General features: G+C 66.8%; 53 protein-coding genes, 1 tRNA gene and 1 pseudogene (1 of these 55 cut by a window edge). 31 read left to right on the plus strand and 24 right to left on the minus strand.

The window, feature by feature from the left end:
* Together QZM67_RS33695 and phaP are read right to left on the minus strand one after the other, a co-directional pair.
* Positions 1-223 (minus strand): annotated as a pseudogene (locus tag QZM67_RS33695) (hypothetical protein); the annotation flags it as partial.
* Positions 224-432: 209 nt separating this feature from the next.
* The gene (phaP, locus tag QZM67_RS33700) at positions 433-1017 is read right to left on the minus strand and encodes a TIGR01841 family phasin (RefSeq protein ID WP_175025459.1); all 585 of its coding nucleotides are present in this window, start codon (positions 1015-1017) and stop codon (positions 433-435) included.
* Positions 1018-1302: 285 nt separating this feature from the next.
* Here phaP and QZM67_RS33705 point away from each other — a divergent pair, with 285 nt between their 5' ends.
* Complete coding sequence (locus tag QZM67_RS33705; protein ID WP_155292021.1) at positions 1303-1455, plus strand: hypothetical protein; 153 nt, start codon at positions 1303-1305, stop codon at positions 1453-1455.
* 64 nt (positions 1456-1519) lie between these two features.
* Here the strand turns inward: QZM67_RS33705 and QZM67_RS33710 are convergent, their stop codons facing one another.
* From QZM67_RS33710 to QZM67_RS33730, 5 genes are all read right to left on the minus strand, one after another.
* Positions 1520-2284 (minus strand): ParA family protein, encoded by a 765-nt coding sequence (locus QZM67_RS33710; protein WP_089451276.1) that lies wholly within the window; start codon positions 2282-2284, stop codon positions 1520-1522.
* Positions 2285-2384: 100 nt separating this feature from the next.
* Positions 2385-3008 carry a DNA-3-methyladenine glycosylase gene (locus QZM67_RS33715; protein ID WP_301810061.1) on the minus strand — a complete coding sequence of 208 codons (624 nt, stop codon included), beginning with the start codon at positions 3006-3008 and terminating at the stop codon, positions 2385-2387.
* Positions 2995-3543, minus strand: coding sequence for a G/U mismatch-specific DNA glycosylase (mug, locus tag QZM67_RS33720; RefSeq protein WP_301810214.1), 549 nt, complete (start codon positions 3541-3543; stop codon positions 2995-2997). The genes QZM67_RS33715 and mug overlap by 14 nt, the downstream gene beginning before the upstream one ends.
* Before the next feature lie 120 nt (positions 3544-3663).
* Positions 3664-4215 carry a single-stranded DNA-binding protein gene (locus QZM67_RS33725; RefSeq protein WP_043187351.1) on the minus strand — a complete coding sequence of 184 codons (552 nt, stop codon included), beginning with the start codon at positions 4213-4215 and terminating at the stop codon, positions 3664-3666.
* 101 nt (positions 4216-4316) lie between these two features.
* Complete coding sequence (locus QZM67_RS33730; protein WP_175025456.1) at positions 4317-5504, minus strand: MFS transporter; 1188 nt, start codon at positions 5502-5504, stop codon at positions 4317-4319.
* Positions 5505-5767: 263 nt separating this feature from the next.
* Between QZM67_RS33730 and uvrA the strand changes: the two genes are divergently transcribed.
* Both uvrA and QZM67_RS33740 read left to right on the plus strand, forming a co-directional pair.
* Positions 5768-8653, plus strand: a complete 2886-nt coding sequence (gene uvrA, locus QZM67_RS33735; protein WP_175025455.1) for an excinuclease ABC subunit UvrA — start codon at positions 5768-5770, stop codon at positions 8651-8653.
* Positions 8654-8902: 249 nt separating this feature from the next.
* Complete coding sequence (locus tag QZM67_RS33740; RefSeq protein WP_301810067.1) at positions 8903-9988, plus strand: AI-2E family transporter; 1086 nt, start codon at positions 8903-8905, stop codon at positions 9986-9988.
* Positions 9989-10144: 156 nt separating this feature from the next.
* On the opposite strand, the gene purU is transcribed toward QZM67_RS33740, so the two are convergent.
* The 5 genes from purU to QZM67_RS33765 form a co-directional block, all read right to left on the minus strand.
* On the minus strand, positions 10145-11029 hold the full coding sequence (purU, locus tag QZM67_RS33745; RefSeq protein ID WP_175025453.1) for a formyltetrahydrofolate deformylase: 885 nt from the start codon (positions 11027-11029) through the stop codon (positions 10145-10147).
* A gap of 73 nt (positions 11030-11102) precedes the next feature.
* Complete coding sequence (locus QZM67_RS33750; protein ID WP_301810071.1) at positions 11103-11969, minus strand: NUDIX hydrolase family protein; 867 nt, start codon at positions 11967-11969, stop codon at positions 11103-11105.
* A gap of 6 nt (positions 11970-11975) precedes the next feature.
* Positions 11976-12590 (minus strand): LysE family translocator, encoded by a 615-nt coding sequence (locus QZM67_RS33755; protein WP_175221625.1) that lies wholly within the window; start codon positions 12588-12590, stop codon positions 11976-11978.
* A gap of 50 nt (positions 12591-12640) precedes the next feature.
* Positions 12641-13207, minus strand: a complete 567-nt coding sequence (locus QZM67_RS33760; protein ID WP_301810079.1) for an adenine phosphoribosyltransferase — start codon at positions 13205-13207, stop codon at positions 12641-12643.
* A gap of 83 nt (positions 13208-13290) precedes the next feature.
* Complete coding sequence (locus tag QZM67_RS33765; RefSeq protein ID WP_175025450.1) at positions 13291-15297, minus strand: monovalent cation:proton antiporter family protein; 2007 nt, start codon at positions 15295-15297, stop codon at positions 13291-13293.
* A 125-nt stretch (positions 15298-15422) separates the two neighbouring features.
* On the opposite strand from QZM67_RS33765, the gene kdsD reads away from it, so the two are divergent.
* The 11 genes from kdsD to QZM67_RS33820 all read left to right on the plus strand — a co-directional run bounded on the left by kdsD (position 15423) and on the right by QZM67_RS33820 (position 24656).
* Complete coding sequence (gene kdsD, locus QZM67_RS33770) at positions 15423-16406, plus strand: arabinose 5-phosphate isomerase KdsD (RefSeq protein WP_043187332.1); 984 nt, start codon at positions 15423-15425, stop codon at positions 16404-16406.
* Positions 16406-16942, plus strand: a complete 537-nt coding sequence (locus QZM67_RS33775) for an HAD family hydrolase (RefSeq protein ID WP_301810082.1) — start codon at positions 16406-16408, stop codon at positions 16940-16942. Before kdsD ends, QZM67_RS33775 begins: the two co-directional genes overlap by 1 nt.
* A gap of 3 nt (positions 16943-16945) precedes the next feature.
* Positions 16946-17560 (plus strand): LPS export ABC transporter periplasmic protein LptC, encoded by a 615-nt coding sequence (gene lptC / locus QZM67_RS33780; RefSeq protein ID WP_175025448.1) that lies wholly within the window; start codon positions 16946-16948, stop codon positions 17558-17560.
* A gap of 20 nt (positions 17561-17580) precedes the next feature.
* The gene (lptA, locus tag QZM67_RS33785) at positions 17581-18246 is read left to right on the plus strand and encodes a lipopolysaccharide transport periplasmic protein LptA (RefSeq protein ID WP_175025447.1); all 666 of its coding nucleotides are present in this window, start codon (positions 17581-17583) and stop codon (positions 18244-18246) included.
* Complete coding sequence (lptB, locus tag QZM67_RS33790; protein WP_034189275.1) at positions 18243-19019, plus strand: LPS export ABC transporter ATP-binding protein; 777 nt, start codon at positions 18243-18245, stop codon at positions 19017-19019. Before lptA ends, lptB begins: the two co-directional genes overlap by 4 nt.
* 160 nt (positions 19020-19179) lie before the next feature.
* Positions 19180-20685, plus strand: coding sequence for an RNA polymerase factor sigma-54 (locus QZM67_RS33795; RefSeq protein ID WP_043187322.1), 1506 nt, complete (start codon positions 19180-19182; stop codon positions 20683-20685).
* A 158-nt stretch (positions 20686-20843) separates the two neighbouring features.
* Positions 20844-21203 (plus strand): ribosome-associated translation inhibitor RaiA, encoded by a 360-nt coding sequence (raiA, locus tag QZM67_RS33800; protein ID WP_006477786.1) that lies wholly within the window; start codon positions 20844-20846, stop codon positions 21201-21203.
* A 168-nt stretch (positions 21204-21371) separates the two neighbouring features.
* Positions 21372-21911, plus strand: a complete 540-nt coding sequence (locus tag QZM67_RS33805) for a PTS sugar transporter subunit IIA (RefSeq protein ID WP_080741751.1) — start codon at positions 21372-21374, stop codon at positions 21909-21911.
* Between the two features lie 129 nt (positions 21912-22040).
* Positions 22041-23009 (plus strand): HPr(Ser) kinase/phosphatase, encoded by a 969-nt coding sequence (hprK, locus tag QZM67_RS33810; protein ID WP_011353227.1) that lies wholly within the window; start codon positions 22041-22043, stop codon positions 23007-23009.
* A 75-nt stretch (positions 23010-23084) separates the two neighbouring features.
* A complete protein-coding gene (gene rapZ / locus QZM67_RS33815; protein ID WP_043187318.1) occupies positions 23085-23993 on the plus strand; it encodes an RNase adapter RapZ in 909 nt (302 codons plus the stop codon).
* Between the two features lie 27 nt (positions 23994-24020).
* Positions 24021-24656, plus strand: coding sequence for an LON peptidase substrate-binding domain-containing protein (locus tag QZM67_RS33820; protein WP_043187316.1), 636 nt, complete (start codon positions 24021-24023; stop codon positions 24654-24656).
* Positions 24657-24752: 96 nt separating this feature from the next.
* Here the strand turns inward: QZM67_RS33820 and mutY are convergent, their stop codons facing one another.
* Entirely contained in the window at positions 24753-25859 is a 1107-nt protein-coding gene (gene mutY, locus QZM67_RS33825; RefSeq protein ID WP_301810088.1) for an A/G-specific adenine glycosylase, read from the minus strand.
* 24 nt (positions 25860-25883) lie between these two features.
* Positions 25884-26711 (minus strand): bifunctional DNA-formamidopyrimidine glycosylase/DNA-(apurinic or apyrimidinic site) lyase, encoded by an 828-nt coding sequence (mutM, locus tag QZM67_RS33830; protein ID WP_175025445.1) that lies wholly within the window; start codon positions 26709-26711, stop codon positions 25884-25886.
* 86 nt (positions 26712-26797) lie between these two features.
* Between mutM and QZM67_RS33835 the strand changes: the two genes are divergently transcribed.
* The 8 genes from QZM67_RS33835 (at position 26798) to hisC (ending at position 33957) form a co-directional block, all read left to right on the plus strand.
* Positions 26798-28621: a tetratricopeptide repeat protein gene (locus tag QZM67_RS33835; protein ID WP_043187307.1), complete on the plus strand. Its 1824-nt coding sequence runs from the start codon at positions 26798-26800 to the stop codon at positions 28619-28621.
* The gene (gene lolB / locus QZM67_RS33840) at positions 28621-29241 is read left to right on the plus strand and encodes a lipoprotein insertase outer membrane protein LolB (RefSeq protein ID WP_043187304.1); all 621 of its coding nucleotides are present in this window, start codon (positions 28621-28623) and stop codon (positions 29239-29241) included. Before QZM67_RS33835 ends, lolB begins: the two co-directional genes overlap by 1 nt.
* Positions 29242-29266: 25 nt before the next feature.
* Positions 29267-30148: a 4-(cytidine 5'-diphospho)-2-C-methyl-D-erythritol kinase gene (gene ispE, locus QZM67_RS33845; protein WP_174937826.1), complete on the plus strand. Its 882-nt coding sequence runs from the start codon at positions 29267-29269 to the stop codon at positions 30146-30148.
* 55 nt (positions 30149-30203) lie between these two features.
* Positions 30204-30280, plus strand: a tRNA-Gln gene (locus tag QZM67_RS33850).
* Between the two features lie 44 nt (positions 30281-30324).
* Positions 30325-31287 (plus strand): ribose-phosphate pyrophosphokinase, encoded by a 963-nt coding sequence (locus QZM67_RS33855; RefSeq protein WP_043187297.1) that lies wholly within the window; start codon positions 30325-30327, stop codon positions 31285-31287.
* Between the two features lie 160 nt (positions 31288-31447).
* A complete protein-coding gene (locus tag QZM67_RS33860; protein ID WP_043187294.1) occupies positions 31448-32053 on the plus strand; it encodes a 50S ribosomal protein L25/general stress protein Ctc in 606 nt (201 codons plus the stop codon).
* Positions 32054-32174: 121 nt separating this feature from the next.
* Positions 32175-32774: an aminoacyl-tRNA hydrolase gene (gene pth / locus QZM67_RS33865; protein ID WP_089451303.1), complete on the plus strand. Its 600-nt coding sequence runs from the start codon at positions 32175-32177 to the stop codon at positions 32772-32774.
* Between the two features lie 115 nt (positions 32775-32889).
* Complete coding sequence (gene hisC / locus QZM67_RS33870; RefSeq protein WP_301810094.1) at positions 32890-33957, plus strand: histidinol-phosphate transaminase; 1068 nt, start codon at positions 32890-32892, stop codon at positions 33955-33957.
* A gap of 84 nt (positions 33958-34041) precedes the next feature.
* Here hisC and QZM67_RS33875 read toward each other — a convergent pair whose 3' ends face one another.
* The 3 genes from QZM67_RS33875 to rsmD form a co-directional block, all read right to left on the minus strand.
* A complete protein-coding gene (locus QZM67_RS33875) occupies positions 34042-34308 on the minus strand; it encodes a YfhL family 4Fe-4S dicluster ferredoxin (RefSeq protein WP_175025443.1) in 267 nt (88 codons plus the stop codon).
* Between the two features lie 59 nt (positions 34309-34367).
* The gene (gene coaD / locus QZM67_RS33880) at positions 34368-34865 is read right to left on the minus strand and encodes a pantetheine-phosphate adenylyltransferase (RefSeq protein WP_031403077.1); all 498 of its coding nucleotides are present in this window, start codon (positions 34863-34865) and stop codon (positions 34368-34370) included.
* A gap of 111 nt (positions 34866-34976) precedes the next feature.
* On the minus strand, positions 34977-35591 hold the full coding sequence (gene rsmD / locus QZM67_RS33885) for a 16S rRNA (guanine(966)-N(2))-methyltransferase RsmD (RefSeq protein ID WP_301810098.1): 615 nt from the start codon (positions 35589-35591) through the stop codon (positions 34977-34979).
* A 215-nt stretch (positions 35592-35806) separates the two neighbouring features.
* Between rsmD and ftsY the strand changes: the two genes are divergently transcribed.
* The gene (gene ftsY, locus QZM67_RS33890; RefSeq protein WP_043187283.1) at positions 35807-36961 is read left to right on the plus strand and encodes a signal recognition particle-docking protein FtsY; all 1155 of its coding nucleotides are present in this window, start codon (positions 35807-35809) and stop codon (positions 36959-36961) included.
* Positions 36962-37043: 82 nt separating this feature from the next.
* On the opposite strand, the gene maiA is transcribed toward ftsY, so the two are convergent.
* Positions 37044-37688 (minus strand): maleylacetoacetate isomerase, encoded by a 645-nt coding sequence (maiA, locus tag QZM67_RS33895; RefSeq protein ID WP_175025440.1) that lies wholly within the window; start codon positions 37686-37688, stop codon positions 37044-37046.
* A gap of 195 nt (positions 37689-37883) precedes the next feature.
* Between maiA and ybiB the strand changes: the two genes are divergently transcribed.
* Positions 37884-38858 carry a DNA-binding protein YbiB gene (gene ybiB, locus QZM67_RS33900; RefSeq protein WP_301810102.1) on the plus strand — a complete coding sequence of 325 codons (975 nt, stop codon included), beginning with the start codon at positions 37884-37886 and terminating at the stop codon, positions 38856-38858.
* 380 nt (positions 38859-39238) lie between these two features.
* Complete coding sequence (gene leuA / locus QZM67_RS33905; RefSeq protein WP_301810105.1) at positions 39239-40888, plus strand: 2-isopropylmalate synthase; 1650 nt, start codon at positions 39239-39241, stop codon at positions 40886-40888.
* 143 nt (positions 40889-41031) lie between these two features.
* Here leuA and QZM67_RS33910 read toward each other — a convergent pair whose 3' ends face one another.
* Together QZM67_RS33910 and pagL are read right to left on the minus strand one after the other, a co-directional pair.
* The gene (locus QZM67_RS33910; protein ID WP_043187274.1) at positions 41032-41415 is read right to left on the minus strand and encodes a nuclear transport factor 2 family protein; all 384 of its coding nucleotides are present in this window, start codon (positions 41413-41415) and stop codon (positions 41032-41034) included.
* A 45-nt stretch (positions 41416-41460) separates the two neighbouring features.
* The gene (pagL, locus tag QZM67_RS33915; RefSeq protein WP_301810108.1) at positions 41461-42030 is read right to left on the minus strand and encodes a lipid A 3-O-deacylase PagL; all 570 of its coding nucleotides are present in this window, start codon (positions 42028-42030) and stop codon (positions 41461-41463) included.
* Between the two features lie 361 nt (positions 42031-42391).
* Between pagL and rpoH the strand changes: the two genes are divergently transcribed.
* From rpoH to QZM67_RS33945, 6 genes are all read left to right on the plus strand, one after another.
* On the plus strand, positions 42392-43327 hold the full coding sequence (rpoH, locus tag QZM67_RS33920; protein WP_043187270.1) for an RNA polymerase sigma factor RpoH: 936 nt from the start codon (positions 42392-42394) through the stop codon (positions 43325-43327).
* Positions 43328-43688: 361 nt separating this feature from the next.
* The gene (gene cydP / locus QZM67_RS33925; RefSeq protein WP_301810216.1) at positions 43689-43970 is read left to right on the plus strand and encodes a cytochrome oxidase putative small subunit CydP; all 282 of its coding nucleotides are present in this window, start codon (positions 43689-43691) and stop codon (positions 43968-43970) included.
* Positions 43960-45540, plus strand: a complete 1581-nt coding sequence (locus tag QZM67_RS33930; protein WP_301810111.1) for a cytochrome ubiquinol oxidase subunit I — start codon at positions 43960-43962, stop codon at positions 45538-45540. The genes cydP and QZM67_RS33930 overlap by 11 nt, the downstream gene beginning before the upstream one ends.
* A gap of 31 nt (positions 45541-45571) precedes the next feature.
* The gene (gene cydB, locus QZM67_RS33935; protein WP_301810112.1) at positions 45572-46708 is read left to right on the plus strand and encodes a cytochrome d ubiquinol oxidase subunit II; all 1137 of its coding nucleotides are present in this window, start codon (positions 45572-45574) and stop codon (positions 46706-46708) included.
* A 62-nt stretch (positions 46709-46770) separates the two neighbouring features.
* Positions 46771-46884 carry a cytochrome bd-I oxidase subunit CydX gene (gene cydX / locus QZM67_RS33940; protein WP_301810115.1) on the plus strand — a complete coding sequence of 38 codons (114 nt, stop codon included), beginning with the start codon at positions 46771-46773 and terminating at the stop codon, positions 46882-46884.
* 580 nt (positions 46885-47464) lie between these two features.
* A complete protein-coding gene (locus QZM67_RS33945) occupies positions 47465-49957 on the plus strand; it encodes a family 20 glycosylhydrolase (protein ID WP_301810117.1) in 2493 nt (830 codons plus the stop codon).
* Positions 49958-50107: 150 nt separating this feature from the next.
* Here the strand turns inward: QZM67_RS33945 and nagE are convergent, their stop codons facing one another.
* From nagE to nagA, 4 genes are all read right to left on the minus strand, one after another.
* Positions 50108-51862 (minus strand): N-acetylglucosamine-specific PTS transporter subunit IIBC, encoded by a 1755-nt coding sequence (nagE, locus tag QZM67_RS33950; protein ID WP_089451311.1) that lies wholly within the window; start codon positions 51860-51862, stop codon positions 50108-50110.
* A gap of 87 nt (positions 51863-51949) precedes the next feature.
* Positions 51950-54532, minus strand: coding sequence for a phosphoenolpyruvate--protein phosphotransferase (gene ptsP, locus QZM67_RS33955; RefSeq protein ID WP_301810120.1), 2583 nt, complete (start codon positions 54530-54532; stop codon positions 51950-51952).
* A gap of 15 nt (positions 54533-54547) precedes the next feature.
* The gene (locus QZM67_RS33960) at positions 54548-55555 is read right to left on the minus strand and encodes an SIS domain-containing protein (RefSeq protein WP_301810219.1); all 1008 of its coding nucleotides are present in this window, start codon (positions 55553-55555) and stop codon (positions 54548-54550) included.
* Positions 55548-56425: the 3' portion of an N-acetylglucosamine-6-phosphate deacetylase gene (gene nagA, locus QZM67_RS33965; RefSeq protein ID WP_301810124.1), read on the minus strand. The gene runs 226 nt beyond the window's last position; the window shows 878 of its 1104 coding nt (coding positions 227-1104); its start codon lies off the right edge, out of view — the gene reads right to left on this strand; its stop codon occupies positions 55548-55550. The genes QZM67_RS33960 and nagA overlap by 8 nt, the downstream gene beginning before the upstream one ends.

Genomic DNA, 56425 nt, shown 5'->3' on the forward strand with positions numbered 1-56425 from the left:
CGCCCGCACGCTCCAGCACCGCGCGGATCACCGTCGCGCCCAGCTCCGGCGCCGCAATCTTCGCAAGCGAACCGCCGAATTTGCCGACCGCGGTCCGCGCGGCCGATACGATCACTACATCCGTCATGTCCAGTTCCTGCATTGAAATCAGTTCGTCGTTCCGACACCGGCTCTGACACCGGCGCGAGCCGGCCTCGGCTGGCGCTCGCGCATCCCGGGCCATCCGGCGCGAGAGCGGTCGCACGCCGCCGTACGGGCGAGCGGCGCCCGTTCGCACGGACGGCACACCGGTACGGCTCGCCGGGTCACCGGCGCGTTGCGGCAAACCGGACGTTCGCCGAACGCCACGCGGCACACGCGGCGTCCGGCGCCATCCGGCGCCGATCAATCGTGTCGCGCGCGTGCGCGACACGTGCTTGCGTGGCTACGCGATTACGAAGCCGATTCGCGTGCGGCTGCTGCGTCCTTGCGTGCGGCGGCAGCCGTTTGCTTCGCGCCGCGCGTTGCCGTTTCGCTGACCGCATCGAAGCCGCTCTGGGCCGCTTCGATCGCCTGGCCCGTCGCTGCGCGCACGGAGTCGGCTGCGGCCGTCGCCGCGGACAGCGCCGAGTTCAGCGCGGCCACCACCGGCGCCGAGCCGGCCGGTGCATGCTTCGACAGCTCGCCCAGCACGTCCTTCAGGCGCTTGTCGTTCTGTTCGTATTGCGCTTGCGCGACCTTTGCCCATTCGGACTGCGTCGACACCGCGATGTCGAACAGATGGCGGCCATACGACACGGCCTTGCCGGCCGCTTCCTGCGGCGCGGCGACCTGCTGGGCGAAACCCGCGGCCGGATTGCTGCTGTTGAACGCGTTCTTCAGCTTGTCCTCATATTCCTCGAGCGCCGTCCGGGCCGCTTGCAGGTTGAGTTCGACGACAGCCTCGAAACCTTGGATCGCCGGACGGGCAATCGCGAACCACGCGGCGATACCGGATTGATATTCGGCGTTGAGTTTTTCGGGGGCAAATACGGACATCGGGCACGCTCCTGTTAGCAATGCGAGAGACGACGTAAAGAAAATTGGAAGCCGGATCGACAGCAGACTTCCTTATTGACAACCCGTCACTTATTTGAGTACGGGAAGTTGAAGGAGCCCATTCTAGATCGATTAATTGTCAATTAAATGGCATTAATACTAGGTGTAAACCCTTATTTCTATTCGAGGCGACCGCTGGAACGCGCGATGCGCCGATAGCGCAGACAAAAATGCATACCCCTCTGTCCCGCAATGTATTTTTACCTTTTTACAGGATAGCGGATCATGACGTCGCGCAACATTTACCAATCCATTATTCCATTTATTAGAAAACCGGGACGCATTGAAAATGGAGCGGTCGCTTATGTAATCGTTTTTTCTGGATTTATTATGAAACCGTTTCCGCGATTATTAATGACGGGATCAATGATCGGATGAATTGCGGGTCGTAATGGAAAACGGCCGCGTGATGCAGCCGCGTCTCCAGCGGGCAGGCGCGAAATCAGCCGGCCAGTTCGCGATGCAGCGCGAGGAACTCCTGCGCGAGCTTGTGCCCGGGTTCCAGATGGATCACCGGCTTCGACTGCTGATGCGACTCGCGGATCTTCACCGACGCCGACAGCCTCGACGCGAGCACCGGCAGCCCTTCTTCGACGAGCTCGTCGACCAGCCGCTGCGGCAGACTCGCCCGCGGCTGGAACTGGTTGATCACGATCCCTTCCACCTCGAGCGCCGCGTTGTGGTCCTGCTGGATTTCCTTCACGTTCTCGAGCAGCGTGTACAGCGCGCGGCGCGAGAAATCGTCGCAGTCGAACGGGATCAGGCAGCGCTCGACCGCGATCAACGCGGAGCGCGTATAGAAATTCAGCGCGGGTGGCGTGTCGATGTACACGGCGTCGTAGGTGTCGAGCTCGTTCAGCGCGTCGCGCAGCTTGTAGATCTTGTAACGCGATTCGAGCTTGCCGTGCAGCGTGTCGAGATCCGGATGCGCGGGCATCACATCGAGCCCTTCGAACGGGGTCGGATGGATGAACGATGCGACGTCGACCGGACGGAAGTTGAAGGTCAGCGCGGTTTCGAAGAAATCGGCGACGCCCGGCTGCGCGTCGGCCGCGGCATCGCCGAGCAGGTAGCGGGTGGAGTTCGCCTGCGCATCGAGGTCGATGACGAGCGTGCGCAGCCCTTCGCTCGCGCTGATCGCCGCCAGGTTGCAGACGATCGTCGATTTGCCCACGCCGCCTTTCTGGTTGAATACGACCCGCCGCATGGTGTCCCCTCGATCGAACGTCGAAAGGACCAGCTTAGCCGGTCAATCATGGCGGCCGCGTGACGCAGGTCGAATTGCGTGCGACTGTGTACGGCACGCATCAGCTACGCGGCAGGGCCCCCGACACGTACCGGTTGCCAGGCACGCACCACCGCCACGGAAGATCCTGGCCGACGCGAATGCCGATGCGCGGCCCGCCCGCCAGATTCGCGGGCGGCGCCATGCCGTCGTCGACGATCGCGAACCCTTCGCGCGCACCGACCAGATCGACGCCGTCCTGCGCGCCGCCGATCCCCATCGCCTGGGTCAGCCGCGCCGGCCCGCGGCACAGGTCGCGATCGGGCGTCTGCGGCGGCCGCGCCGCCTGCATCTGCTCGAGTCCGTGCAGCGGCTCCAGTGCACGAATCAGCACACCGGTACCCGTGCCGTCCGGGCCGCACACGCAGTTGCAGCACCAGTGCATGCCATATGTGAAATAGACGTACAGGTAACCCGGCGGCCCGAACATCGTCGCATTGCGCGGCGTCCTGCCGCGATAGGTATGCGCGGCCGGGTCGATCGCGCCGGCATAGGCTTCCACTTCGACGATGCGGCCGGCCCGGCCGTCCGCTGCCGCGAGGATCTTGTTGAGCAGTTGCGGCGCGACGTCGGTAGCCACGCGGTCGAAGAACGCACGCGGCAGCACGGAGCCCGGCCACCGGGGCGCGGGGTCACTGCGCCGCATCCCGCCCCTCCGGTTGAAGGCCGGAAACGGTCTTCGCCTGCAGACGAAGCTGACGGTATGCGTCGACCAGATCGTCGAGGCTGAACGCGAGATTTCTCCCGCTCGGATTGGGAAGCACCCAGACACTCGCCCCCTGCATGCGGGCCGGCTGCAAACCCCACCCGACTTCCCGCTGACCGGAAAGCGCCGAGTATGCGGCCTTGCCGAGAAAAGCGACAAAGCGCGGCCCATAACGCGCCACCTTGTGTTCGAACTCGGCAGCCGCGGCGACGAATTCCGCGCGCGAAAGCTGATCGGCACTCGCGGTCGGCCGCTTCACCACCGCCGTCAGGCCGCAGCCGTACCGGAGTATCGCGTGGTCGTCCTGCGGCGAAATTTCCGCCGGCGTGAAGCCCGCGAGATGGATCACGCGCCAGAAGCGGTTGTTTCTCCCCGCGAAGTGATGCCCGGTCGCGGCCGCGGTCAGGCCCGGGTTGATCCCGCAGAACAGCACGTCGAGATGCGGAGCGATGAGGTCGGGGAGTTCGTCAGCCACGGTTTGCCTGGCGCGCAAGAAACATCGACGTAAACGAAACAAGGCCCGAAGACCCGGGCCAAGCAGCTGGCTTGACTCGGACATTCGGGCCCATCGTGATGCTGGATGCCGGCTTGCCGATCAGAACGGGATATCGTCGTCCATCTCGTCGAAGCCGCCGCCTGCCGGTGCGCTCGGACGGCTCTGCGCGCCGCCGCCTGCACCGCCACGCGGTGCGCCGCCAGCACGACCGCCGCCGCCACCGCCGCGCTCCATCTGCTCGCCACGGCCGCCGCCGCCACCACCGTAGCCGCCGCCGTAACCGCCTTCGTCACCACCACCACCGCCGCCCGCACCGCCGCGGCCGCCGAGCATCTGCATCTGATCCGCGACGATTTCGGTCGAGTAACGATCCTGGCCGTCCTGGCCCTGCCACTTGCGCGTGCGGATGCGGCCCTCGATATAGACCGACGAGCCCTTCTTCAGGTATTCGCTGACGATTTCCGCCAGACGACCGAAGAACGCGACGCGATGCCACTCGGTCATTTCCTTGAAATCGCCGCTCGCCTTGTCCTTGTAACGGTCGGTCGTCGCGAGACGGATGTTCGCAACCGCGTCGCCGCTCGGCAGGTAACGGACTTCAGGATCGGCGCCGAGATTGCCGACGAGGATGACCTTGTTGACGGATGCCATGTGTTTCTCCAGTAAATTCGATGCCGGGCCGCCCGCGCATGCTGTCGGTGCGGCCCGCCGGGCAAGCCGGCGAACGCCGCCGGTGCCTGCCCGAAGTAAGTTCAGGCCTTGCGCGGCGGCGCTTTCATGCTGGCCGCGATTATAAGCCACGCGGCAACGAGCCCTGAGCAGGTGAAGAACACCGTATTGGCGCCACCGTGCTTCAACAGCCAGCCGCCCACGATGCCGCCGAGCGCGAGCCCGATCGACTGCGTGGTGTTGTAGACGCCCGTGGCCGCGCCCTTGCGCGAGCCGGGCGCGAGCTTCGATACGAGCGACGGCTGCGACGCTTCCAGGATGTTGAAACCCAGGAAGTACACGAAAAGAATCGCCGCCACCATCAGGATGGTATGCGGCGCGCTGCCCAACAACAATTGGCCGATCAGGATAGCCAGGATGCCGCCGAGCAGCACCGGCTTCATCTTGCCCCGTTTTTCCGCGACGATGATCGCCGGGACCATCATCACGAATGCGAGCCCCATCACCGGCAGGTAGACCTTCCAGTGCGAGGCGACCGGCAGGCCGCCATCGACCAGCAGGCGCGGCACGACGAGGAACAGCGCCGTCTGCGTCGCATGCAGCACCAGCACGCCGAAGTTCAGGCGCAGCAGTTCGACGTTGTGCAGCACCTCGGCGAACGGTGCCGGCACGTGCACGGGCTTCGCCGCGTCGGGCACGATCCACAGCACGACGCCGATCGCGAGGATCGACAGCACGCCGACGATCGCGAACAACCCGCTCATCCCGACCCAGTGGAACACGATCGGCGCGCCGACGATCGCGACCGCGAACGACACGCCGATCGACCCGCCGACCATCGCCATCGCCTTCGTGCGGTTCTGCTCGGAGGTCAGGTCGGCGATGAACGCGAGCACCGCGGACGACACCGCGCCCATCCCCTGGATCACCCGGCCGACGATGATCCACGTGATGTCGTGCGCGGACGCGGCGACGAAGCTGCCGATCGCGAAGATCACGAGGCCGGTAGCGATCACCGGCTTGCGGCCGAACTTGTCGGACGCCCAGCCGTAGAAGATATAGAACAGCGACTGCGTGACGCCGTAGGCCCCGAGCGCGATACCGACGAGCAGCACGTTGTCGCCGCCCGGGATGGTTTTCGCGTAGACCGAGAACACCGGCATGATCATGAACAGGCCGAGCATGCGCAGCGCGAAGATCGCCGCGAGCGACGTGGTCGCGCGCAATTCGGGCGCGGTCATGCGGGAAGACGTGGCAGACGGATTGGACATCGGGAATGAATTTCGAATGATCGGAATGTCCGCCCGACACCGGGCGGCGGAAGATCAGGACCAGCGGCCCGGGGGCTTGGCGGGCGACACGTCGGGGCAGGATTCAGGCAGCCCGCAGGCCACCCGGAACCACGCGGCGCGGCCGCTTTCCCGGCACAGGTGCCACCTTGCTGCCACCTGCTGCTAAGGCTGGGGGCCCCAAACGACGGCCTCGAAAAGCCGTTATAGTAGCAGGTTTGGTTCCCTCCATTTTCGCCAGGTTCATGGAACAGATCCGTATCCGTGGGGCACGAACCCACAACCTGAAAAACGTCAATCTCGACCTGCCGCGCCACAAGCTGGTCGTGATTACCGGGTTGTCCGGGTCGGGCAAGTCGTCGCTCGCGTTCGACACCCTTTATGCCGAAGGCCAGCGCCGCTACGTCGAAAGCCTGTCTGCGTATGCCCGCCAGTTCCTGCAACTGATGGAGAAACCCGACGTCGACCTGATCGAAGGCCTGTCGCCCGCGATCTCGATCGAGCAGAAGGCGACGTCCCACAACCCGCGTTCGACCGTCGGCACGGTCACGGAAATCCACGACTACCTGCGACTTTTGTACGCACGTGTCGGCACGCCGTACTGCCCCGACCACGACATCCCGCTTGAAGCCCAGAGCGTGTCGCAGATGGTCGACGCCGCGCTGGCGCTGCCCGAGGAAACCAAGCTGATGATCCTCGCGCCCGTCGTCGCGAACCGCAAGGGCGAGCACGCCGAGCTGTTCGAGGACATGCAGGCGCAGGGTTTCGTGCGTTTTCGCGTGCGCTCGGGCGGCGGCGCCGCGAACGAAGGCATCGCGAAGATCTACGAAGTCGAATCGCTGCCGAAGCTCAAGAAGAACGACAAGCACACGATCGACGTCGTCGTCGATCGTCTCAAGGTGCGCCCGGACATGAAGCAGCGCCTCGCCGAATCGTTCGAGACGGCGCTGCGCCTCGCCGACGGCCGCGCGATCGCGCTCGAGATGGACACCGACCACGAGCACCTGTTCAGCTCGAAGTTCGCGTGCCCGATCTGCTCGTACTCGCTGCAGGAGCTCGAGCCGCGCCTGTTCTCGTTCAACAACCCGATGGGCGCGTGCCCGGAATGCGACGGCCTCGGCCAGATCACGTTCTTCGACCCGAAGCGGGTCGTCGCGCACCCGTCGCTGTCGCTCGCCGCCGGCGCCGTGAAAGGCTGGGACCGCCGCAACCAGTTCTACTTCCAGATGCTGCAGAGTCTCGCGGCGTTCTACGAATTCGACATCGACGCCGCGTTCGAGGATCTCCCGGAAAAGATCCGGAAGGTGCTGCTGTTCGGCTCGGGCAAGCAGACGATCCCGTTCTCGTACATCAACGAGCGCGGCCGCACGACGATCCGCGAGCACGTGTTCGAAGGGATCATCCCGAACCTCGAGCGCCGCTACCGCGAGACCGATTCGGTCGCGGTGCGCGAAGAGCTGTCGAAGTACCAGAACAACCAGCCGTGCCCGTCGTGCGACGGCACGCGCCTGCGCCGCGAAGCGCGCCACGTGCGGATCGGCACGGGCGACTACGCGCGCGGCATCTTTGAAATCAGCGGCTGGCCGCTGCGCGACGCGCTCGGCTATTTCGACGGCCTGACGCTCGACGGCGCGAAGCGCGAGATCGCCGACAAGGTGATCAAGGAAATCGTCGCGCGCCTCACCTTCCTGAACAACGTCGGCCTCGACTACCTGTCGCTCGAGCGCAGCGCCGAAACCCTGTCGGGTGGCGAGGCGCAGCGCATCCGGCTCGCGTCGCAGATCGGCTCGGGCCTCACGGGCGTGATGTACGTGCTCGACGAGCCGTCGATCGGCCTGCACCAGCGCGACAACGACCGCCTGATCTCGACGCTCAAGCACCTGCGCGACCTCGGCAACTCGGTGATCGTCGTCGAGCACGACGAGGACATGATCCGCACGGCCGACTACGTCGTCGACATGGGCCCCGGCGCCGGCGAGCACGGCGGCGTGGTGGTCGCCGAAGGCACGCCGAAGCAGGTGCAGTCGAACCCGCAGTCGCTCACCGGCCAGTACCTGGTCGGCAAGCGCACGATCGAGTATCCGGACGAGCGGATGGCCCCCGATCCCGAGCGGATGCTGCGCATCGTCGACGCGCACGGCAACAACCTGAAGCACGTCGATCTCGAGCTGCCGGTCGGCCTGCTGACCTGCATCACCGGCGTGTCGGGCTCCGGCAAGTCGACGCTGATCAACGACACGCTGTACCACGCGGTCGCGCGCCACCTGTACGGGTCGTCGGCCGAGCCGGCGGCGCACGAGGCGATCGAGGGTCTCGAACACTTCGATAAGGTGATCAACGTCGACCAGTCGCCGATCGGCCGCACCCCGCGTTCGAACCCGGCCACCTACACGGGCCTGTTCACGCCGATCCGTGAACTGTTCTCGGGCGTGCCGACCTCGAAGGAGCGCGGCTACGATCCGGGCCGGTTCTCGTTCAACGTGAAGGGCGGCCGCTGCGAGTCGTGCCAGGGCGATGGCGTGCTGAAGGTGGAAATGCACTTCCTGCCGGACGTCTACGTGCCGTGCGACGTGTGCCACGGCAAGCGCTACAACCGCGAAACGCTCGAAGTGCAGTACAAGGGCAAGAACATCAGCGAAGTGCTCGACATGACCGTCGAGCAAGCGTACGAGTTCTTCAGCGCGGTGCCGGTCATCGCGCGCAAGCTGAAGACGCTGCTCGACGTCGGCCTCGGCTACATCCGCCTCGGCCAGTCGGCCACGACGCTGTCGGGCGGCGAGGCGCAGCGCGTGAAGCTGTCGCTCGAACTCTCCAAGCGCGACACCGGCCGCACGCTGTACATCCTCGACGAGCCGACCACCGGACTGCACTTCCACGACATCGCGCTGCTGCTCGAGGTGATCCACCGGCTGCGCGACCAGGGCAACACGGTCGTGATCATCGAGCACAACCTCGACGTGATCAAGACGGCCGACTGGGTGATCGACCTCGGCCCCGAAGGCGGTGCCGGCGGCGGCCAGATCATCGCGCAGGGCACGCCCGAGCAGGTCGCGAAGACCAAGGCCAGCTTTACCGGCAAGTACCTCGCGCCGCTGCTCAAGCGCCCGACCCGCAAGGTCGCCGCGGGCTGACGCGTCCCGCCCGCCCCTCCCGCGCGCGGCCGCCCGGCCGCGCGCGCCGCTGCGCACCGTACAACCGGCCTCTTCTCGTTTTCCCTTCTGCGTTTACACCATGCGCCAAACGGCCCCGTTGCGGACCATAATGGCGGCTATACTTTACGGTCGTAAGGTTCGCCGTCCGCACCAATCCGGTGCGGCGCCGGGCGAACACGGCTCTGCCGCGCATTCCGCGGCATGACACACGAACGACAGGAATCCACGATGGAGAAGCAACCCGACTCGTCTCGCGATGCGCAGAATCGCGAACCGCACCTGCGCAGCGTGCGGCTGACGAGCGATTTCAGCCTGCCGAAGCTGTCGGCACTCGAGATCGGCAGCTATGTGTTTGCGATCGTCGCGATGTGGCTCGTGATCGAGCTCAAGCTGCTCGGCGGGCTGCTGGCCGGCCTGCTCGTCTACCAGCTGATCCACACGATCGCCCCCGTGATCGAACGCCACACCACGAGCATGCGCGCGCGCTGGGTCGCCGTCGTGCTGCTGGCGATCGCGATCGTCGGCGGGCTGACGGGCCTGACGATCGGCATCATCGAACACTTCGAACGCACGGTGCCGAACCTGCAAAGCCTGCTCGACCAGCTGATGCAGATCGTCGAGCAGACCCGCGCCCGCACGCCAGCCTGGATCGCGAACCTGCTGCCCGTCGACGTCGAGCAGATGAAGACCAAGGCGGCCGTGCTGATGCACTCGCACATGGACCAGCTCCAGCAAAGCGGCAAGAGCGTCGCGCGCGGCTTCGGCCACGTGCTGTTCGGCATGATCATCGGCGCGATGATCGCGATCGGCGTCGAGCACGGCAAGGTGCGCCGGCCGCTGTCCACTGCACTCGTCACGCGCGTGTCGCGCTTCGCCGACGCCTTCCGCCGGATCGTGTTCGCGCAGATCAAGATCTCGGCGATCAACGGGGTGTTCACCGGCATCTACCTGCTCGTCGCCCTGCCGATCTTCCACCAGCGGCTGCCGCTGTCGAAAACGCTCGTGCTCGTCACGTTCATCGTCGGCCTGCTGCCCGTGATCGGCAACCTGATCTCGAACACGCTGATCGTCGCCGTGTCGCTGTCGGTCAGCATGGGCACCGCGATCGCATCGCTGGCGTTCCTCATCATCATCCACAAGCTCGAATACTTCCTGAACGCGAAGATCATCGGCGGCCAGATCGAGTCGCGCGCGTGGGAGCTGCTGCTCGCGATGCTGATCATGGAAGCCGCGTTCGGGCTGCCGGGCGTGATCGCCGCGCCGATCTTCTATGCGTACCTGAAGCGCGAGCTGTACCTGCTGCGGCTGATCTGAAACAGCCCGCGCGTCAGAAGCGATAAAAAAACGCCGCGCCCCGTGAAGGGCGCGGCGTTTTTGTTTGTGGCGGCCGGCGATCCGGCGGCCGGCGATCCGGGGGCCGGCCATCCGGGGGCCGGCCATCCCGCAGCCGGCTGTCCAGCGCCCGACGAATCAGCGGAACACGACCGTCTTCGTCCCGTTCAGCACGATCCGGTGCTCGACGTGCCACTTCACCGCGCGCGCAAGCGTCACGCATTCGACGTCGCGGCCGATCGCGGTCAACTGGTCGGGCGTCATGCTGTGATCGACGCGCTCGACTTCCTGCTCGATGATCGGGCCTTCGTCGAGATCGGTCGTCACGTAGTGCGCAGTCGCACCGATCAGCTTCACGCCACGATCGAATGCCTGGTAGTACGGCTTCGCGCCCTTGAAGCTCGGCAGGAACGAATGGTGGATGTTGATCGCGCGGCCGGCGAGCTGCTGGCACATATTCGGCGACAGGATCTGCATGTAGCGCGCGAGCACGACGAGATCGGCTCGATGCTCGTCGATCACTTCCAGCACGCGTGCTTCCTGCGCGGCCTTCGCGGCGTCGGACGAGCCGCCGATCAGCGGGAAGTGATGGAACGGGATGTTGTAGCTCGCGGCGAGCTGGTAGAACTCCTTGTGGTTCGACACGATCGCCGGGATCTCGATCGGCAGCTGGCCGGTGCGATAGCGGAACAGCAGGTCGTTCAGGCAATGGCCGATCTTCGACACCATGATCACGACGCGCGGCTTCACGGCCGCGTCGTGCATTTCCCAGCGCATCGAGAACTGCTCCGCGAGCGGCGCGAACTCCCGGCGCAGCGTGTCGAGCGCCGTGGCGGCGTCCACGCCGCCGCCGTCCTGCTCGAAGTGCACGCGCATGAAGAATTCGCTGGTGCGGCTGTCGCCGAACTGCGCCGAATCGAGGATGTTGTTGCTGCGCTCGAACAGGAAGCCCGAGACCGCATGGACGATGCCGTGCCGGTCGGGGCACGACAGTTTCAAGATAAAGCTGTGATCGGTCGGCATGACCGCTACTCCCTTCGTTTCCGTATTCGTCAAATTGCCCGTTCGCGCCGCCAGGCTGCGTGCGCGGCACGCGTCACGCGGCCGGTGCGAACAGTGCGTCGATACCCGCTGCGTCGGCCGCCGGGATCCAGCGATGGCGCAGCAGCGTGTCGAGCGTCGCGAGGCTCGCATCCATCGTCGCGCGGCCGGCGCGCAGCCAGCCGATCACCTCGGGCACACCGGCCAGCAGGTGCTCGGCCACTTCGCCGTCCTGGTTGCGCGGCGCGAAGTCGCGCGGCAACGGCAGGTCGTACACGAAGATCAGTTCGGACTGCGTGCCTTCCGGCAGCGAGCACAGCACCTGCACCGCGCGGCCCGCGATCGCGCGCGCCGCCAGTTCGGCCGGAATGCCGGCTTCTTCCCAGCATTCCTTCGCGAGCGTCTCGTGAACGCCCAGGCCCCAGCCGATACCACCGGCAACGACGTTGTCGAGCATGCCGGGGTCGGTCGCCTTGGTCTCGCTGCGGCGGCCGAGCCACATCTGCGGGACAGCCGCCGCAGACAGCTCGCCCGGTGCAACCGCATATTCTACGATGCCGTTCAGATGCACCGCGTAAGTCTGTGTGCCGAAGAAGCGCGACGCGGCGCGCTCGATGTACGCGAGCGGCGGATCGTCGAAGCGGTTGCGGATCGCGTAGATCTCGTCGCGCCAGCCGGGAATCGCGCCTTCGGCCGCGAGCGCGCCGATCGCGCTCGCCAGCGCCATGCTGCGCGCATCGACCGAGTCGTAGCGCGCCGACAGCACGACGCGCTCGTCGGTCAGCTCGAACACGTCGGGCCAGCGGGCAAGCATCGCGACGTCCTGGCGACGCACCCAGCCGACCGCCTGGCCGGCGATCTCGAAACGCAGGTGCGCGGCCGGATCGAAGCGGCGCGCGGCCGCAATGCACGGAAACGTCATCGTCTATCAGTCCTTCAACGCCACGCGGATGCCGATCGCGATGAACGTCGCGCCGGCGATCCGGTCGAGCCACACGCCGGCCTTCGGGCGGCGCTTCAGCCACGCGCCGATCATGCCCGCGCCGACGCCGAACAGCGAAAAGATCGCGGCCGTCTGCAGCATGAACAGCGCGCCGAGTTCGAACATCTGCAGCGTCACGCTCTGCCCGCCGTGCGGATCGACGAACTGCGGCAGGAACACGACGAAGAACAGCGTGACCTTCGGGTTCATCAGGTTGCCGATCACGCTCTGCCGGAAGATCGTGCCGAGCGGCTGCGGCGGACGCGCGTGCGCGTTCGCGAGGCCCTGGCTGCGCAGCGCCTTGATGCCGATCCACACGAGGTACGCGGCGCCCGCGAGCTTCAGGATCTCGAACGCGACCGGCGACGAACGCAGCACGGCCGCGACGCCGAGCGCCGCGAGCGTCGTGTGGAACAGGATCCCGGCGGTGAAGCCGAGCGCGGCGACGAAGCCGGCCGCGCGGCCCTGCGAGATGCCGCGAGCGAGCACCTGCAGGTTGTCGGGACCCGGCGCGAACGTGATCGCGATCGACGTGGCGAGAAACAGCATGAAGTTGGGCATCGTGACCTCGCTGCTAACGTGAACTCAGGTGGATTCAGGCTGGCCGGCGTTCAGTGGCCGGCGAATTCGGTGACGGTATAAACCGGCAGTCCCGCGTTGCGCAGCAGCGCCGAGCCGCCGAGATCGGGCAGGTCGATGATCGCCGCGCCTTCGACCACTTCCGCGCCGAGCCGCTGCAGCAGGTTGCGCCCCGCCATCATCGTGCCGCCGGTCGCGATCAGGTCGTCCATGATGATCACGCGGTCGCCGGGGCGGCACGCATCTTCATGAATCTCGACCGTCGCGCTGCCGTATTCGAGGTTGTACGATTCCGAGCGCGTCTTGTACGGCAGCTTGCCGACCTTGCGGATCGGCACGAAGCCGACGCTCAGTTCGTATGCGACGATCGGCGCGATGATGAAGCCGCGCGCGTCAAGGCCCGCGACATAGTCGAGCTTCGCATCGACATAGCGTTCGACGAACAGGTCGACGAGGATGCGCAGCGCCTTCGGGCTCTGCAGCAGCGTCGTAATGTCGCGGAACATCACGCCCGGCTGCGGCCAGTCCGGCACCGTGCGGATCTGGCTGTGGATGAAGGCGACCGGATCGAGCGGTGCGCCCGACGACGAATGCGGCATGAAACTCTCCAAAAAAAACGGTGCGCGAAGATCGGGCACCGTTTCGAGTAAATACGGGTCAGGTTATCAATCCGAGCACGGGCTCAGGCGGCTGCGGCCGGCGGATCGCGCCGATGGCGCGACAGCCGCTCCTCCGCGAGCGCGAGCGCCTCGGGCAGCCCGCGCAGCACGACGATGTCGCTCGCGCGCAGCTTGGTCTGCGGATCGGGTTCGACGCCGCGGATGCCGTGCCGGCGGATCGCCGTGACTTCCAACCCGAGCGCATACAGCCCCAGTTCTTCCAGCGAACGCCCGACCGCGTCCGCGCGCGCATCGACCGGCACCGATTGTAGCCGCACCTGCTCGTGGTCGTCGTCGTCCGCATCGTCCGCCCCGCGGAAATAGCCGCGCAACAGGCTGTAGCGTTCGTCGCGCATCTCCTCGACGCGCCGCACGACCTTGCGCATCGGCACGCCGACCAGCACCAGCGTGTGCGACGCGAGCATCAGGCTGCCCTCGACGATCTCCGGAATCACCTCGGTCGCGCCGGCCGCGAGCAGCTTCTCGAGATCGGCATCGTCGACGGTACGCACGATCGCGGGCAGCGTCGGCTCGAGTTCGTGCACGTGATGCAGCACGCGCAGCGCGGACGGCGTGTTCGCATAGGTGATCGCGACCGCCGCCGCGCGGTGGATACCGGCCGCGAGCAGCGACTCGCGGCGCGCCGCGTCGCCAAACACGACCGATTCGCCGGCCGCGCCGGCCGCGCTGACGCGATCGGGGTCGAGGTCGAGCGCGACGTACGAAATGCCTTCCTGTTCGAGCATCCGCGCCAGGTTCTGGCCCGCGCGGCCGTAGCCGCAGATGATCACGTGGCCGCGCTGCTTGAGGCTCTGCGTCGCGATCCGCGTCATCTGCAGCGACTGCTGCATCCATTCGGTCGACGACAGCCGCATCACGATCCGGTCGGCGTTCTGGATCAGGAACGGCGCGGCGAGCATCGACAGCAGCATCGACGCGAGGATCGCCTGCAGCAGCGTCGCATCGACGAGATGGCGGTCGAGGATCAGGTTCAACAGCACGAAGCCGAATTCGCCGGCCTGCGCGAGGCCGATGCCGGTGCGCATCGCGACGCCCGGCGTCGCGCCGAACAGCCGCGCGAGCCCGGCGATCATCGTCCCCTTGAACAGGATCTGCCCGACGAAGAACGCGAGCACGAGGAACGGGTGCTCCCAGATCACGCGCGGGTCGAGCAGCATCCCCGTGGTCACGAAGAACAGGCCGAGCAGCACGTCGCGGAACGGCTTGATGTCCTCCTCCACCTGGTGGCGGAACGGCGTCTCGGAGATCAGCATCCCCGCGATGAACGCGCCGAGCGCGAGCGACAGGCCGAACTTGTCGGTGATGAACGCGGCGCCGAGCGTGACGAGCAGCAGGTTCAGCACGAACAGTTCCTGCGAGCGTCGCCGCGCGACGACGTTGAGCCAGCGCGTCATGAAGCGCTGGCCGATGACCAGCAGCAGCGTGAGCGCGATCACGATCTTGACGGCCGCGAAGCCGAGCGTGATCGCGAGGTCCTTCGACGATTCGGCGCCGAACGCGGCGATCACGATCAGCAGCGGCACCACCGCGAGATCCTGGAACAGCAGCACGCCGAAGATGTTGCGGCCATGCTCGGTCTCGATCTCGAGCCGCTCGGCGAGCATCTTCGACACGATCGCCGTCGACGACATCGCGAGCGCGCCGCCGAGCGCGATACTGCCCTGCCACGTGATGTGTACCCAGTGCTCGAACAGCATGCCGAGCACGAGCGCGAGCACGAGCGTCGCGACGACCTGCAGCAACCCGAGCCCGAACACGAGCCGCTGCATCGCCCTCAGCTTCGCCAGCGAGAATTCGAGGCCGATCGAAAACATCAGGAACACCACGCCGAACTCCGCGAGATGCTCGGCTCGTTCCAGATCTGCCGCGATGCCGAACGCATGCGGGCCGACCAGAATGCCGACGGTCAGGTAGCCGAGCATCGGCGGCAGGTTCAACGAGCGGAATACGACGACGCCCACCACTGAGGCCAGCAGCAGCAGCAGGGTCATTTCGAGCGGGGAAATCACAGGCGAAGCGTCCTCGTTCGTCGGGGCCACGGCAATGCGGGCGCGGGTGGTGGCGGTGGTCGGGCGACCTCGGACGAGTCCGAAGGCCCGGCGCGGCGAACAAACGCCTTTGCTATACTCCGCGCATGATAGCGAAAATCAATGATGATCGGGCGCTCGCGCTCGCCCGCGACGTGCTCGACATCGAGGCGGACGCCGTGCGCGCGCTGCGCGACCAGCTCGACGGCGGCTTCGTCCAGGCCGTCGCGCTGCTGCTCGGCTGCCGCGGCCGCGTGGTGGTGTCCGGTATCGGCAAATCGGGGCATATCGCCCGCAAGATCGCGGCCACGCTGGCCAGCACCGGCACGCCGGCCTTCTTCGTCCACCCTGCCGAGGCCAGCCACGGCGACCTCGGGATGGTCACCTCCGACGACGTCTTCATCGGCATCTCCTATTCCGGCGAATCCGAAGAACTCGTCGCGATCCTGCCGCTCGTGAAGCGGATCGGCGCGAAGCTGATCGCGATCACGGGCCGCGCGGAATCGAGCCTCGGCACGCTCGCCGACGTGAACCTGAACGCCGCGGTCTCGAAGGAGGCCTGCCCGCTGAACCTCGCGCCCACCGCGAGCACGACCGCCGCGCTCGCGCTCGGCGACGCGCTCGCCGTCGCCGTGCTCGACGCGCGCGGCTTCGGGTCGGAAGATTTCGCGCGCTCGCACCCGGGCGGCGCACTCGGCCGGCGCCTGCTCACCTACGTGCGCGACGTGATGCGCTCGGGCGACGACGTCCCGTACGTCGGGCTCGACGCGACGCTGTCGGACGCGCTGTTCCAGATCACCGCGAAGCGCCTCGGCATGACCGCCGTGGTCGACGCCGACGGCAAGGTCGCCGGCATCTTCACGGACGGCGACCTGCGCCGCGTGCTCGCGCGCGACGGCGATTTCCGCGCGCTGCCGATCACCGACGTGATGACGCGCGACCCGCGCACGATCGCGCCGGATCACCTGGCGGTCGAGGCCGTGGAACTGATGGAGCGCCACCGGATCAACCAGATGCTGGTGGTCGATGCCAACGGCGCGCTGATCGGCGCGCTGAACATGCACGACCTGTTTTCGAAGAAGGTGATCTGATGAGCGCAGCGCTGACTGCGGCCGAACGCGCGAACCGCGTGAAGCTGATGATTTTCGACGTCGACGGCGTGCTGACCGACGGCGGCCTGCTGTTTACCGCGGCCGGCGACACGATGAAGTCGTTCAATTCGCTCGACGGCCACGGCGTGAAGCTGCTCGGCGAAGCCGGCATCGCAACCGCGATCATCACGGGCCGCCGCTCGGAAATCGTCGCGGCGCGCGCGAAGGAAATGAAGATCGCGCACCTGTTCCAGGGCGTCGAGAACAAGCTTACCGTGTTCGCCGACCTGATCGCGTCGCTCGGCCTCACCGCCGACCAGTGCGGCTACATGGGCGACGACTGGCCCGACCTGCCCGTGATGCTGCGCTGCGGCTTCGCGACCGCCCCCGCGAATGCGCACCCCGAGGTGATCGCCCGCGCGCACTGGGTGGCCGAGGCCCGCGGCGGCCACGGCGCCGTACGCGAAGTCTGCGACGCGATCCTGCGCGCGCAGCGCCGCTACGACGCGCTGCTCGCGGCCGCCTGCGGAGCCTGACGGATGAACAAGCACTTCCGCTGGACCCAGTTGCTGCCGCTCGTCGCGGTCGCCGCGCTCGCGGGCATCACCTGGTGGCTGCTGCAGGCCACGCTGCCGCCGCCCGGCGAGGGCGCCGTGCAGCCGAAGCGCCATACGCCCGACTATTTCGCCGACAACTTCTCGGTCACCGAGCTCGACCAGTCCGGCGCGACCCAGTACCGGCTGACGGCCGCGAAGCTGATCCATTACGAAGACACTGAAGACAGCGACCTGACCGATCCGGCCGTGCGCGCGTTCCAGCCCGGCAAGCCGGTCGTCACAACCACCGCGAAGCGCGGCACCGTCAACGGCGATGTGTCGATCGTCGACTTGTACGACGACGCGCGCATCCTGCGTGCGGCCGGCGGCGGCGATCCGCAGATGCAGGCCGATTCCCAGCATTTCCGGATCTTCGTCAATGACGATGTGATCCAGACCGAAAAGCCGGTTAAACTTCAGCGCGGCCTGTCGCTCGTCAATGCGACCGACGGCATGAAGTACAACAACGTCACCCGGGTCATCGAGCTTTACGGCAACGTGCGCGGCACGATCGCCGCGGCGGACACGTCCGGCGGCTCGAAAGGTCAACCCAAGTGACGCTTCCCTCACGTGACTGCATGAACGAACCGTTCCCTCGACAGATTTCCGGCGGCGCTGCGCGCGCCGTCCGCGCCGCGCTTGCCGCGGCGCTCGTGGCGCTCCCGCTGGTCGGGCTGGCGCCGCTCGCCCATGCCGAGAAGGCCGACCAGAACAAGCCGATCAACGTCGAGGCCGACAACCTGACCTATGACGACCTGAAGCAGGTCACGGTCGCCACCGGCAACGTCGTGATCACGAAGGGCACGATCGTCATCAAGGGCGATCGCGTCGAAGTGCGCCAGGATCCGGAAGGCTATCAGTACGCAACCTCGTTCGGCAGCGGCAAGAAGCACGCGACGTTCCGCCAGAAGCGCGAAGGCATCGACGAGTACATCGACGGCGACGCCGAGCGCATCGACTACGACGGCAAGCAGGACCTGACCACGCTGACCACCGCCGCGACCGTGCGCCGCCTGCAGGGCACGTCGACGATTGCCGATACCGTGCACGGCAGCGTGATCACGTACGACGGCCAGCGCGACTTCTACACCGCGAAGGGCGGCAAGGACGTCGCCGCGCCGGGCAACCCGAACGGCCGTGTGCGCGCGATGCTGTCGCCGAAGAACGGCGGTCCTGCGCCGCTGAACGGCGCGCCGGCGAAGCTGTCGCCGTCGACCACGATCCAGGGGGCGCCGGGCCAATGAACGCGCTACCGAACCGCCAGCCGGCCGGCACCACGAGCTCGCTCGTCGTCCGCAACCTGAAGAAACGCTACGGCTCGCGCACGGTCGTCAAGGACGTGTCGCTCGACGTGAAGAGCGGCGAAGTCGTCGGCCTGCTCGGCCCGAACGGCGCGGGCAAGACCACGTCGTTCTACATGATCGTCGGCCTCGTGCCGCTCGACGCGGGCGAGATCTCGCTGAACGGCAGCTCGATCAGCCTGCTGCCGATCCACAAGCGCGCATCGCTCGGCCTGTCGTACCTGCCGCAGGAAGCGTCGGTGTTCCGCAAGCTGACCGTCGAGGAAAACATCCGCGCGGTGCTCGAGCTGCAGCACGGCGAAGACGGCAAGCGGCTGTCGAAGGACGCGATCTCGTCGCGCACCGAAGCACTGCTCGACGAGCTGCAGATCGGCCACCTGCGCGAGAACCCCGCGCTGTCGCTGTCGGGCGGCGAACGGCGCCGGGTCGAAATCGCGCGCGCGCTGGCCACCAACCCGAACTTCATCCTGCTCGACGAACCGTTCGCCGGCGTCGACCCGATCGCGGTGCTCGAGATCCAGAAGATCGTCAAGTTCCTGAAGCAGCGCAACATCGGCGTGCTGATTACCGATCACAACGTCCGCGAAACGCTCGGCATCTGCGACCACGCCTACATCATCAGCGACGGCTCGGTGCTCGCCGCCGGTGCGCCGAGCGAAATCATCGAAAACGAAAGCGTGCGCCGCGTGTACCTCGGCGAACACTTCCGGATGTAACTCCCCCCTCGTGGCTGGCTGCACCCCGCCCGGCGTCGCCGCGCGGGGCCGCGCCCCGCTTCGCGGCCATGCCCGCGGCCGGGCGGCGCGCCGCGCGTAATCGCGGATGGCTCAACGCGCCTGGGTCGTGGCAAACTGCCGGTATGACTCCCTCCTTGCCATGAAAGCCAGCCTTCAACTCCGCCTGTCGCAACATCTGGCGCTGACGCCCCAGCTACAGCAGTCGATCCGGCTCCTGCAGTTGTCGACGCTCGAATTGCAGCAGGAAGTCGCGATGGCCGTCGCGCAGAACCCACTGCTCGAGAACGACGACGAATGGATCGCGAGCCCGCTGCGCGTCGCAGCGGACGGATCGTTGATCGCGCAGACGCCGCCCGCGCAGAACACCGAGCCCACTTCGACGAACAGCAGCAGCTCGTCGAGCGATCGCGCCGAGCGCGACGAGCCGGCCGGCGCGGACGAGTACGACGGTTACGGGTCCGGTGACGGCAACGACGGCCCGCAGTGGAATCTCGACGAATTCGGCCGCTCGAGCGGCGCATCCGACGACGACGACCTCCCCCCGCTGCAGGTACAGGAAGCGGCGACGTCGCTGCGCGACCACCTGTCCGCGCAGTTGCGCGTCACGCAGGCCGGCCCGCGCGATCGTGCGCTCGTGATGTTCCTGATCGAATCGCTCGACGACGACGGCTACCTGACCGCGACGCTCGATGAAGTGCTCGCCGACCTGCCGCCCGAGCTGGAGATCGACTGCGACGAACTGAACGCGGCGCTCGCGCTGCTGCACAGCTTCGATCCGGCCGGGGTCGGTGCCCGCTCCGCCTCCGAATGCCTGAAGCTGCAGTTGCTGCGCCTCGATCCGTCCCCGACGCGCACGCTCGCGCTCGAGATCGTGTCGCAGCATCTCGAACTGCTCGCCGCCCGCGACTTCACGCGGTTGCGCAAGCACCTGAAGGCGAGCGACGACGCGCTGCGCGACGCGCACACGCTGATCCGCTCGCTGGAGCCGTTCCCCGGCGCCGCATACGGCAAGGCCGAGGCCGACTACGTCGTGCCCGACATCATCGTGAAGAAGGCCGGCCAGGGATGGCTCGCGGAACTCAATCCGGAGGTCGTGCCGCGCCTGCGGATCAACAACCTCTACGCGAACATCCTGCGCAACAGCCGCGGCGATCCGTCGGCCGGTTCGCTCAAACAGCAGCTCCAGGAAGCACGCTGGCTGATCAAAAACATCCAGCAGCGATTCGACACGATCCTGCGTGTCGCGCAGGCGATTGTCGAGCGTCAAAAGAACTTCTTTGCGCACGGTGAAATTGCCATGCGCCCCTTGGTTTTGCGGGAAATAGCTGATACGCTGGGCCTACACGAGTCGACTGTCAGCCGTGTGACAACCGGGAAGTACATGCTGACCCCGTTCGGGACGCTTGAATTTAAGTACTTCTTCGGATCTCACGTTTCGACCGACACCGGAGGCGCCGCTTCGTCGACAGCCATCCGAGCCCTCATCAAGCAACTGATAGGAGCTGAAGACCCTAAATCGCCACTTTCGGACAGCCGCATTGCCGAGCTGCTGGCAGAACAAGGATTCGTGGTCGCGCGCCGCACGGTTGCGAAGTACCGCGAAGCCCTCAAGATCCCGGCAGTGAATCTGCGCAAGTCTCTTTAAGCCTGCTGCCTGCCCGGCGGCAGGCGTGTTCCGGCCACCGCGCATACGGGGAACAGGCCGGGCGACCTGTCCGCGATACGCCGCCTCGTGCGGCACGGGCAAGTCGACCGGAGCGCCGCCTCGATGCGGCCGGGTGGTCACTCGCTTGGAGAAGCACTATGAACCTGAAGATCAGTGGACATCATCTCGAAGTCACGCCTGCAATTCGCGAATACGTGATCACCAAGCTGGACCGGGTGCTACGGCATAGCGATCAGGTGATCGATGGCACTGTGATCCTCTCGGTCGACAACCACAAGGAAAAGGACAAGCAGCAGCGCGCGGAAATCAACCTGCACCTGAAGGGCAAGGACATCTTCGTCGAAAGCGCCAACGGTAATCTGTATGCAGCGATCGATCTGCTGATCGACAAGCTGGATCGCCAGGTCGTCAAGCACATGGAGCGCCTGCAAACGCACGCGCACGACCCGATCAAGCTTCAACCGTCGATCGACCAGATCGAACTGCCGCCGCAGTAACCTTCAACGCAACACACACGTCGCCCGGTTCGCCGGGCGTTTTTTTTGCGACTCCGCGCAGTGGTGCAACCGGTCTGTCCGCGCTGCGCCACGCACGCGGCTGTGCTCTATAATGTTCCGGTTATCGCCGGGGGGCGCTGGACGCGGTAGCTGCCTTGCAGGTTGCCGATGCCGAACGCCTTGATATCGCCGAACATGGGTAATCAGTCTGCCGCCGCAAGGAGACCCCAGGCCGCCCAATCGCCTGCCAACATGAATCGCCTAGCCAAAATCCTGCCCATAGAGAACGTCGTCATCGACCTCTCAGTCACCAGCAAGAAACGCGTGTTCGAACAAGCCGGGCTGATGTTCGAGAATCAGAACGGCATCGCCCGCAGCACCGTCACGGACAACCTGTTCGCGCGCGAGCGCCTCGGCTCGACCGGGCTCGGCGAAGGCGTCGCGATTCCGCACGGGCGCATCAAGGGTCTCAAGCACCCGCTCGCCGCGTTCGTCCGGCTCGCCGATGCGATCCCGTTCGAAGCCCCCGACGGCCAGCCCGTCGGCCTCCTGATTTTCCTGCTCGTGCCCGAGCAAGCCACCCAGCAGCACCTCGAGATCCTGTCGGAAATCGCGCAACTGCTGTCCGATCGCGACGCGCGCGAGCGTCTGCACAACGAAACGGATGTCGCCGAGTTGCATCGCCTGCTCACTCAGTGGCAACCTTGAGTTGATCCGGGCGGAATATTTTCCCGTACGCGGCGGCACACGCCGCCGTTCAGGGCCGCCCGGCGCCGGCCCGGCATGGCGATGTCCGTCGCCGCACGCACGCACCGGCCCATTGGAGTGACGAAAGTCATGGATACGTCCAGCATCAACGCCCAGAGCATCTTCGACGACAACGCGGCCACGCTGAAACTGAGCTGGCTGACGGGGCATGAAGGCTGGGAACGCGGCTTTTCGGCCGACACCGTCGGCAATGCCACCTCGAGCGCCGACCTCGTCGGCCACTTGAACCTGATCCACCCGAACCGGATCCAGGTGCTCGGCGAAGCCGAAATCGACTACTACCAGCGGCAGACCGACGAAGACCGCTCGCGCCACATGGCCGAGCTGATCGCGCTCGAGCCGCCGTTTCTCGTCGTCGCCGGCGGCGCCGCCGCGCCCCCCGAACTCGTGTTGCGCTGCACGCGCTCGTCGACCCCGCTGTTCACCACGCCGATGTCGGCCGCCGCGGTGATCGACAGCCTGCGGCTCTACATGTCGCGGATCCTCGCGCCGCGCGCGACGCTGCACGGCGTGTTCATCGACATCCTCGGGATGGGCGTGCTGCTGACCGGCGACTCGGGCCTCGGCAAGAGCGAACTCGGCCTCGAACTGATCAGTCGCGGCCACGGCCTCGTCGCCGACGACGCGGTCGATTTCGTCCGACTTGGCCCCGATTTCGTCGAAGGGCGCTGCCCGCCGCTGCTGCAGAACCTGCTCGAAGTGCGCGGCCTCGGCCTGCTCGACATCAAGACGATCTTCGGCGAAACCGCCGTGCGGCGGAAAATGAAGCTGAAGCTGATCGTCCAGCTCGTGCGGCGCCCGGACGGCGAATTCCAGCGCCTGCCGCTCGAAAGCCAGACCGTCGACGTGCTCGGCTTGCCGATCAGCAAGGTCACGATCCAGGTCGCGGCCGGCCGCAACCTCGCGGTGCTCGTCGAGGCGGCCGTCCGGAACACGATCCTGCAGTTGCGCGGAATCGACACGTTGCGCGATTTCATGGATCGGCAACGACTCGCGATGCAAGATCCCGACAGTCAGTTCCCCGGCAAACTGGTGTAACCCGCACGCGCCGGCCGCGCAACGCCGACGCGTCGAGCCGGTGCTATGATGAAACGTCAGGATTCTCTGCTTCCCATGCGCATCGTCCTTATCACTGGCATCTCCGGCTCAGGCAAGTCCGTCGCGCTGAACGCGCTCGAAGACGCAGGCTATTATTGTGTCGACAACCTGCCGCCGCACGTGCTCCCCGAACTTGCCCGCTACCTCGCCGAGGACGGCCAGCGCCGGCTCGCGGTCGCGATCGACGCGCGCTCGAGTGCGTCGCTCGACGAAATGCCCGGCCTGATCCGCGAGCTGTCGCGCGAACACGACGTGCGCGTGCTGTTCCTCAACGCAAGCACCCAGGCGCTGATCCAGCGCTTCTCCGAAACGCGCCGCCGCCATCCGCTGTCCGGTTCGCTGTCGCACGATGCGAACGTCGGCCTGCTGTCGTCGCTCGAGGAAGCGATCGAGCGCGAACGCCACCTCGTCGCGCCGCTCGCCGAATTCGGCCACCAGATCGACACGAGCACGCTGCGCGCGAACGCGCTGCGTACGTGGGTCAAGCGCTTCATCGAGCAGAAGAACAACGACCTGATGGTGATGTTCGAATCGTTCGGCTTCAAGCGCGGCGTGCCGCTCGACGCCGACCTGATGTTCGACGTGCGCGCGCTGCCGAATCCGTACTACGACCATGAGTTGCGCCCGCTCACCGGGCTCGACCAGCCGGTCATCGCCTTTCTCGACGCACTGCCGATCGTCCACCAGATGATCGACGACATCCATGCGTTCCTGATGAAATGGCTGCCGCACTTCCGCGATGACAACCGCAGCTACCTGACCGTCGCCATCGGCTGCACGGGCGGGCAGCATCGTTCGGTGTTCATCGCGGAAACGCTCGCCACGCGCCTTGCGCACGAGGCGAATGTGATCGTGCGGCATCGTGACGCGCCAGTGGATGTCGACGCGTCGTCGCGGCTCGTCTCCGAGGTCGACCGACCCTAGCGACGCACGCCCCAACGCCCGCGCGCCATGTCCTCCCTATCGACCACCCTGATCGACCTGCCGCTGTTTCCGCTGCACACGGTGCTGTTTCCGGGAGGCCTGCTCCCGCTCAAGGTGTTCGAGGCGCGCTATCTCGACATGTCCCGCGCGTGCCTGCGCGACGACGCACCGTTCGGCGTGTGCCTGCTGAAGAGCGGGCCCGAAGTCGCGCAGGACGGTGCTGTATCGGTGCCCGAGACCATCGGCTGCATGGCGCGCATCACCGAGTGCGATACCGGCGAATTCGGCATGCTGTACCTGCAGGCGGTCGGCACGCAGCGTTTCGAGCTGCTGTCGTATCGCGTCGAAGGCAACGGGCTGCTGGTCGGCATCGCGGAGCCGCTGCCCGACGACATCCCGCTCGAAGGCGAGCAGACGCTCGCGCAATTCGGCTCGTGCGCCGAGGTGCTCGAGCGCATCATCGACGCGCTGAAGAAGTCCGAACCGGGCAAGATGCCGTTCGGCGAACCGTTCCGCCTCGACGATCCGAGCTGGGTGTCGAACCGCCTCGCGGAACTGCTGCCGCTCGACCTGCGCGCGCGGCAGAAGCTGATGGAGTTTCCGGACGTCGGCGCGCGCATCGACGCCGTGCACCACGTGCTCGGCCGGCACGGCTGGTTATAAAGGCCCCCAGACCTGGCGCTCCGCGCCAGGCCCCCGAGGGGGTCAAGAAAACTTGGGACGGCCCGGCGTTTTCTTGAGCGCGCCCCCTCCCCTTCGTTACAGCAGCGGCCCGCTCAGCGCATCGAGCAGCTTGCGCACCGGTGCCGGCACGCCATACGCGTCGAGCCGGCTCAGCGGCACCCAGGCGGTGTCCGCGTCCCGCGCGCCCGAAGGCAGCCCGCCACCGTCGGCCATGTCGCTCAGCCGCGGCTCGATCTCGAGCCGGAAATGCGTAAACGTGTGCGTGAGCGGCGCGAGCGGCACCGTGCCGCCGCCGCCGAAGCCGCGCGCGAGTTCCGCGAGCGCGGCGTCGCCGTCCGCTTGCGGCAGGCTCCACAGCCCGCCCCAGATGCCGGTCGGCGGCCGCCGCTCGAGCAGCACGGCGTCGCCGTCGCGCAGCACGAGCATCCAGGTCTTGCGCGTCGGCACGGCCTTCTTCGGCCGCGCGGCCGGCAGTTCGCGCTGGCGGCCCGTCGATTGCGCGACGCAGTCGCCCGCGAACGGGCAGCGCGCGCAATCGGGCTTGCCGCGCACGCACAGCGTCGCGCCGAGATCCATCAGCCCCTGCGTATAGGCGCTCACGTCGGCCGCGTTCGCGGCGTCGGGCAACAGCGATTCGGCGAGCGCCCACATGTCGTTCTCGACCCGCTTCTCGCCCGGAAAGCCCTCGATGCCGAACACCCGCGCCAGCACGCGCTTCACGTTGCCGTCGAGGATCGTCGCGCGCGCGCCGTATGCGAACGACGCGATCGCCGCGGCCGTCGAACGGCCGATGCCCGGCAGTTCGGCAAGCGCGTCGGGGGTCGCGGGAAACGCGCCACCGTGCTCGGCGACGACGACCTGTGCGCAGCGGTGCAGGTTGCGCGCGCGCGAGTAGTAGCCGAGCCCCGCCCACAGCGCCATCACGTCGTCGGTCGGCGCGGCCGCGAGCGCGGCGACGTCGGGGTAGCGTTCGAGAAAGCGCGTGTAATACGGGATGACGGTCGACACCTGCGTCTGCTGCAGCATGATTTCCGACAGCCAGATCCGGTACGGATCGCGGGTGTTCTGCCACGGCAGGTCGTGGCGGCCATGCTCGCGCTGCCACGCGACCAGGCGCGTGGCGAACGTGCGGTGCAGCGGCGTAACGGGGAACGGAGCGGGGGCGATGCGGGGCGGCTTCAAGTTATCTAATCGTGAAAAAAGGTTTCAACGCTGGCACGTCGGACAGAAATAGGTCGACCGCTGGCCCTGCACGATCTGGCGGATCGGCGTGCCGCATACGCGGCAAGGCTGGCCCGCACGGTCGTAGACGAAGCAGTCGAGCTGGAAATAGCCGCTTTCGCCGTTGCTGCCGACGAAATCGCGCAACGTGCTGCCGCCGCGCTCGATCGCGTCGGCGAGCGTCGCGCGCACCGCATCGGCCAGCCGCTCGTAGCGCGGCAGCGAGACCTTGCCCGCGGCCGTCGTCGGCCGGATGCCCGCGCGAAACAGGCTCTCCGACGCATAGATGTTGCCGACGCCGACGACCATGTCGCCCGCGAGCAGCGCCTGCTTGACCGACACGGTGCGGCCGCGCGTGCGCGCATGCAGCAGCGCGCCGGTAAACGCCGGCGAGAACGGCTCGACGCCGAGGCTCGCGAGGAGCGGATGCGCATGCACGTCGCCCGCTTCGCGCGGGTGCCACAGCACCGCGCCGAAGCGGCGCGGATCGCGGAACCGCAGCACGAATTCGTCGAAGATCCAGTCGATGTGGTCATGCTTCGCGGCAGCCGGCACGCCGTCCGCGGGCAGCACGCGCAGCGTGCCGGTCATGCCCAGATGGACGATGAACCAGCCCGCATCGACCTCGAACAGCAGGTACTTGCCGCGACGCTCGACGGCGAGCACCTCGCGCGCGCGCAACTGCTCGGCGAGCCCGGCCGGCACGGGCCAGCGCAGCATCGCGGTACGGACGTCGACACGCTCGACGCGGCGGCCTGCGACAAAGGGCTCGATGCCCCGGCGCGTGACTTCGACTTCTGGCAACTCTGGCATTGTTTGCGGGTCTGAGACTGGATTACCGATCGTGCGTGTATTGTAGCGAGCGCGTTACAATCGGTTGAAACATCGAACGGATTTCCATGACCCTGCCCTCGAAGCTGCTTCAGAAGCGCCCCGCCGCCGAGCGCGGCGCACGCGCCTTCCCGGTCCGCCGTGCACTCGGCGCCGCGTTGTTTGCTGCCTGGACCCTTACCGCCTTCCCGGCCCACGCGCAGGATCCGGCATCGGACGACGCGGAGCCGCAGGGTGCGTTCGAGCACGTGATGCCGGACGAGCAAAAGAATCTCCCCAGCGTGCCGCTGACGAGCCAGATCGTCTACCAGGTGCTCGCCGCCGAGGTCGCGCTCCAGCGTAACCAGCCGGCGCCGGCCTACCAGACCTACCTCGCGCTCGCCCGCGACACGCGCGATCCGCGCATGGCGCAGCGTGCGACCGAGATCGCGCTCGGCGCGCAGAGCCCGGCCGACGCGCTGTCCGCCGCGAACCTGTGGCGCCAGTACTCCCCGGATTCGAACCGCGCATCGCAGGTCGACGCCGCGTTGCTGGTGCTCGCCGGCAAGCCGGCCGACGCGCAGCCGATGCTCGCGCGCGAGCTGGCACGGGCGACCGGCGAGACGCGCGGCCCGGCGATCCTCGCGCTGCAGGCGCTGCTCGTGCGCGGCTCCGACCGCGTCGGCGGCCTCGCGGTGCTGAAGGACATGCTGAAGAACGACCTGAACCGGCCCGAGGCCCAGCTCGCGATCGCGCGCCAGCAGCTTGCCGTCGACGACAAGGACGGTGCCGCGCAGTCGCTGAAGCAGGCGCTGCAGATCCGCCCCGACTACCTGCCGGCCGCCCTGATGCTGTCGCAGATGGGGCCCGCGGAACGTGCGGCGGGCATCGCGTCGTTCGAGAAGTATGTTCAGCAGAATCCGAAGTCGCGCGATGCGCGGCTCGCGCTGTCGCAGCTCTATCTCGCCGACGATCGCCTCGACGACGCGCAGAAGCAGTTCGAGACGATGCGCAAGCTCGACTCGAAGGATCCGACGCCGCTGATGGCGCTCGCGCTGATCAAGATCCAGCAGAAGAAGCTCGACGAAGCGACCGTCTACCTGAAGCAGTACGTCCAGCTCGGCGACAAGCAGCCGAACCTCGACGTCGGCCAGGGCTACATCTACCTCGCGCAGATCGCGATCGACCAGGACAACGACGCGCAGGCGTCGCAATGGCTCGACAAGGTCGACCAGACGAGCCAGCACTACCTCCCCGCGCAGATCACGCGCGCGCAACTGCTGCAGAAACAGGGCAAGACCGACGAGGCACGCAAGGTGCTCGACGACCTGCCGATCACGGATCCGCGCGATGCGGCCGTGGTCGCACGCACCGACGCGTCGATCCTGTTCACCGCGAAGCGCTACCCGGAAGCCGAGGCCCGGCTCGGGCAGGCGGTCCAGGACTTCCCCGACGATCCCGACCTGCGCTACGACTACGCGATGGCGGCCGAAAAGACCGGCCACTACACGACGATGGAAAAGCAGCTGCGCGAGCTGATCCGCACGCAGCCCGACAATCCGCAGGCGTACAACGCGCTCGGCTATTCGCTCGCCGACCGCAACCAGCGGCTGCCCGAAGCCAGCAAGCTGATCGACAAGGCGATGACGCTCGCGCCGAACGACGCGTACATCATGGACAGCCTCGGCTGGGTGAAGTACCGGATGGGCGATACGGCCGGCGCGGCGAAGGTGCTACGGCGTGCGTACGAACTGCAGCCGAACGCCGAAATCGGCGCGCATCTCGGCGAAGTGCTGTGGAAGAGCGGCGCGCAGGACGACGCGCGTACCGCGTGGCGTGCCGCGCAGAAGCTCGAGCCGGACAACGACACGCTCGTGCAGACGCTGAAACGCCTCCAGATCAACGGTCTCTGATGCAGATGTTCCCGATGTTTTCCCTGTCCTCCCGCGCGCAGCGCACGCTGGCCGCAGCCGGCGCGGCGCTCGCGCTCGCCGGCTGCGCGAGCACGCCGCCGTCGGCAAACGCGCCGACCGGTGCGGCGCTGCAGACTGCCGCAACGCACGCTTACCATGGCCGTTTCGCGGTGCAGTACGACGACCGTCTCGGCAAGCAGCAGAACGTGTACGGCAACTTCGACTGGCAGGAGCACGGCGACGACGTGTCGCTCGAGCTGCGCAGCCCGCTCGGCCAGACGCTCGCGGTCGTGAAGTCGACGCCGCAGGCGGCGTCGCTCGAATTGCCGAACCGTCCGACGCAATATGCGCCGGACGTCGGCGACCTGATGCAGAAAACGCTCGGCTTCGAACTGCCGCTCGCGGGCCTGCGCTACTGGCTGCTGCCGACCGCCGCGCCCGCGACGCACGCGGAGACGGTGCGCGATCCGGCCGACGGCACGCGCGTCAAGCAGATCCGCCAGGACGGCTGGACGATCGACTACCTCGCCTACGCGGATGCCCCGGCCACGGGCGTCAAACGCGTCAACCTCGTGCGCGCGACACCGCCGCTCGACATCAAGCTCGTGCTCGATCAGTGAGCACCTGCCTAGCCCAGACATACGCATGACCGATTCGACCCGCTCGCTGCGCAACTGCCTTGCGCCCGCGAAACTCAACCTGTTCCTGCACATCACCGGCCGCCGTCCGAACGGCTATCACGATCTGCAGAGCGTGTTCCAGCTGCTGAACTGGGGCGACACGTTGCACTTCACGCTGCGCGACGACGGTCGCGTCGCGCGCGTCACCGACGTGCCCGGCGTACCCGAGGAAAGCGACCTCGTCGTGCGCGCGGCCAACCTGCTGAAAGCGCATACGGGCACCGCGCACGGTGTCGACATCGAGATCGACAAGTGCCTGCCGATGGGAGCCGGCCTCGGCGGCGGCAGTTCCGACGCGGCGACGACGCTGCTCGCGCTGAACCGCCTGTGGCAACTCGACCTGCCGCGTGCCGAGCTCCAGTCGCTCGCGGTAAAACTCGGCGCAGACGTCCCGTTTTTTATTTTTGGAAAAAATGCGTTCGCAGAGGGTATCGGAGAAGAATTAGCTGAGGTACAATTGCCGACTCGCTGGTTCTTGGTTGTAACGCCCCGCGTTCACGTCCCAACCGCTGAAATATTTTCAGATGAGTTGTTGACAAGAGATTCGAAGCGCGTCACAATTACGGACTTTCTTGCACAGCAAAGCAGCGATGCGGGATGGCCAGATAGTTTCGGTCGGAACGATATGCAGCAAGTTGTAACAAGTAAGTACGCGGAAGTTGCGCAGGTGGTCAAATGGTTGTATGATGTGACCCCCGCGAGGATGACCGGCTCCGGAGCAAGCGTGTTTGCAGCGTTTCACAGCAAACATGAGGCAGAAGCGGCGCAAGCCAAGCTGCCCACCGGTTGGAATGGTGCAGTTGCCGAGAGCCTGAACGAGCATCCGCTCTTCGCTTTCGCGTCATGAAGTTTTACTTTGCCGAACGGCCTACACGAGTTCGGTAAAGCAGTCAGTTAAGTGTAGGGGAGTCGCCAAGTTGGTCAAGGCACCGGATTTTGATTCCGGCATGCGAGGGTTCGAGTCCTTCCTCCCCTGCCAAAAATTTTCCCGCATTTCCCGCCCAAGCCTGAAGCAGGTGCACGATGAGCAGCCACAGCCATGATGGCCTGATGGTCTTTACTGGCAACGCGAATCCCGCGCTCGCCCAGGAAGTCGTCAATATCCTTGGTATTCCCCTCGGCAAAGCAATGGTCAGCCGTTTCTCCGACGGCGAGATCCAGGTCGAGATCCAGGAAAACGTGCGCGGCAAGGACGTCTTCGTCCTGCAATCCACGTGCGCACCGACGAACGACAACCTGATGGAACTGATGATCATGGTCGATGCGCTCAAGCGCGCATCCGCCGGCCGGATCACTGCAGCCATCCCCTACTTCGGCTATGCCCGTCAGGATCGCCGCCCGCGTTCGGCGCGCGTCGCGATCTCGGCGAAGGTCATCGCGAACATGCTGGAAATCGCCGGCGTCGAGCGGATCATCACGATGGATCTGCACGCCGACCAGATTCAGGGCTTCTTCGACATCCCGGTCGACAACATCTACGCAACGCCGATCCTGCTGGGTGACCTGCGCAAGCAGAACTACTCGGATCTGCTCGTCGTGTCGCCGGACGTCGGCGGCGTGGTGCGTGCCCGGGCACTCGCGAAGCAGCTCAACTGCGATCTCGCGATCATCGACAAGCGTCGCCCGAAGGCGAACGTCTCCGAAGTGATGAACATCATCGGTGAAGTCGAAGGCCGCACCTGCGTGATCATGGACGACATGGTCGATACGGCAGGCACGCTCTGCAAGGCCGCGCAAGTGCTGAAGGAACGCGGCGCGAAGCAGGTATTCGCCTACGCGACGCACCCGGTGCTGTCGGGTGGCGCAGCCGATCGCATCGCTGCGTCGGCACTCGACGAACTGGTCGTCACCGACACGATCCCGCTGTCCGCCGAATCGCTGGGCTGCTCGAAGATCCGTGCACTGACGAGCGCGAGCCTGCTGGCCGAAACGTTCTCGCGGATCCGCCGCGGCGATTCGGTGATGTCGCTGTTCGCGGAATCCTGATCGCGAATCGACTGAACAAAGCATGCGCAGAAAGCGAAGCGGCAACGCTTCGCTTTTTGCACAATCGGACGGGATAGACGAAACCCCGCCGTTTCATCGGGGGCCGCTGTTTGACGGCCCCGTTTTACTGCCTGGTCGCGGGCAGCTATTGGAGAATCACATGAAAGTCGTCGCTTTCGAGCGCCAAGAGCAAGGTACGGGTGCGAGCCGCCGCCTGCGCAACGCTGGTAAGACCACGGGTATCGTTTACGGTGGCGAAGCAGCCCCGCAAAAGATCGAACTCGATCACAACGCCCTGTGGCACGCCCTGAAGAAGGAAGCTTTCCACTCGTCGATCCTCGACCTCGAAGTGGCCGGCCAGTCGCAACAGGTTCTGCTGCGCGACGTGCAATACCACCCGTTCAAGCAACTGGTGCTGCACGTGGACTTCCAACGCGTTGACGCGAAGAAGAAGCTGCACACGAAGGCTCCGCTGCACTTCCTGAACGCTGAAGTCAGCCCGGCTGTGAAGCTGTCGAGCGCGATCGTTTCGCACGTCGCGACGGAAATCGAAATCGAGTGCCTGCCGGCTGACCTGCCGGAGTTCCTCGAAGTCGACCTGTCGAAGATCGAAGCGGGTCAATCGCTGCACGCGAAGGACATCACGCTGCCGAAGGGCGTCGCGCTGGTCGCGCACGTCGACGCGGAAAACCCGGTTGTCGCATCGGCGACGGTCCCGGCTGGTGCCGTGTCGGACGCAGCAGAAGGCGAAACGCCGGCTGCCTAAGCGGGCTGCTTACGCGCCCCATCGATCCGTTTCTCGAAACGGTCGACGCAACCCGCCGCGGCTTGCCCGGCGGGTTTTTCTTTTTCTGCGCCCAGGCGGCCGTTGCCGCCTTCGAAACGTCATGATCAAACTGATCGTCGGCCTCGGCAATCCCGGGGCAGAATACACCGCGACGCGCCACAATGCCGGCTTCTGGCTGATCGACCAGCTCGCCCGCGAAGCGGGCACGACGCTGCGCGACGAACGCCGCTTCCACGGCTTCTATGCGAAAGCGCGCCTGCACGGCGAGGAAGTCCACCTGCTCGAGCCGCAAACCTACATGAACCGCTCCGGCCAGTCGGTCGTCGCGCTCGCGCAATTCTTCAAGATCCTGCCCGACCAGATCCTCGTCGCGCACGACGAGCTCGACCTGCCGCCCGGCACCGTGAAACTGAAGCTCGGCGGCGGCAGCGGCGGCCACAACGGCCTGAAGGACATCACCGCGCATCTGTCGTCGCAGCAGTACTGGCGGCTGCGGATCGGCATCGGCCATCCGCGCGACCTGATTCCGGAAGGTGCACGCGCCGGCGCGAAGCCCGACGTCGCGAACTTCGTGCTGAAGCCGCCGCGCCGCGAGGAACAGGACGTGATCGACGCGTCGATCGAACGCGCGCTCGCCGTGATGCCGATGGTCGTCAAGGGCGAACTCGACCGCGCGACGATGCAGCTGCATCGCAACTGACCGCGTCGCACCGCGACGGTGCATCGGGCCGTCCGGCGTCACCGGGCGGGTCCACCCGCCCCACCCTGCGCGCACATGCGGTAATCTGGTCGCTTTGCCCGACAGGAGCCAAGCGGTGAGCCGTTACTGGAGCGACGTCGTTCAGCAACTCGTGCCTTACGTGCCGGGAGAGCAGCCCGCGCTCGCACACCCCGTCAAGCTGAACACCAACGAGAATCCCTATCCGCCGTCGCCGCGCGTCGTCGCGGCGATCGCGCGCGAACTCGGCGAGACCGGCGACACGCTGCGCCGCTATCCCGACCCGGTTGCGCGCGCGCTGCGCGAGACGGTCGCGGCCCATCACCGCATCAAGCCCGAGCAGGTGTTCGTCGGCAACGGCTCCGACGAGGTGCTCGCGCACACGTTCCAGGCGCTGCTCAAGCACGACCGGCCACTGCGCTTCCCCGACATCACGTACAGCTTCTATCCGACCTATGCGCGCCTGTACGGCGTCCAGACGTCGATCGTGCCGCTCGCGGACGACTTCTCGATCCGCGTCGACGACTATCTCGACGATGCCGGCGGCGTGCTGTTTCCGAATCCGAACGCGCCGACCGGGCGCGCGCTGCCGCTCGCGGACGTCGAACGGATCGCCGCCGCGAATCCGTCGTCGGTCGTCGTGATCGACGAAGCCTATGTCGACTTCGGCGCGCAGTCCGCGATTACGCTGATCGACCGCCATCCGAACCTGCTCGTCGTGCATACGACGTCGAAGGCGCGCTCGCTTGCGGGCATGCGCGTCGGTTTCGCGTTCGGCGATGCCGCGCTGATCGACGCGCTGAACCGCGTGAAGGACAGCTTCAACTCGTACCCGCTCGACCGGCTCGCGCAGGTTACCGCGCAGGCCGCGTACGAAGACACCGATTATTTCAGCGCAACCTGCCGGCGCGTGATCGACAGCCGGACGCGGCTCACGCACGCGCTCGACACGCTCGGTTTCGACGTCGTGCCGTCGGCCGCGAATTTCGTGTTCGCGCGCCATCCCGCGCACGACGCGGGCGCGATTGCGGTAAAACTGAAGGAACGGGAAATTTTCGTGCGGCACTTCCGGCTGCCGCGGATCGACCAGCACCTGCGCATCACCGTCGGCACCGACGCCGAATGCGATGCGCTCGTCGCGGCGTTGCGCGAGCTGCTGGCCTGAGACGAAAGAACCGGCGCCAGGCGGCGCCGATCGGGATGCGTGACGTGCGTGCCGACGAACTCGAGCGCGCGCGTCACCTCCGGGTCACGACGCGTCGTCGCCCTTCCCGGCGGTCAACGCGTGATACTTCTCCATCAATTGCGCGTGCGATTCGTCATGCTGCGGATCGCGCGGAATGCATTCGACCGGACACACCTGCTGGCACTGCGGTTCGTCGAAATGGCCGACGCACTCGGTGCACTTGTTCGGGTCGATCACGTAGATATCCGGGCCCATCGAAATCGCGCCGTTCGGGCACTCGGGCTCGCACACGTCGCAATTGATGCACTCGTCGGTAATCATCAAAGACATACTGATCTCACTTCTTCAGGCCAGCGGCCGGCTTCGCAACGAAACCGGCCGGCGCCGCATCACGCGGCAGGGCCTCCCATCGCAGCGACTTTCTCGGTCAGCCACTTCTCGACGGACGGGAACACGAACTTGCTGACATCGCCGCCCAACTGCGCGATTTCCCGCACGATCGTCCCCGAGATGAACTGGTACTGATCGGACGGCGTCATGAACATCGTCTCGACGTCGGGCAGCAGGTAGCGGTTCATCCCCGCCATCTGGAACTCATATTCGAAATCGGACACGGCGCGCAGGCCGCGCACGATCACGCGCGCATTGTTGGTGCGGACGAAATCCTTCAGGAGGCCGGTGAAACTCATCACCTTCACGTTCGGATAATGGCCGAGCACCTCGTTCGCAATCGTCAGACGTTCTTCCAGCGAGAAGAACGGCTTTTTCGCGCGGCTGTCGGCAACACCGACCACCAGCGTATCAAAAATGCTCGACGCACGCCGCACGAGGTCTTCGTGCCCGCGTGTCAGCGGATCGAACGTACCGGGATACACGGCGACTACCATGTCGCTCCTCCTGTCATCACGCAAACGGGATGGCAGCCGTGCGATGCGCACGCCGCTGCCGAGATGGGCATGCGTCGCCTTTGCGGCGCGCCGCCTCGTATGGAACGCGCATTATTCATCATTTTCGCGCCGCAGCAAATGATAGTGAACCGCCCCGGCCTTGCCGTGCTTCACGACCTGCCAGCCTGCGAGCGCGTCGTGCGCGGCCGGATCGAGCTCCGCCCCCGTCTCGACGTACAGCGCGCCGCCCGCCGCGACGAGCGATGCCGCCAGCGCGATCGCGCGCTCGAGCACGGCCAGATCGCCGAACGGCGGATCGAGAAACACGACGTCGAACGCGCCCGGCGTGAGCCCGGCCGCGAGCCGCAACGCGTCCGCTTCCGCGACCTCGACCGCACGCGCGCCGAGCTTGTCCTTGATCGTGCGCAGCTGCTGCGCGGCACGCGGATGACGCTCGACCATCACGACGCTCGCCGCGCCACGCGACGCGGCCTCGAAACCGAGCGCTCCGGTGCCCGCGAACAGGTCGAGGCAACGCCGGCCTTCGAGATCCTGGCCGAGCCAGTTGAACAGCGTCTCGCGCACGCGATCGGGCGTCGGCCGCAGGCCGTCGAGATCGAGCACCGCGAGCGGCGTGCGTTTCCAGTCACCGCCGATGATGCGGATCGTGTGCGGCTTGCCGCGGCTGGAAGGGGCCGCCGGGCGGCCGGAAGAGGAACGGGACATACGGAATATCGACGACGGAGGGACCGGGCGCGCGCGGGGGCGCACCGCCAAACAGGCGCACGTTACCACAGCGGCGGCGCACACTGACGCGAGCGCCCCGCCGCACTGATAAAATGCACGGTTTCGGCCGCCGTGCGCCGCGCCCGCGCGAACGCAGAACGGCCCGTCCGGTGCCCGCCCCTGGCGGCGGCCCGCCCTCTTCCCGACGTCAGACCATGTTCAGCTTCTTCAAACGATTCAAGAAAACGCAGGAGCCCGATCCGGCGGAATCGCAATCGGCCGACGCGCAGCAAACGGACGAACCGTCCGATGCGCCCGCGCTCGAGGCTCCGCCTGCGGTCGAAGTGCCGCAAGCGCCCGCGCAACCGGCCGCGCCGGCCGTCGTGATGACGGTCACGCCGACCAACGACGGCCGCGACGAAGTCGTCGAGACGGTCGAAATCGTTCCGCCGCCGCTGCAGGACGCCACCGCGAAGAAATCGTGGCTCGCGCGCCTGAAAACGGGGCTCGCCAAGACGGGCTCGAGCATCACCGGCGTGTTCGTCAACACGAAGATCGACGAGGATCTGTACGAGGAGCTCGAAACCGCGCTGCTGATGTCCGACGCGGGTGTCGACGCGACCGAGTACCTGCTCGGCGCGCTGCGCGAAAAGGTGCGCGCAGGCCGCCTGACCGACCCGCAGCAGGTGAAGGCCGCGCTGCACGACCTGCTCGTCGAGCTGCTGACGCCGCTCGAGAAATCGCTGATGCTCGGCCGCGCGCAGCCGCTCGTGATGATGATCACCGGCGTGAACGGCGCGGGCAAGACGACCAGCATCGGCAAGCTCGCGAAGCACCTGCAGAGCTTCGACCAGTCGGTGCTGCTGGCCGCGGGCGACACGTTCCGCGCGGCCGCGCGCGAACAGCTGGCGGTCTGGGGCGAGCGCAACAACGTGACGGTCGTGCAGCAGGAAAGCGGCGATCCAGCCGCGGTGATCTTCGACGCGGTCAGCGCCGCGCGCGCGCGCAAGATCGACGTGATGATGGCCGACACGGCCGGCCGCCTGCCGACGCAGCTGCACCTGATGGAAGAGCTGAAGAAGGTGAAGCGCGTGATCTCGAAGGCACACGACGGCGCGCCGCACGAAGTGCTGCTGGTGATCGACGCGAACACCGGCCAGAACGCGCTCACGCAGGTCAAGGCATTCGACGACGCGCTCGGCCTCACCGGCCTGATCGTCACGAAGCTCGACGGCACCGCGAAGGGCGGGATTCTCGCCGCGATCGCGCGGCAGCGCCCGGTGCCCGTCTACTTCATCGGCGTCGGCGAGAAGGTCGAGGATCTGCAGCCGTTCAGCGCAGTCGAATTCGCGGACGCGCTGCTCGGCTGAACACCGCCGGCATCCGTCGCACAGGGCGCCTTCGGGCGCCCTTTTTCACGCGCGCCCTCTCGTCACCAAGAGCGCGCTCCGCTCACTCGGCGTCAGGCTGCACACCGGGCTCGGCGGCCTTGAACGCATCGAGCGTCGACGCATGGTCGACGATCCGCTGGATCGTCGGATAACGCGTCGTGTCGATCGAGAAGCGGTTCGCATTGAACACCTGCGGCACGAGGCACACGTCGGCGAGCGTAGGCGTGTCGCCGAAGCACAGCTTGCCGGTGCGCGGATCGCTCGCGAGACGCGTCTCGAGCGATTCGAAGCCCGCCTCGATCCAGTGCCGGTACCACGCGTTCTTCGCCTCCTCGGGCACCTGCAGCGTGTGCTTCAGGTACTTCAGCACGCGCAGGTTGTTGAGCGGATGGATTTCGCACGCGATCTGCAGCGCGACCGCACGCACATACGCGCGATCGACCGGCTGCTTCGGCAGCAGCGCCGGTTCCGGATGGGTTTCCTCGAGGTATTCGATGATCGCGAGCGACTGCTGCAGCGTCGCGTCGCCGTCGGTCAGCGTCGGCACGACCGCGTCCGGATTCAGCGCGCGGTACGCGTCCTTCAGTTGCTCGCCGCCGTCGCGCAGCATGTGCACGGGCACGTAGTCGAACGGTAGCTGCTTCAGGTTCAGGGCGATCCGCACGCGGTACGACGCGGAACTGCGGAAATAGCTGTAGAGCTTCATGGGATGTCTCTCGTAGTCGTATTCGGCCGGCAACGGCACGGGCGCGGCGCAGCCGGCGCGCGCCCCGCCGGGAACCAGAGTGTAGCGCGCCGCGCCGCGCGGCCTCGCTTGGCGACAGCCGCACCCGTGCGATACTCGGGGCATTCCTCACCGCTCACAGCGCGGCCCGATACCGGCCGCCCGCCCCACGCCCCGATGACCGCTTCCCACGATCCCGCTGCCGTTCCGTTCCCGTGCGCCCGTTTCATCAAGGAAATCGGCCGCGGCCCGCACGGCGCACGCGCGCTGTCCGCCGAGGACACGTTCGAGCTCTATCGTGCGATGCTCGACGCGCGCGTGTCGGACGTCGAACTCGGCGCGATCCTGATCGCCTATCGGCTGAAGGGCGAATCCGCCGACGAGCTGGCCGCGATGCTCGCCGCCGCGCAGGCGTCGTTCGCGCCGGTGCACGTGCAGGACGCCGCGTTCCGCCCCGTGTCGATCCCGAGCTACAACGGCGCGCGCAAGCAGCCGAACCTCGTGCCGCTGCTCGCGCTGCTGCTCGCGCGTGAAGGCGTGCCGGTGCTCGTGCATGGCGTCGAGCAGGATCCGGGCCGCGTGACGAGCGCCGAGATCTTTTCGGCACTGTCGCTCGCGCCGTCGGCATCGCACGATGCGATCGAGGACACGCTCGCCGAGCGCCGCGTCGCGTTCGCGTCGATCGAGGTGCTGGCGCCGCGCATCGCACATCTGCTGTCGATGCGCAGCGTGCTCGGCGTGCGCAACTCGACGCACACGCTCGTGAAGATCCTGCAGCCGTTCGCGCCGGCCGGCCTGCGGCTCGTCAACTACACGCACCCGCCGTACCGCGACAGCCTCGCGCAGCTGTTCCGCGACCATCCGGACGCCGCGCTCGGCGGCGCACTGCTGGCACGCGGCACCGAGGGCGAAGCCGTGGCCGATACGCGACGCCAGGTGCAGGTCGACTGGCTGCACGACGGCGTGTGCGACACGCTGATCGAAGCCGAACGCTCGTCGACCGATACGTCCCCCGTCGCGCTGCCCGAATCGCGCGATGCGGCCACGACGGCCGCGTGGACCGACGCCGTATTGCGCGGCGAAGTGCCGGTGCCCGACACGGTCGCCCGGCAGGTCGCGACGATCGTGCAGATCGCCCGCATCGCGCGCTGACGGCGCGCTCGCGAACCGGCCCCGCTTGCAGGGCATTTGACACGAGAGCGCATCCTGACTTAGAGTTGTCCTCATGCGTTCCTTTCCGAACACCCCCCGAATTACCTCCGGCCGCCTAGCGCGGCCGCTATCGCTACGACTAGCCTAAGGCTTTCGTAGCGCCGTGTGCTGTCCGCACGGTCCCTCCCAGCAGTTCCTCGCAGTACCCCTCTCGCAGTTTTTACAACCCGAAGTCGTCAGCCTTCGTCCGTCTATCCGTCGGCCGATTCGCGAAGATCATCCGCATCCGCAGCGCGCTTACGTGCCGCGGAGCGAGGCAGCGCCAACCGTCGCCCATGCCGCCCGTCTTCGCTCGCGACTTGAGACCCGAGGTCCAGAAGATGCAGCGCAATCCGCAAGACAAGTACCGCCCGTTCGAGCCCGTCCGCCTCAATGGCCGCAAATGGCCGTCGCGCACCATCGAGCGCGCGCCCGTCTGGATGAGCACCGACCTGCGCGACGGCAACCAGTCGCTGATCGAGCCGATGAGCATCGAGCAGAAGCTCGAATTCTTCGAGATGCTGGTGGCGATCGGGTTCAAGGAGATCGAAGTCGGTTTTCCGTCGGCGTCGCAAACCGACTTCGATTTCGTCCGCAAGCTGATCGACGACAAGCGGATTCCCGACGACGTGACGATCGAAGTGCTCGTGCAGGCGCGCGAAGACCTCATCGCCCGCACGTTCGACGCGCTCGAAGGCGTGCCGCGCGCGATCGTGCACCTGTACAACGCGGTCTGCCCGTCGTTCCGCCGCATCGTGTTCGGGATGTCGAAGGCCGACGTGAAAGCGCTCGCAATCGACGGCACGCGCATCATCAAGGAGCACGCCGCCGCGCGCCCCGACACGCAGTGGACCTTCCAGTACTCGCCGGAAACCTTCAGCATGACCGAGCTGACGTTCGCGCGCGAGATCTGCGACGCGGTCGCGCAAACCTGGCGCCCGACCCGCGATCACAAGATGATCGTCAACCTGCCGGCCACCGTCGAAGCCGCGAGCCCGAACGTATTCGCCGACCAGATCGAGTGGATGGACCGCAACCTCGCGTATCGGGACAGCATCGTGCTGTCCGTGCATCCGCACAATGACCGCGGCACCGCGGTCGCGGCGGCCGAACTCGCGCTGCTCGCAGGCGCCGACCGCATCGAGGGCTGCCTGTTCGGCAACGGCGAGCGCACCGGCAACGTCGATCTCGTCACGCTCGCGCTGAATCTCTACACGCAGGGCATCGATCCGGGCCTCGACTTCTCCGACATCGACGCGGTGCGCCGCATCGTCGAACGCTGCAACCAGATTCCCGTGCATCCGCGCCATCCGTACGCGGGCGACCTCGTGTTCACCGCGTTCTCGGGCTCGCACCAGGACGCGATCCGCAAAGGCTTCGCGCAGCAGCGCCCCGACGCGGCCTGGGAAGTGCCGTACCTGCCGATCGACCCGGCCGACCTCGGCCGCAGCTATGACGCGGTGATCCGCGTGAACAGCCAGTCCGGCAAGGGCGGCGCGACGTTCCTGCTCGAACGCGGGATGGGCTTCACGCCGACGCGCCGGGTGCAGATCGAATTCAGCCATGCGGTGCAGACGCTCGCCGACGCGTCCGGCGAGGAAGTGACGGGCGACGCGATCTGCGCGCTGTTCGCACGCGAATTCTTCGACACCGACGGGCCGGCTGCGCGTCACGGCAGTGGCGCGCGCTGGCGGAACCGCGAGATCGCTGCGGCGCCGGCGGCGTCGGACACGACGCCCGACGATGCCGTGCGACGGTTGGCCGCGGCCTTCGCGGCGGCCGCCGACGCCGCGATCGACGTCGCGTCGTGCGAACACGCGCGCACGACGGACGGGCGGATCGCGGTATCGGTCGGCTGCCGGGTCGGCGATGCGCCGCTGCGGCACGGCGTCGGCCTGCACGCCGACGCGGCGAGCGCCGCGCTCGATGCTGTCGTCAGCGCGATCAACCGCTCGGCCTGGCACTGCGCGGATCGCCGCGCGGCGGCCTGAGCGCCGGGTTCCGTTTCAGGGTTCAAACGTCAGCGAGCGGGGCGTGACCGCCCGTGCGCCGCGCGATCCGCGCCGCACGAGGCAGCAAAAAGCGGCCCAGACGGCCGCTTCGGTCGGGACATGAAAAGGAGCGCCACGCGCGCTCATGTCTCGGTCGCGCACCGCGTCGCCTGCCACGCGAACAGGCACCAGCGGCCCTGCTCGTGGGTGTGGACGGAGGTATACGCAATCGGGAAGACCAGGCCGCCGTTGTTCGTTTCCATCTCGATCAACGCGCGCCCGGTGACGACGCAGGTTGCATCGCCGACGGGCAGCACGTCCTGCGACTGGATTTCGATCTGGCGATAGCGGCGGCGGCCGGCGACGATGGCGTCGATGAACTGCTGCTTGGTTTCGCGTTTACCGTTGGTGTGCACGAAGAACACCTTGTCCGACAAAAGCGTGTCGAGCGCTTCGCCGTCCCCGTCCACCATCGCCCGGAACCGGTCGCGCTCGAGCGCGCGGACCGCATCGACCACCTTCGCCATCGCCTGACTCCTCGGCAACGCGCACGCCGTGCGCGGGCGTGCGGATCAGAAGTTGTACTGCAAGTAGAACTGGTGGAAATTTATACCAGGATTCGGCTCTTTGATACCCGCGTTAGACACATGTTCAAAACGGTAGCCGACCTGATACTGTTGCCGTTGGCCGAACTGCACGCCCACCCCCGCGGTCGGTGCGAACTGGAACGCGGTCCCCATCGAGAAACTGTCCGAGATCGTCGGGTGCGTCAGCAGCCGGACGCCGCCGCCGGCCTCGATGAACGGGCGGATCGCCCCGGCGCTCTTGATGAAGCGGAACATCGGCGTCACGCCGAATTCGCCGATGCTGCTGTGGACGTTGCCACCGGTATGCCAGTAGCCGGCGTGCCCTTCCACGACGAACGCGAAGTGCCAGCCGCCGATTTCCCACCAGTTCCAGCCCGGATCCCACACCACGCCGAGATCGGCCTTGTCGACCCCGTGGCGATCCGAAAAGCCGCCGCCCGCCTGAATCCCCCATCGATCCGCGCATGCCGCACCCGATCCACCCAGAAGGGACGCCGCCAGCATCGCGTGCAGCGCAAGCCGGCTGCGGGGCCGGCGATTCTTCTTATTGTTCATCTGACACTCCAACTTTATGGGTTGAATGGAGCCTGCCGCTTCGGCCGGCTCGAGCGAACTGAATGGTATGGTAAAGGACTTTTCGAATCGGCATCACAAAGCGAAATGGCTTCCTTCCAAAACGACAAAAATTGAAATCGTCTACTGATTACCATCAGAAACAACGGCTTACGGAACTTCGCTTCACTCCCTCTGTCGCAGATTAGACTATCGGCTCGAGCGGCTCGATAGAAAGAGCGGGAACTCCGATGCCCACGCTTGCTCTAAGGAATTAGCACTCGTCTTGCGGGAGTGCTAAGATGGCCCACGGAATTTCATTCGAGACCGGGGGTTTGTCCCTGATTCCAAAGGAGTTTTTTTAGTGAGCAACGCCCTGACCCTCCCGAACACCCTGAGCCCGACGCCGGCCAAGGCCGCATCGGCAGGCTCGCTGGCGCTCGCAGCCCAATCGATGTTGCCGGGCCAGCTTGGCAACATCGACGCGTATATCCAGGCCGTCAACCGCATTCCGCTGCTGACCGCCGAAGAGGAACGCCAGTACGCAACCGAATTCCGTGAAGGCAACAATCTCGACTCGGCACGCCGCCTCGTGCTGTCGCACCTGCGGCTCGTCGTGTCGATCTCGCGCAACTATCTCGGCTACGGCCTGCCGCACGGCGACCTGATCCAGGAAGGCAACATCGGCCTGATGAAGGCCGTGAAGCGCTTCGATCCGGCCCAGAACGTGCGTCTCGTGTCGTATGCGATCCACTGGATCAAGGCCGAGATCCACGAGTACATCCTGCGCAACTGGCGCACGGTGAAGGTCGCGACGACCAAGGCGCAGCGCAAGCTGTTCTTCAACCTGCGCAGCCACAAGAAGGGCCTGCAGGCGATGACGCCCGAGGAAATCGACGGCCTCGCGAAGGAACTCAACGTCAAGCGCGAAGACGTGACCGAAATGGAAACGCGCCTGTCGGGCGGCGACATCGCGCTCGAAGGGCAGGTCGAAGACGGCGAGGAGTCGTACGCGCCGATCGCCTACCTGGCCGACTCGCACAACGAACCGACCGCCGTGCTCGCCGCGCGCCAGCGCGACACGCTGCAGACGGACGGCATCGCGCAGGCACTCGGCGCACTCGACGCACGCAGCCGCCGCATCATCGAGGCGCGCTGGCTGCACGTCGACGACGACGGTTCGGGCGGCTCGACGCTGCACGATCTCGCCGCCGAGTTCGGCGTGTCGGCGGAACGCATCCGCCAGATCGAAGCGAGCGCGATGAAAAAGATGCGCACTGCCCTCGCCGAATACGCGTAAATCGCTGCGATTTAGAGCGCTTCGTCAAAAACCGCTGCCCGCCCGGCAGCGGTTTTTTTTCGCCTGTCTTTTCCCCGGCATTTCATTCGTTTCTTCGTTCGTTTCTCCACCCGTTTCTTTGCCGATTAATTGACCTGATTCGTCAGGTAATAGGCCGTTTGCGGGCCCCTTCCGCATAACCTTGATCTGCCTCAAATTTCGGCCCGTGTTTCGCGACGGTCTGCCGCAGCGCAGCACTCGGCATTGGAAAGCCGTCCTTTTAAAATTGGCATATCAGGCGCAGAAGGATTAAAACAGCTTCACAGCCGTCATAAATCCGACGTAAAGTCGCCCCAAATCCGACCTAAATCGATTCAGGATAATCGCCTTGATCTCGATCAATAAAGAGCCTGCGCCTCCTCCGCGGCCGGCCGGTACGATCGGCTGGCGCGCGCGCATCGCCGCGTGGGCACGCGGACCGACCCTCGCCCGCGACATCACCCTGGTGCTGATCGTCAAGCTGATCCTCCTGATGTCGCTCAAATACGCATTCTTCAATCATCCGCAGGCCGAGCACATGTCGTTGCCGCCTGCCGCCGTCGCCGAGAAGCTGCTCTCGGTACCGGCGCCTGCAACTACCGAGGGAGACCACCATGATAAGTAGTGAAGTTGTCGATCTGTCACGTCTGCAGTTCGGCATCACGGCGCTCTACCACTTCCTGTTCGTGCCGTTGACGCTCGGCCTGTCCTGGCTGCTCGTCATCATGGAAGCGGTTTACGTGATGACCGGCAAACAGGTCTACAAGGACATGACCCAGTTCTGGGGCAAGCTGTTCGGCATCAACTTCGCGATGGGCGTGACCACCGGCATCACGCTCGAATTCCAGTTCGGTACGAACTGGTCGTACTACTCGCACTATGTCGGCGACATCTTCGGCGTGCCGCTCGCGGTCGAAGGCCTGATGGCGTTCTTCCTCGAATCGACGTTCGTCGGCCTGTTCTTCTTCGGCTGGAACCGCCTGTCGAAGGTCAAGCACCTGATGGTCACGTTCCTCGTCGCGCTCGGCTCGAACCTGTCCGCGCTGTGGATCCTCGTCGCGAACGGCTGGATGAACAACCCGGTCGGCGCCGAGTTCAACTACCAGACGATGCGCATGGAGATGACGAGCCTGTTCGACGTGCTGTTCAACCCGGTCGCCCAGGTGAAGTTCGTGCACACGGTGTCGGCGGGCTACGTGTCGGCGGCGATGTTCGTGCTCGGCGTGTCGTCGTGGTACCTGCTGAAGAAGCGCGACGTCGACTTCGCGCTGCGCTCGTTCGCGGTCGCGGCCGGCTTCGGCCTCGCGGCGACGCTCTGCGTGATCGTGCTCGGCGACGAATCGGGCTATACGACCGGCGAAGTGCAGAAGATGAAGCTCGCCGCGATCGAATCCGAATGGGAAACGCAGCCGGCCCCCGCATCGTTCACGCTGATCGGCATTCCGAACCAGGAAGAACAGCGCACCGACTACGCGATCAAGATCCCGTATGCGCTCGGCCTGATCGCGACGCGCTCGATCGACGAACCGGTGATCGGCCTGCGTGACCTCGCGAAGAACAGCGAGGAGCACATCCAGAGCGGGATGATCGCGTACGGCGCGCTGCAGAAGATCAAGCAGGGCGACACGAGCGACGCGACCCGTGCGCTGTTCGACCAGCACAAGCAGTATCTCGGCTACGGGCTGATGCTCAAGCAGTTCACGCCGAACGTGGTCGACGCGACGCCCGAGCAGATCAAGGCCGCCGCGAAGAAGACGATCCCGCCGGTCGCGCCCGTGTTCTTCTCGTTCCGGATCATGGTGGCCCTCGGCTTCCTGTTCGTCGCGACGTTCATCGCCGCATTCTGGTTCTGCGCGCGCCGCGAACTGCTGCAGGACAACCGCCGCTGGTTCCTCCGCTATGCGGTGTGGGCGATCCCGCTGCCGTGGATCGCGATCGAATTCGGCTGGATCGTCGCCGAGCTCGGCCGCCAGCCGTGGACGATCGCCGGCGTGCTGCCGACGCACCTGTCCGCGTCCAGCCTGCAGCCGAGCGACCTGTACCTGAGTCTCGCGGGCTTCATCCTGTTCTACACCGCGCTGTTCGTCATCGAGATCAAGCTGATGTTCAAGTACGCGCGCCTCGGCCCGTCGTCGCTGCATACCGGCCGCTATCACCACGAAATCGCGGCCGCCAGCGAGCGCGCCCCGGCGTGAGCACGCACCTGAAACGGAACAAGGAATCGCTATGGACTATGCAACTCTCAAGCTGATCTGGTGGCTGCTCGTCGGCGTGCTGCTGATCGGCTTCGCCGTCACCGACGGCTTCGACATGGGCGCGACCGCGCTGCTGCCGTTCCTCGGCAAGACCGACGAGGAGCGCCGCATCATCGTCAACACCGTCGGTGCGACGTGGGAAGGCAACCAGGTGTGGCTGATCACGGCCGGCGGCGCGATGTTCGCGGCCTGGCCGCTCGTCTACGCGGCGTCGTTCTCCGGCTTCTACTTCGCGATGCTGCTCGTGCTGTTCGCGCTGTTCTTCCGGCCGGTGGGCTTCGACTACCGCAGCAAGCGGCCTGACCCGCGCTGGCGCGCGGGCTGGGACTGGGGCCTGTTCATCGGCGGCTTCGTGCCGGCACTCGTGTTCGGCGTCGCGTTCGGCAACCTGCTGCAAGGCGTGCCGTTCAAGTTCGACAGCGACCTGCGCGTGACCTACTACGGCAGCTTCTGGGCGCTGCTGAACCCGTTCGCGCTGCTGTGCGGGCTCGTCAGCCTCACGATGCTCATCGCGCACGGCGCGGCCTTCATCAAGATGAAGACGGAAGGCGTGATCGCACGCCGCGCATCGGTCGCTCTGCGCGTCGCGTCGTTCCTCGCGGTCGTCCTGTTCGTGCTGGCCGGCGTGCTGATCGCGTCCACCATCGGCGGCTTCCACATCACGCATGCCGCGCCGACCGATACGGTCGCGAACCCGCTGCTCAAGGACGTCGCCGCGGGCTCGGGCCTGTGGCTCGCGAACTACGGCGAATTCCCGTGGATGATCGCGGCGCCCGTCGTCGCGATTGCGGGCGGCCTGCTCGCGCTGCTGCTCGCCGGCTCGAAGCAGGAGAAGACGGCGTTCTTCTGCACGGGCCTGATGATCACTGGCGTGATCCTCACCGCCGGCTTCTCGATGTTCCCGTTCATCATGCCCTCGTCGCTCGACCCGCGCAGCAGCCTGACCGTGTGGGATTCGACGTCGAGCCACATGACGCTGCAGGTGATGCTGTTCGCGGTGATCGTGTTCCTGCCGCTCATCCTGCTCTACACGAGCTGGGTGTATCGCGTGATGCGCGGCAAGGTCACGCGCGAAGTGCTCGAAGAGAACAAGCATTCGATGTATTGATGCTTTGAACCGGGACGGGGCGCGCACACGCCCTCGCCCACCGTTTCGCAAGGAGTCGGATCATGTGGTATTTCAGCTGGATTCTCGGTATCGGCGTCGCGCTGTCGTTCGGCATCGTCAATGCGATGTGGCTCGAAGCGCGGCCGAAGACGCAGGAAGCACGCGTCCGCGACTGACGCGTACGGCCGGTCACGCGGCCACCGTCCGGAAGGAACCTCGCCTCGCGCGAGGTTTTTTTTCGTCCCGGCCGACCGGGCAGGCCCTGCGCGTCGATGCCAATTTAGCGCCAGATTGATACCACTTGAATACCAATAAAAGGTTTCATAAGATCTTTGGACGCGGCCGCTGACAGGCCGAATCCATCTGGGTGGGGGAGACATGCGAATCCCGTATGTGGCGCGCGCTTGCGCGCTGTCTCGCCGTCGCCGTGCGGCGACCGGTTGCGCGTCATCGGCGAGCGTCGCCATCATCGTCCGTATAGGTCGAACGCGCGCCTTTGCCACCGGCCGCGCCGCCACGGCATCAGCAGCAGCCGCTGCCGCGCGCCACCGATGAAGACACGCATCCGCCCCCGCCGATCCGACCGGCACGCCTGCCCGCCACCCGTTCCGTAACCGCACGCCCACGCGTGCCGACTGCGCGCAAGGCAGCTGCATCGCCCGCGCACCCCGTTGTCCCCGCAGCTCCGTTGAAAGACCCACCCGCGGCGACGTCATCCCGTGACGCCGCTACGCCCCTTTTTTCTCAGGAGTCCGCATGAACCGAACCTTGCCCACCCTGTTTACCGGCCTGCTGATCGCGGCACTGTCGCCGGTCGCGCTCGGCGCGCTGCCAGCGTCGAGCGCGTCGAGCGCGGCGGTCGCGGCGGCCGGCACCGCCCGTCCCCCCGTGCCGCCGGCCGATCTCGCGGCGCGGCTGTCGAACGGCCTCGCGTTGCGCGTCGCCGTCGACAACAATCACGCGGCCGCGGCCGGCGTGCCGTGCGCCGATCTCGGCGCCGACGGCGCGGCCTGCGCGACGGGCCGCCTGATCCTGCAGAACCGTGGCCACCAGGCGATCGCCGACGGCGGCTGGAAGCTCTACCTGCACAGCATCCGCCGCCTGCTGCGGATCGACCGTCCGGGCTTCGCGCTGCGGCGGCTCACCGGCGACCTGTACGAACTGACGCCGCAACCGGGCTCGGTGCGGCTTGCGCCGGGCGAGCGCCTCGAGCTGCCGTTCGTCGCCGAATACTGGTTGTTGCGCTACAGCGACGTGATCCCGCGCCCGTACGTGGTCGTCGACGGCGCTCCGCCCGCCGTGCTCCGCTACAACGACACCGACGACGAGCTGCGCTACGTCGAATCGCTGCCGGCCGACGCGCAGAACAACTCGACCGGCAATGCGCCGCCGGTGGCCGCGCGGCCCGACGCGAGCCGCGCGCTGCCGAGCGTGAAGCGCGAGCAGCCGCTGCCCGGCACGCTCGACCTGCGCGGCGTCGAGCTCGCCCTGCCCGACCTGCCGGACGCGCAGGTCGCGGCGCTGCGCGAACGCGCGACGACACTCGGACTCGACGGCGCGCGCGTGCCGGTACGTGGCGCTGTCGCGCCGCGCCGGCTGCCGGCCGACATCGCGACGCCAGGCGGCTACCGGCTCGCGATCGGGCCGCGCGGCGTGCTGATCGAAGGCTACGATCGCGCCGGCCTCTACTACGGCGTGCAGACGCTCTACTCGCTCGCGCCCGCCGGCGGCGGCCCGATCCCGGCGATGCTCGTCGAGGATGCGCCGCGCTTTACGCATCGCGGGATGCACGTCGATCTCGCACGCAACTTCAAGCATCCGGCGACGCTGCGCCGCCTGATCGACCAGATGAGCGCGTACAAGCTCAATCGCCTGCACCTGCACCTGTCCGACGACGAGGGCTGGCGCATCGAGATTCCCGGCCTGCCCGAGCTGACCGAGATCGGAGGACGCCGCTGCCACGACCCGAGCGAGACGCACTGCCTGCTGCCGCAGCTCGGCTCCGGCCCGGACAACCGCTCGGGCGGCGGCTACCTGACCCGCGACGATTACGTGGCGCTGGTGCGCTACGCGGCCGCGCATTTCGTCGAGATCATCCCCGAGATCGACATGCCCGCGCACGCGCGCGCGGCCGTCGTGACGATGGAGGCACGTTACCGGCGGCTGCATGCGGCCGGCCGCGAGCAGGAAGCGAACGCATACCGGCTGCTCGATCCGCAGGACACGTCGAACCTGACGACGGTGCAGTTCTACGACCGGCGCAGCGACCTGAACCCGTGCGTGCCCGGCGCGCTCAATTTCGCGTCGAAGGTGATCCGCGAGATCGCCGCGATGCATGCGGACGCGCAGGCGCCGCTGCACATCTGGCACTACGGCGGCGACGAGGCGAAGAACATCTTCCTCGGCGGGGGCTTCCAGCCGCTGAACGGCACCGACCCGAACAAGGGGCGCATCGATCTCGCCGCGCAGGACAAGCCGTGGGCGCGTTCGCCCGCGTGCACGGCGCTGCTCCAGCGCGGCGAGATCAAGTCGATCGACGAGCTGCCGACACGTTTTGCGCAACAGGTGAGCGCGGCGGTCAGCGCGAACGGAATCGGCACGATGGCCGCGTGGCAGGACGGCATCAAGCATGCGAACGGGCCGCAGGACTTCAGTACGCGCCACGTGATGGTGTCGCTGTGGGACACGATCTTCTGGGGCGCATCGGACAGCGCGCGCGACCTGAGCGGCAAGGGCTACCTGACGGTGCTCGCGCTGCCCGACTACCTGTACTTCGACTTCCCGTACACGCTGAACCCGCGCGAGCGCGGCTACTACTGGGGCTCGCACGCGACGGACGAGTACAAGGTGTTCTCGCTCGCGCCCGAGAACCTGCCGCAGAACGCCGAGGTGATGGGCGACCGCGACGGCAACGCGTTCGAGGTGACGGGCACGGGCCCCGCGCCGCGCATCGAAGGCATGCAAGGGCAGGCGTGGGGCGAGGTGATGCGCAACGACACCTTCCTCGAATACATGGCCTATCCGCGGCTGCTCGCGCTGGCCGAGCGCGCATGGCACCGGGCCGACTGGGAGCTGCCGTATGCGGCCGGCGTGCGCTTCAAGCGCGGTGACACGCATCACGTCGACATGGCCGCGCTGCAGCGCGACTGGGCCGGCTTCGCGACGCTGCTCACGCAACGCGAATTGCCGAAGCTCGACCGGGCCGGCGTCGGCTACCGGAAGCCGACCTTCACGCTGACGAATCCGTGAACGGCTGAACACTCGGGCGATGCGCGATGCGGACGCAGGCATCGCGCCATCGCCCGCACCAAAGAAAAACGGCTTGCGACGCATCGCAAGCCGTTTTCGTTTTGCCGGCCGGCCCGAACCCGCGTCGCGGATCAGGCCGGCTTCATCGCATCAGGCCGGTTGCACGGCCGCCCCGCTGCCCGACGGCGGCAGGCGCGCGCCGAGCTGTTCGGCATAACGTGCGGCCGCGTTGCCGCAGACGATGTGGAACGTGTCGACCGACACCCATGCGACGTCGAGCGCACCGAGACGATCGCGATCGACCGCCGACGGATCGCGCACGACCACACGCAGGCGCGTGGTCGCGATCGCGTCGAGCGACACGACGTTGGTCGCGCCGCCGAACACCGCGAGCCAGCGTGTCGGCTCCGGATCGAGCGGGCCTGCGGCCGCGCCCGTGACGGGCTGCGCGGCGGCGGCCGTCGCCGTCGATGCTGCGCCTGCCGCGCCGCTGCCGATGGCGGTACGCATCTCGTCGGCAATGATGTCGGCCTCGGGCCCGATGATCACCTGCACGCTGTTGCCGCCGCGCTTGAGCACGCCACGCGCGCCGATCGACTTCAGTTCCGGCTCGGAGATCTTCTCCGGATCGACGACGGTCAGGCGCAGGCGCGTCGTGCACGCGTCGACGACCGACAGGTTGCCGGCCCCGCCGAGCGCGGCGATGTAGCGCTGCGCGCGCGGCGCAGCGCCTGCAGCCGGCGCGACGAAGCCGCCCGATGCGTACGATTCCGCGGCCGCATCGGCCGATGCCGGCTCACGGCCCGGCGTGGCCATGTTGAACTTGCGGATGAAGAAGCGGAACAGCCCGTAGTAAGCGGCGCCATACGCGAGCCCGAGCGGGACCGCGATCCAGCCCTTCGTCGACAGCCCGTAGTTCAGCACGTAGTCGATCGCGCCGGCCGAGAACGTGAAGCCGAGCTTCACGTCGAGGATCTGGCAGATCGCGAGCGACAGCCCCGTCAGCACCGCGTGGATCACGTACAGCACCGGTGCGAGGAACATGAAGCTGAATTCGATCGGCTCGGTCACGCCGGTCAGGAACGACGTCAGCGCCATCGACAGCAACAGGCCGCCGACCATCGCGCGGCGCTCCTTCGGCGCTTCGTGCAGCATCGCGAGACATGCCGCCGGCAGGCCGAACATCATGATCGGGAAGAAGCCGGCCATGAAGGTGCCCGCGGTCGGGTCGCCCGCGAAGAAGCGGTGCAGGTCGCCGTGCACGATCTCACCGCCGGCCGGCGGCGTGAAGTTGCCGAACACGAACCACGCGAGCGAGTTGAGGATGTGGTGCAGGCCCGTGACGAGCAGCAGGCGGTTCAGGAAGCCGAACACGAACGCACCGATCGCGCCCGCCGTCGTCAGCCACTGGCCGGCCGCGTCGATCAGATGCTGGACCGGCTGCCACACGTACCCGAACGCGATGCCGAGTATCACGCAGACCAGGCCCGTGATGATCGGCACGAACCGTTTGCCGCCGAAGAACGCGAGGTAGTCCGGCAGCTTGATGTCTTTATAGCGGTTGTACAGCAGGCCCGCGACCACACCCGCGATGATCCCGGACAGCACGCCCATGTTCAGCTTGGGATCGATGTCCTTCATGATCGCGGTTTCGATCAGGTAACCGATCGCGCCCGCGAGCGCCGCCACGCCGTTATTGTCCTTCGCGAAACCGACCGCCACGCCGATCGCGAACAGCAGCGGCAGGTTGTCGAAGATCGCACCGCCGGCGTCGGCGATCATCTTGATGTTGAACACGTCCGGCTGGCCGAGTCGCAGCAGGATGCCGGCAACCGGCAATACCGCGATCGGCAGCATCAGCGCCCGGCCCAGGCCCTGTATTTTCAGAAACGGATTCCCGTTCATTCAGTCCTCCAATCCTTGTCTCGTCATTAATCGTCGTTGACCTAATTGCTTTCGTCTTGAAACCGGTCGCGAACCTGCCGTCGACGCTCAGTCGAGCGGCCAGACCTCGCGGCTTGCTGCCCTTACCGCCTGTGCCGAATCGAGCGCGAGCAGATCCTGCGCGCGCTGACGGCACAACTGGTAATCGAGACGGCGCACACGCGCCTTGATGCCCGGCACCGATACGGGGTCGACCGACAGTTCGGTCACGCCGAGGCCCACCAGGATCGGCACCGCCAGCGGATCGCCGCCGAGCGCGCCGCACACGCCAACCCACTTGCCGTGCTTTTCCGCACCGCGCACCGCGATGTCGATCAGGCGCAGCACGGCCGGATGCAGGCCGTCGGATTGCGCGGCGAGATCGGCCTGGCAGCGATCCATCGCGAGCGTGTACTGCGTCAGGTCGTTGGTGCCGATCGACAGGAAATCCGCGTGCTGCGCGAGCTGGTCGGCCAGCAGCGCGGCCGACGGCACCTCGATCATCACGCCGACCTCGATCGGCTCGGTGCGGCCCTGTGTGCGCGCGAATTCGTCGATGCGCTTTTTCAGGCGCACGAGCTCGCCCACGTCGGTGACCATCGGCAGCAGGATGCGCACCGCGCCGAGCGGCTTCACCGCGAGCAGGCCCTGCAACTGATCGTCGAGCAGATCGGGGCGCACCTGCGCGAGACGGATGCCGCGCAGGCCGAGCGCCGGGTTCGGTTCGGGCGGCAGCGTCAGGTAGTCGACTTCCTTGTCGGCGCCGACGTCGAGCGTGCGGATGATCGCCGTGCGGCCCTGCAGCGCGTCGACGATCGACTGGTAGCTCTGCTGATGTTCGACGACCGTCGGCGCGGCCTGGCGATGGATGAACATCAATTCGGTGCGCAGCAGACCGACCGCGTCGGCGCCGTTGTCGACCGCGGTGTTCGCGTCGTCGAGCGTCGCGATGTTCGCGGCGACTTCGATCGCGCGACCGTCGACCGTCGCGGCGGCTTCACCCGCCAGTTGCCGGTTCGCCTCGCGCACGCCGTCCAGGCGCTGGCGTTCGTGCCGCGCGCGCTCGACATCGAGCGCGGTCGGTGCGTGTTCGAGCCGGCCCGCGCTCGCATCGACGACGACCTGCGTGCCGTCCGGAATCGCGTACAGCGCATCGCCGACCGCGACCAGCGCCGGAACGCCGAGCTGCCGCGCGATGATCGCCGCGTGCGACGTCGCGCCGCCGCGCGCCATCACGAGCGCGGTCACGCGCTGGCGATCGAGCGACGACAGGTCGGACGGCGTGAATTCTTCGGCCGCGAGCACCGCTTCGTCGGGCAGCGCACGCGCGGCTCCGTTCGTATGACCGAGCGCGCGCAGCACGCGCTTCTCGATGTCGCGCAGGTCGGCCGCGCGTTCGGCGAGCAGCGCATCGTCGAGCTTCGACAGCGTGTCGATCTGCGTGCGGATCGTCGCGCGCCAGGCGAAGCCCGCGCTCTTGCCGAGGCTGATCAGGTCGCGCGCCGCGTCGATCAGCGTCGGGTCCTCGAGCAGCACGCGGTGCACCGCGAAGATGCCCGCTTCGCCGACCGCGCCGCGCGCCGATGCGTTGCGCACCGTTTCGTCGAGTTCGGCGTCGACCGCCTTCAGCGCCTGGTCGAGCTGGCGGCTTTCCGCAGCCGGCGTGCCGGCGGCCTGCTCGGGCGGCACGATTTCCGCATCGTCGAGACGCACCAGCGTGCCGACCGCGATGCCGGGTGCCGCACACACGCCCGCGAGCGTGTTCGGGTCGATGGGTGCGCCGACGTTGCGTGCGACCGTCTGTGGCGCGGGCGACCTCAGCCGCGCCGGCTTTTCCTCGACTTCGCCGTGCGCTTCGCGCAGCAGCTCGTGCTCGACCGCATCGACGGCCTGCTGCGCATGCGCGCCACGGCCGACCAGTTCGACCGTCGCACCTTCGCCGGCACCGAGCCCGAGCAGGCCGACGACGCTCGCGATCGACGCCGTGCGGCCGTCGAACAGCACGTCGACGGTCGCGTCGAACCCGCGCACGGCTTCGCGTGCTCGCGCGGCCGGCCGCGCATGCAGGCCGCCCGGTTGCGCCAGCACGATTTCACGGCGCACTTCGTTCTGCGCCGCGGCGCCGGCCTGTGCCGCCTGCACGGCCGCTTCGCCCTTGCCGCGCAGCGCGAGCAGCGGCGTCTCGCCGGCCGTCGCGAAGCCGCTGGCACGATCGACGACCTCGAACGCATCCGAGTTCGCGATCGCGATCACCGACACGAGCGAATGCGCGCTGCGCGCCACCGCATCCTGGTCGAACTCGATCAGCAGCGTGCCCGCCTCGACACGCGCGCCGGCCTCGATATGCGCCGTGAAGCCCTGCCCGTTCAGCTCGACGGTGTCGATGCCGATGTGCAGCAGCACTTCCGCGCCTTGCGGCGTCGTGATCGTCACCGCGTGGCCCGTGCGTGCGAGGTGCGACACGACGCCCGCACACGGCGCGACGAGCTTGCCCGCGAGCGGGTCGATGCCGATGCCGTCGCCGAACATCCCGCCGGAGAACACCGGATCGGGCACGTCGGCCAGCGGAACGATCGGCCCCGTCAGCGGGGCAAGCAGGACGATCTGATCGTGGGTGGGGCTCTTCAACTGGGACTCCTCGGCGCGTCTCATCGGCTGTCTCGGCTATCAGTGCGTTTCGGTGACTTTGTTCAGGTGGCGCGGCGTATCGGGATTGCGGCCGCGCGCGACGGCGAGATCTGCCGCCATCACGTAGAACGAAAGAATGGCGGCGATCGGGTCGAGCGCCGAATGGGCGGACTGCGCAAGCGGCAGCGTCGCGCCGGGCGTGCCGGCGGGCGCCGCGAGCAGCACGGCCGCGCCGCGGGCGCGCATGTCTGCGGCGAGCTGCAGCAGGCCGGCCTGCTCGGGCCCCGGCGGCGCGAACACGAGCAGCGGATAGTCGCGGTCGATCAGTTCCATCGGGCCGTGACGGACTTCGGCGCTCGAGAACGCCTCGGCCTGGATGCCGGACGTTTCCTTCAGCTTCAGCGCGGCTTCCTGCGCGATCGCAAGGCCCAGCCCGCGGCCGATCACGATCATCCGCTCGACACCCGCCAGCGCGGCAACGGCCTGCGACCAGTCGAGCTGGCCGGCCTGCGCGAGTACGTCGGGCAGACCGCGCAGCGCGGTTATCAGCGCGGCGTCGCGCTGCCAGAAGGCAACGATCTGCGCGGACAGCGACAGCATCGCGATATAGCTCTTCGTCGCGGCCACCGACAGTTCGGGGCCGGCGAGCAGCGGCAACTGGTGCTCGCATGCGTCGGCGAGCGGCGACGGCAGCACGTTCACGGCGGCGACGGTGCGCGCGCCGGCTTCGCGCAGCGCGGCCATCGTGTTGACGAGATCGGGGCTCTTGCCCGACTGGGAGAAGGCGATCGCGAGCTGGTCCTGCACCTTCAGCGGCGCCTGCTGCAGCGTGGCGACGGACATCGGCAGCGATGCGACCGGCACGCCGAGGCGGCTCATCGTCAGGCTCGCGAAATAGCTCGCGGCGTGATCCGAGCTGCCGCGCGCGACCGTCAGCGCGACGGCCGGCGGGTGATCGAGCAATTGGCCGGCGAGCGCTTCGACGCGCGTGGTGTCGGCGATCTGCGCGGCGACGACCTGGGCGGACTCGCGCGCTTCCTTAAGCATATTCGACAATCGATTCTCCTTCGACGTAGGTCGCGGTGAGGTTCAGGTCGCGATCGAACACCGCGAGGTCGGCCCATGCGCCGCGCTCGAGGCGGCCGCGATCGGTGACGCCGAGGTAGTCGGCCGCATAACGCGACATCCGGTTCGACACGTCGGCGACCGGCAGGCCGAGCGACACGAGGTTGCGCAGCGCCTGGTCCATCGTCAGCGTGCTGCCGGCGAGCGTGCCGTCGGCCAGCCGCACGCCGCCGAGGCACTTCGTCACGTGCTGGCTGCCGAGCCGGTATTCGCCGTCGGGCATGCCGGTTGCCGAGGTGCTGTCGGTCACGACGTACAGGCGCGGGATCGCGCGCAGCGCAGCACGAATCGCGCCCGGGTGTACGTGCAGCAGGTCGGGGATGATTTCCGCGTATTCGGCATGAGCAAGCGCCGCGCCTACCAGGCCCGGGTTGCGGTGATGCAGCGGCGACATCGCGTTGAACAGGTGCGTGAAACCGCATGCGCCGTGCTTGAGCGCGGCCACCGCGTCGTCGTAGGTCGCGAGCGAATGGCCGAGCTGCACGCGCACGCCGCGCGCGGCCATCTCGCCGATGATCTCGATGTGGCCGGCGATTTCCGGTGCGAGCGTGACGACGCGGATCGGCGCGATCGACAGGTACTTCAGCACTTCGTCGAGCACGGCCGACACGGCCGCGTCGGGCTGCGCACCGAGCTTGCCGGGGTTGATGTACGGGCCTTCGAGGTGCACGCCGAGCACGCGCGCGCCGCCCGGCGTGCGGGTGCGCGCGACGGTGCCGAGGTTGCCGACGACTTTCATCAGTTCGTCGCGCGGCGCGGTCATCGTCGTCGCGAGCAGGCTCGTCGTACCGA

This window comes from Burkholderia sp. AU45251 (assembly GCF_030482905.1).
Taxonomy (GTDB): Bacteria; Pseudomonadota; Gammaproteobacteria; order Burkholderiales; family Burkholderiaceae; genus Burkholderia; species Burkholderia aenigmatica.

Coding starts and splice junctions, on each gene's coding strand:
- phaP (WP_175025459.1), bottom strand. CDS start 1,017: ATGTCCGTATTTGCCCCCGAAAAACTCAACGCCGAATATCAATCCGGT.
- QZM67_RS33705 (WP_155292021.1), top strand. CDS start 1,303: ATGACGTCGCGCAACATTTACCAATCCATTATTCCATTTATTAGAAAA.
- QZM67_RS33710 (WP_089451276.1), bottom strand. CDS start 2,284: ATGCGGCGGGTCGTATTCAACCAGAAAGGCGGCGTGGGCAAATCGACG.
- QZM67_RS33715 (WP_301810061.1), bottom strand. CDS start 3,008: ATGCGGCGCAGTGACCCCGCGCCCCGGTGGCCGGGCTCCGTGCTGCCG.
- QZM67_RS33725 (WP_043187351.1), bottom strand. CDS start 4,215: ATGGCATCCGTCAACAAGGTCATCCTCGTCGGCAATCTCGGCGCCGAT.
- QZM67_RS33730 (WP_175025456.1), bottom strand. CDS start 5,504: ATGTCCAATCCGTCTGCCACGTCTTCCCGCATGACCGCGCCCGAATTG.
- uvrA (WP_175025455.1), top strand. CDS start 5,768: ATGGAACAGATCCGTATCCGTGGGGCACGAACCCACAACCTGAAAAAC.
- QZM67_RS33740 (WP_301810067.1), top strand. CDS start 8,903: ATGGAGAAGCAACCCGACTCGTCTCGCGATGCGCAGAATCGCGAACCG.
- purU (WP_175025453.1), bottom strand. CDS start 11,029: ATGCCGACCGATCACAGCTTTATCTTGAAACTGTCGTGCCCCGACCGG.
- QZM67_RS33750 (WP_301810071.1), bottom strand. CDS start 11,969: ATGACGTTTCCGTGCATTGCGGCCGCGCGCCGCTTCGATCCGGCCGCG.
- QZM67_RS33755 (WP_175221625.1), bottom strand. CDS start 12,590: ATGCCCAACTTCATGCTGTTTCTCGCCACGTCGATCGCGATCACGTTC.
- QZM67_RS33760 (WP_301810079.1), bottom strand. CDS start 13,207: ATGCCGCATTCGTCGTCGGGCGCACCGCTCGATCCGGTCGCCTTCATC.
- kdsD (WP_043187332.1), top strand. CDS start 15,423: ATGATAGCGAAAATCAATGATGATCGGGCGCTCGCGCTCGCCCGCGAC.
- QZM67_RS33775 (WP_301810082.1), top strand. CDS start 16,406: ATGAGCGCAGCGCTGACTGCGGCCGAACGCGCGAACCGCGTGAAGCTG.
- lptC (WP_175025448.1), top strand. CDS start 16,946: ATGAACAAGCACTTCCGCTGGACCCAGTTGCTGCCGCTCGTCGCGGTC.
- lptA (WP_175025447.1), top strand. CDS start 17,581: ATGAACGAACCGTTCCCTCGACAGATTTCCGGCGGCGCTGCGCGCGCC.
- lptB (WP_034189275.1), top strand. CDS start 18,243: ATGAACGCGCTACCGAACCGCCAGCCGGCCGGCACCACGAGCTCGCTC.
- QZM67_RS33795 (WP_043187322.1), top strand. CDS start 19,180: ATGAAAGCCAGCCTTCAACTCCGCCTGTCGCAACATCTGGCGCTGACG.
- raiA (WP_006477786.1), top strand. CDS start 20,844: ATGAACCTGAAGATCAGTGGACATCATCTCGAAGTCACGCCTGCAATT.
- QZM67_RS33805 (WP_080741751.1), top strand. CDS start 21,372: ATGCCGAACGCCTTGATATCGCCGAACATGGGTAATCAGTCTGCCGCC.
- hprK (WP_011353227.1), top strand. CDS start 22,041: ATGGATACGTCCAGCATCAACGCCCAGAGCATCTTCGACGACAACGCG.
- rapZ (WP_043187318.1), top strand. CDS start 23,085: ATGCGCATCGTCCTTATCACTGGCATCTCCGGCTCAGGCAAGTCCGTC.
- QZM67_RS33820 (WP_043187316.1), top strand. CDS start 24,021: ATGTCCTCCCTATCGACCACCCTGATCGACCTGCCGCTGTTTCCGCTG.
- mutM (WP_175025445.1), bottom strand. CDS start 26,711: ATGCCAGAGTTGCCAGAAGTCGAAGTCACGCGCCGGGGCATCGAGCCC.
- QZM67_RS33835 (WP_043187307.1), top strand. CDS start 26,798: ATGACCCTGCCCTCGAAGCTGCTTCAGAAGCGCCCCGCCGCCGAGCGC.
- lolB (WP_043187304.1), top strand. CDS start 28,621: ATGCAGATGTTCCCGATGTTTTCCCTGTCCTCCCGCGCGCAGCGCACG.
- ispE (WP_174937826.1), top strand. CDS start 29,267: ATGACCGATTCGACCCGCTCGCTGCGCAACTGCCTTGCGCCCGCGAAA.
- QZM67_RS33855 (WP_043187297.1), top strand. CDS start 30,325: ATGAGCAGCCACAGCCATGATGGCCTGATGGTCTTTACTGGCAACGCG.
- QZM67_RS33860 (WP_043187294.1), top strand. CDS start 31,448: ATGAAAGTCGTCGCTTTCGAGCGCCAAGAGCAAGGTACGGGTGCGAGC.
- pth (WP_089451303.1), top strand. CDS start 32,175: ATGATCAAACTGATCGTCGGCCTCGGCAATCCCGGGGCAGAATACACC.
- QZM67_RS33875 (WP_175025443.1), bottom strand. CDS start 34,308: ATGTCTTTGATGATTACCGACGAGTGCATCAATTGCGACGTGTGCGAG.
- coaD (WP_031403077.1), bottom strand. CDS start 34,865: ATGGTAGTCGCCGTGTATCCCGGTACGTTCGATCCGCTGACACGCGGG.
- rsmD (WP_301810098.1), bottom strand. CDS start 35,591: ATGTCCCGTTCCTCTTCCGGCCGCCCGGCGGCCCCTTCCAGCCGCGGC.
- ftsY (WP_043187283.1), top strand. CDS start 35,807: ATGTTCAGCTTCTTCAAACGATTCAAGAAAACGCAGGAGCCCGATCCG.
- maiA (WP_175025440.1), bottom strand. CDS start 37,688: ATGAAGCTCTACAGCTATTTCCGCAGTTCCGCGTCGTACCGCGTGCGG.
- ybiB (WP_301810102.1), top strand. CDS start 37,884: ATGACCGCTTCCCACGATCCCGCTGCCGTTCCGTTCCCGTGCGCCCGT.
- leuA (WP_301810105.1), top strand. CDS start 39,239: ATGCAGCGCAATCCGCAAGACAAGTACCGCCCGTTCGAGCCCGTCCGC.
- QZM67_RS33910 (WP_043187274.1), bottom strand. CDS start 41,415: ATGGCGAAGGTGGTCGATGCGGTCCGCGCGCTCGAGCGCGACCGGTTC.
- pagL (WP_301810108.1), bottom strand. CDS start 42,030: ATGAACAATAAGAAGAATCGCCGGCCCCGCAGCCGGCTTGCGCTGCAC.
- QZM67_RS33930 (WP_301810111.1), top strand. CDS start 43,960: ATGATAAGTAGTGAAGTTGTCGATCTGTCACGTCTGCAGTTCGGCATC.
- cydB (WP_301810112.1), top strand. CDS start 45,572: ATGGACTATGCAACTCTCAAGCTGATCTGGTGGCTGCTCGTCGGCGTG.
- cydX (WP_301810115.1), top strand. CDS start 46,771: ATGTGGTATTTCAGCTGGATTCTCGGTATCGGCGTCGCGCTGTCGTTC.
- QZM67_RS33945 (WP_301810117.1), top strand. CDS start 47,465: ATGAACCGAACCTTGCCCACCCTGTTTACCGGCCTGCTGATCGCGGCA.
- nagE (WP_089451311.1), bottom strand. CDS start 51,862: ATGAACGGGAATCCGTTTCTGAAAATACAGGGCCTGGGCCGGGCGCTG.
- ptsP (WP_301810120.1), bottom strand. CDS start 54,532: ATGAGACGCGCCGAGGAGTCCCAGTTGAAGAGCCCCACCCACGATCAG.
- QZM67_RS33960 (WP_301810219.1), bottom strand. CDS start 55,555: ATGCTTAAGGAAGCGCGCGAGTCCGCCCAGGTCGTCGCCGCGCAGATC.